Source organism: Rhizobium tumorigenes, assembly GCF_003240565.2.
GTDB lineage: Bacteria > Pseudomonadota > Alphaproteobacteria > Rhizobiales > Rhizobiaceae > Rhizobium > Rhizobium tumorigenes.
Window position 1 is genome coordinate 749,730 of record NZ_CP117256.1, and the last position, 57,671, is coordinate 807,400.

General features: G+C 55.7%; 51 protein-coding genes and 8 pseudogenes (1 of these 59 only partly in view). 28 read left to right on the plus strand and 31 right to left on the minus strand.

Features of this window, described 5'->3' with window-relative positions:
- Positions 1–469: 469 nt before the first annotated feature.
- Entirely contained in the window at positions 470–898 is a 429-nt protein-coding gene (locus tag PR017_RS21220; RefSeq protein ID WP_111217061.1) for a Ros/MucR family transcriptional regulator, read from the minus strand.
- 608 nt (positions 899–1,506) lie between these two features.
- Here PR017_RS21220 and PR017_RS21225 point away from each other — a divergent pair.
- Both PR017_RS21225 and PR017_RS21230 read left to right on the plus strand, forming a co-directional pair.
- Positions 1,507–2,277: an SDR family NAD(P)-dependent oxidoreductase gene (locus PR017_RS21225; protein ID WP_111217059.1), complete on the plus strand. Its 771-nt coding sequence runs from the start codon at positions 1,507–1,509 to the stop codon at positions 2,275–2,277.
- Positions 2,278–2,507: 230 nt separating this feature from the next.
- Positions 2,508–3,317 (plus strand): mechanosensitive ion channel family protein, encoded by an 810-nt coding sequence (locus PR017_RS21230; protein WP_111217057.1) that lies wholly within the window; start codon positions 2,508–2,510, stop codon positions 3,315–3,317.
- A 396-nt stretch (positions 3,318–3,713) separates the two neighbouring features.
- Here the strand turns inward: PR017_RS21230 and PR017_RS21235 are convergent, their stop codons facing one another.
- The 3 genes from PR017_RS21235 to PR017_RS21245 form a co-directional block, all read right to left on the minus strand.
- Positions 3,714–3,992, minus strand: coding sequence for a helix-turn-helix transcriptional regulator (locus PR017_RS21235; protein ID WP_111217055.1), 279 nt, complete (start codon positions 3,990–3,992; stop codon positions 3,714–3,716).
- Positions 3,993–4,605: 613 nt separating this feature from the next.
- A complete protein-coding gene (locus PR017_RS21240) occupies positions 4,606–5,868 on the minus strand; it encodes a type II toxin-antitoxin system HipA family toxin (RefSeq protein ID WP_111217053.1) in 1,263 nt (420 codons plus the stop codon).
- Positions 5,865–6,095, minus strand: a complete 231-nt coding sequence (locus PR017_RS21245) for a helix-turn-helix transcriptional regulator (protein WP_111217051.1) — start codon at positions 6,093–6,095, stop codon at positions 5,865–5,867. Before PR017_RS21245 ends, PR017_RS21240 begins: the two co-directional genes overlap by 4 nt.
- Positions 6,096–6,685: 590 nt before the next feature.
- Here PR017_RS21245 and PR017_RS21250 point away from each other — a divergent pair.
- Positions 6,686–8,317 carry an FAD-dependent oxidoreductase gene (locus tag PR017_RS21250; protein ID WP_111217146.1) on the plus strand — a complete coding sequence of 544 codons (1,632 nt, stop codon included), beginning with the start codon at positions 6,686–6,688 and terminating at the stop codon, positions 8,315–8,317.
- Between the two features lie 201 nt (positions 8,318–8,518).
- The gene (locus PR017_RS21255) at positions 8,519–8,749 is read left to right on the plus strand and encodes a DUF6429 family protein (RefSeq protein ID WP_111217144.1); all 231 of its coding nucleotides are present in this window, start codon (positions 8,519–8,521) and stop codon (positions 8,747–8,749) included.
- Here PR017_RS21255 and PR017_RS21260 read toward each other — a convergent pair.
- Positions 8,719–8,976, minus strand: a pseudogene (locus PR017_RS21260) (transposase domain-containing protein); the annotation flags it as partial. The gene PR017_RS21255 and the pseudogene PR017_RS21260 overlap by 31 nt on opposite strands.
- Positions 8,977–9,394: 418 nt before the next feature.
- Between PR017_RS21260 and PR017_RS21265 the strand changes: the two are divergent.
- A complete protein-coding gene (locus PR017_RS21265) occupies positions 9,395–9,883 on the plus strand; it encodes a nuclear transport factor 2 family protein (protein ID WP_111217047.1) in 489 nt (162 codons plus the stop codon).
- A gap of 360 nt (positions 9,884–10,243) precedes the next feature.
- Positions 10,244–11,077, plus strand: a pseudogene (locus tag PR017_RS21270) (glycoside hydrolase family 5 protein).
- A gap of 139 nt (positions 11,078–11,216) precedes the next feature.
- Here PR017_RS21270 and PR017_RS21275 read toward each other — a convergent pair.
- From PR017_RS21275 to PR017_RS28510, 3 genes are read right to left on the minus strand one after another with little or no spacing between them, the layout of a single operon-like run.
- Entirely contained in the window at positions 11,217–11,426 is a 210-nt protein-coding gene (locus tag PR017_RS21275) for a hypothetical protein (RefSeq protein WP_162604193.1), read from the minus strand.
- On the minus strand, positions 11,359–11,550 hold the full coding sequence (locus PR017_RS28505) for a hypothetical protein (RefSeq protein WP_425070042.1): 192 nt from the start codon (positions 11,548–11,550) through the stop codon (positions 11,359–11,361). The genes PR017_RS21275 and PR017_RS28505 overlap by 68 nt, the downstream gene beginning before the upstream one ends.
- On the minus strand, positions 11,528–11,773 hold the full coding sequence (locus tag PR017_RS28510; protein ID WP_240538861.1) for a hypothetical protein: 246 nt from the start codon (positions 11,771–11,773) through the stop codon (positions 11,528–11,530). The genes PR017_RS28505 and PR017_RS28510 overlap by 23 nt, the downstream gene beginning before the upstream one ends.
- A gap of 59 nt (positions 11,774–11,832) precedes the next feature.
- Between PR017_RS28510 and PR017_RS21285 the strand changes: the two genes are divergently transcribed.
- The 6 genes and pseudogenes from PR017_RS21285 to PR017_RS21315 form a co-directional block, all read left to right on the plus strand.
- Positions 11,833–12,147, plus strand: coding sequence for a toxin-antitoxin system TumE family protein (locus tag PR017_RS21285; RefSeq protein ID WP_425070050.1), 315 nt, complete (start codon positions 11,833–11,835; stop codon positions 12,145–12,147).
- Entirely contained in the window at positions 12,144–12,503 is a 360-nt protein-coding gene (locus PR017_RS21290) for an HVO_A0114 family putative DNA-binding protein (protein ID WP_111217042.1), read from the plus strand. Before PR017_RS21285 ends, PR017_RS21290 begins: the two co-directional genes overlap by 4 nt.
- A gap of 206 nt (positions 12,504–12,709) precedes the next feature.
- Positions 12,710–13,072, plus strand: a pseudogene (locus PR017_RS28350) (ATP dependent DNA ligase).
- Between the two features lie 455 nt (positions 13,073–13,527).
- Entirely contained in the window at positions 13,528–13,785 is a 258-nt protein-coding gene (locus PR017_RS28515) for a zeta toxin family protein (protein ID WP_161959285.1), read from the plus strand.
- Positions 13,748–13,948: a hypothetical protein gene (locus PR017_RS21305; protein WP_154677454.1), complete on the plus strand. Its 201-nt coding sequence runs from the start codon at positions 13,748–13,750 to the stop codon at positions 13,946–13,948. Before PR017_RS28515 ends, PR017_RS21305 begins: the two co-directional genes overlap by 38 nt.
- Positions 13,949–14,811: 863 nt before the next feature.
- Positions 14,812–15,000 (plus strand): annotated as a pseudogene (locus tag PR017_RS21315) (IS256 family transposase); the annotation flags it as partial.
- A 258-nt stretch (positions 15,001–15,258) separates the two neighbouring features.
- On the opposite strand, the pseudogene PR017_RS28520 reads toward PR017_RS21315, so the two are convergent.
- Positions 15,259–15,828, minus strand: a pseudogene (locus PR017_RS28520) (GSU2403 family nucleotidyltransferase fold protein); the annotation flags it as partial.
- Between the two features lie 64 nt (positions 15,829–15,892).
- On the opposite strand from PR017_RS28520, the pseudogene PR017_RS21325 reads away from it, so the two are divergent.
- Together PR017_RS21325 and PR017_RS21330 are read left to right on the plus strand one after the other, a co-directional pair.
- A pseudogene (locus PR017_RS21325) lies at positions 15,893–16,003 on the plus strand (transcriptional regulator); the annotation flags it as partial.
- 250 nt (positions 16,004–16,253) lie between these two features.
- Positions 16,254–17,003 (plus strand): SDR family NAD(P)-dependent oxidoreductase, encoded by a 750-nt coding sequence (locus tag PR017_RS21330; RefSeq protein ID WP_111217030.1) that lies wholly within the window; start codon positions 16,254–16,256, stop codon positions 17,001–17,003.
- 492 nt (positions 17,004–17,495) lie between these two features.
- On the opposite strand, the gene PR017_RS21335 is transcribed toward PR017_RS21330, so the two are convergent.
- The 3 genes from PR017_RS21335 to PR017_RS21345 all read right to left on the minus strand — a co-directional run bounded on the left by PR017_RS21335 (position 17,496) and on the right by PR017_RS21345 (position 19,897).
- Positions 17,496–18,518 (minus strand): NADP-dependent oxidoreductase, encoded by a 1,023-nt coding sequence (locus PR017_RS21335; protein ID WP_111217138.1) that lies wholly within the window; start codon positions 18,516–18,518, stop codon positions 17,496–17,498.
- 941 nt (positions 18,519–19,459) lie between these two features.
- Entirely contained in the window at positions 19,460–19,618 is a 159-nt protein-coding gene (locus PR017_RS21340; RefSeq protein ID WP_240538858.1) for a hypothetical protein, read from the minus strand.
- Between the two features lie 150 nt (positions 19,619–19,768).
- The gene (locus tag PR017_RS21345) at positions 19,769–19,897 is read right to left on the minus strand and encodes a hypothetical protein (RefSeq protein ID WP_275113006.1); all 129 of its coding nucleotides are present in this window, start codon (positions 19,895–19,897) and stop codon (positions 19,769–19,771) included.
- Positions 19,898–20,241: 344 nt separating this feature from the next.
- Here PR017_RS21345 and PR017_RS21350 point away from each other — a divergent pair, with 344 nt between their 5' ends.
- Entirely contained in the window at positions 20,242–20,682 is a 441-nt protein-coding gene (locus PR017_RS21350; RefSeq protein WP_111217024.1) for a Ros/MucR family transcriptional regulator, read from the plus strand.
- Between the two features lie 211 nt (positions 20,683–20,893).
- On the opposite strand, the gene PR017_RS21355 is transcribed toward PR017_RS21350, so the two are convergent.
- Positions 20,894–21,154, minus strand: a complete 261-nt coding sequence (locus tag PR017_RS21355) for a hypothetical protein (protein WP_111217022.1) — start codon at positions 21,152–21,154, stop codon at positions 20,894–20,896.
- A gap of 198 nt (positions 21,155–21,352) precedes the next feature.
- Entirely contained in the window at positions 21,353–21,733 is a 381-nt protein-coding gene (locus PR017_RS28525) for an autotransporter domain-containing protein (RefSeq protein WP_161959289.1), read from the minus strand.
- 1,037 nt (positions 21,734–22,770) lie between these two features.
- On the opposite strand from PR017_RS28525, the pseudogene PR017_RS21360 reads away from it, so the two are divergent.
- Positions 22,771–23,070 (plus strand): annotated as a pseudogene (locus PR017_RS21360) (transposase); the annotation flags it as partial.
- Positions 23,071–23,146: 76 nt separating this feature from the next.
- On the opposite strand, the gene galU reads toward PR017_RS21360, so the two are convergent.
- Together galU and PR017_RS21370 are read right to left on the minus strand one after the other, a co-directional pair.
- Positions 23,147–24,034, minus strand: coding sequence for a UTP--glucose-1-phosphate uridylyltransferase GalU (galU, locus tag PR017_RS21365; protein WP_279619539.1), 888 nt, complete (start codon positions 24,032–24,034; stop codon positions 23,147–23,149).
- Between the two features lie 405 nt (positions 24,035–24,439).
- Positions 24,440–24,664 (minus strand): hypothetical protein, encoded by a 225-nt coding sequence (locus PR017_RS21370; RefSeq protein WP_111222026.1) that lies wholly within the window; start codon positions 24,662–24,664, stop codon positions 24,440–24,442.
- Between the two features lie 998 nt (positions 24,665–25,662).
- On the opposite strand from PR017_RS21370, the gene PR017_RS21375 reads away from it, so the two are divergent.
- A complete protein-coding gene (locus PR017_RS21375; RefSeq protein ID WP_111222024.1) occupies positions 25,663–26,988 on the plus strand; it encodes a UDP-glucose dehydrogenase family protein in 1,326 nt (441 codons plus the stop codon).
- Positions 26,989–27,408: 420 nt separating this feature from the next.
- Entirely contained in the window at positions 27,409–27,564 is a 156-nt protein-coding gene (locus tag PR017_RS21380; protein WP_154677482.1) for a hypothetical protein, read from the plus strand.
- Between the two features lie 290 nt (positions 27,565–27,854).
- Here the strand turns inward: PR017_RS21380 and PR017_RS21385 are convergent, their stop codons facing one another.
- Together PR017_RS21385 and PR017_RS21390 are read right to left on the minus strand one after the other, a co-directional pair.
- On the minus strand, positions 27,855–28,202 hold the full coding sequence (locus tag PR017_RS21385; protein ID WP_111222023.1) for a hypothetical protein: 348 nt from the start codon (positions 28,200–28,202) through the stop codon (positions 27,855–27,857).
- 613 nt (positions 28,203–28,815) lie between these two features.
- The gene (locus PR017_RS21390) at positions 28,816–29,613 is read right to left on the minus strand and encodes a GGDEF domain-containing protein (protein WP_111222022.1); all 798 of its coding nucleotides are present in this window, start codon (positions 29,611–29,613) and stop codon (positions 28,816–28,818) included.
- A 477-nt stretch (positions 29,614–30,090) separates the two neighbouring features.
- Here PR017_RS21390 and PR017_RS21395 point away from each other — a divergent pair, with 477 nt between their 5' ends.
- The 3 genes from PR017_RS21395 to PR017_RS21405 all read left to right on the plus strand — a co-directional run bounded on the left by PR017_RS21395 (position 30,091) and on the right by PR017_RS21405 (position 32,668).
- Positions 30,091–30,261 carry a hypothetical protein gene (locus tag PR017_RS21395; protein WP_154677481.1) on the plus strand — a complete coding sequence of 57 codons (171 nt, stop codon included), beginning with the start codon at positions 30,091–30,093 and terminating at the stop codon, positions 30,259–30,261.
- An 892-nt stretch (positions 30,262–31,153) separates the two neighbouring features.
- Positions 31,154–31,906, plus strand: coding sequence for a CDP-diacylglycerol diphosphatase (locus tag PR017_RS21400; RefSeq protein ID WP_111222020.1), 753 nt, complete (start codon positions 31,154–31,156; stop codon positions 31,904–31,906).
- A gap of 336 nt (positions 31,907–32,242) precedes the next feature.
- Positions 32,243–32,668 (plus strand): helix-turn-helix domain-containing protein, encoded by a 426-nt coding sequence (locus PR017_RS21405; protein WP_111222019.1) that lies wholly within the window; start codon positions 32,243–32,245, stop codon positions 32,666–32,668.
- Between the two features lie 713 nt (positions 32,669–33,381).
- On the opposite strand, the gene PR017_RS21410 is transcribed toward PR017_RS21405, so the two are convergent.
- Both PR017_RS21410 and PR017_RS21415 read right to left on the minus strand, forming a co-directional pair.
- Positions 33,382–34,587, minus strand: coding sequence for a polysaccharide biosynthesis/export family protein (locus tag PR017_RS21410; RefSeq protein ID WP_111222018.1), 1,206 nt, complete (start codon positions 34,585–34,587; stop codon positions 33,382–33,384).
- 1,570 nt (positions 34,588–36,157) lie between these two features.
- Positions 36,158–36,307, minus strand: a complete 150-nt coding sequence (locus tag PR017_RS21415) for a hypothetical protein (protein WP_154677480.1) — start codon at positions 36,305–36,307, stop codon at positions 36,158–36,160.
- A gap of 860 nt (positions 36,308–37,167) precedes the next feature.
- Here PR017_RS21415 and PR017_RS21420 point away from each other — a divergent pair.
- The 5 genes from PR017_RS21420 (at position 37,168) to PR017_RS21440 (ending at position 41,678) form a co-directional block, all read left to right on the plus strand.
- On the plus strand, positions 37,168–37,896 hold the full coding sequence (locus PR017_RS21420) for a transglutaminase-like cysteine peptidase (RefSeq protein WP_240539112.1): 729 nt from the start codon (positions 37,168–37,170) through the stop codon (positions 37,894–37,896).
- A gap of 1,069 nt (positions 37,897–38,965) precedes the next feature.
- Complete coding sequence (tnpA, locus tag PR017_RS21425) at positions 38,966–39,334, plus strand: IS66-like element accessory protein TnpA (protein ID WP_279619540.1); 369 nt, start codon at positions 38,966–38,968, stop codon at positions 39,332–39,334.
- Complete coding sequence (gene tnpB / locus PR017_RS21430; protein ID WP_111222041.1) at positions 39,331–39,681, plus strand: IS66 family insertion sequence element accessory protein TnpB; 351 nt, start codon at positions 39,331–39,333, stop codon at positions 39,679–39,681. Before tnpA ends, tnpB begins: the two co-directional genes overlap by 4 nt.
- A 60-nt stretch (positions 39,682–39,741) precedes the next feature.
- A complete protein-coding gene (gene tnpC, locus PR017_RS21435) occupies positions 39,742–41,379 on the plus strand; it encodes an IS66 family transposase (RefSeq protein WP_111222040.1) in 1,638 nt (545 codons plus the stop codon).
- Positions 41,379–41,678, plus strand: coding sequence for a hypothetical protein (locus tag PR017_RS21440; protein WP_111222039.1), 300 nt, complete (start codon positions 41,379–41,381; stop codon positions 41,676–41,678). The genes tnpC and PR017_RS21440 overlap by 1 nt, the downstream gene beginning before the upstream one ends.
- 450 nt (positions 41,679–42,128) lie before the next feature.
- Here PR017_RS21440 and PR017_RS21445 read toward each other — a convergent pair whose 3' ends face one another.
- From PR017_RS21445 to PR017_RS21455, 3 genes are all read right to left on the minus strand, one after another.
- Complete coding sequence (locus PR017_RS21445) at positions 42,129–42,314, minus strand: hypothetical protein (RefSeq protein ID WP_133255615.1); 186 nt, start codon at positions 42,312–42,314, stop codon at positions 42,129–42,131.
- A gap of 228 nt (positions 42,315–42,542) precedes the next feature.
- On the minus strand, positions 42,543–43,478 hold the full coding sequence (locus PR017_RS21450) for a glycosyltransferase family 2 protein (protein WP_111221264.1): 936 nt from the start codon (positions 43,476–43,478) through the stop codon (positions 42,543–42,545).
- Positions 43,479–43,627: 149 nt separating this feature from the next.
- On the minus strand, positions 43,628–45,895 hold the full coding sequence (locus tag PR017_RS21455; RefSeq protein ID WP_111221265.1) for a polysaccharide biosynthesis tyrosine autokinase: 2,268 nt from the start codon (positions 45,893–45,895) through the stop codon (positions 43,628–43,630).
- Between the two features lie 824 nt (positions 45,896–46,719).
- On the opposite strand from PR017_RS21455, the gene PR017_RS21460 reads away from it, so the two are divergent.
- Positions 46,720–48,690 (plus strand): acyltransferase family protein, encoded by a 1,971-nt coding sequence (locus PR017_RS21460; RefSeq protein ID WP_111221266.1) that lies wholly within the window; start codon positions 46,720–46,722, stop codon positions 48,688–48,690.
- A 69-nt stretch (positions 48,691–48,759) separates the two neighbouring features.
- Positions 48,760–49,923, plus strand: a complete 1,164-nt coding sequence (locus PR017_RS21465) for an endo-1,4-beta-xylanase (protein ID WP_133255616.1) — start codon at positions 48,760–48,762, stop codon at positions 49,921–49,923.
- A 57-nt stretch (positions 49,924–49,980) separates the two neighbouring features.
- Here PR017_RS21465 and PR017_RS21470 read toward each other — a convergent pair.
- The 8 genes and pseudogenes from PR017_RS21470 to PR017_RS21505 form a co-directional block, all read right to left on the minus strand.
- A pseudogene (locus PR017_RS21470) lies at positions 49,981–50,269 on the minus strand (IS630 family transposase); the annotation flags it as partial.
- A gap of 178 nt (positions 50,270–50,447) precedes the next feature.
- Positions 50,448–51,779 (minus strand): O-antigen ligase family protein, encoded by a 1,332-nt coding sequence (locus PR017_RS21475; protein ID WP_133255617.1) that lies wholly within the window; start codon positions 51,777–51,779, stop codon positions 50,448–50,450.
- 279 nt (positions 51,780–52,058) lie between these two features.
- Positions 52,059–52,952 (minus strand): beta-1,6-N-acetylglucosaminyltransferase, encoded by an 894-nt coding sequence (locus PR017_RS21480; protein WP_111221269.1) that lies wholly within the window; start codon positions 52,950–52,952, stop codon positions 52,059–52,061.
- 136 nt (positions 52,953–53,088) lie between these two features.
- Positions 53,089–53,949, minus strand: coding sequence for a glycosyltransferase family 2 protein (locus PR017_RS21485; RefSeq protein ID WP_240539051.1), 861 nt, complete (start codon positions 53,947–53,949; stop codon positions 53,089–53,091).
- Positions 53,950–54,011: 62 nt separating this feature from the next.
- The gene (locus PR017_RS21490; protein ID WP_111221271.1) at positions 54,012–54,932 is read right to left on the minus strand and encodes a glycosyltransferase family 2 protein; all 921 of its coding nucleotides are present in this window, start codon (positions 54,930–54,932) and stop codon (positions 54,012–54,014) included.
- Between the two features lie 53 nt (positions 54,933–54,985).
- Positions 54,986–56,452 carry an MOP flippase family protein gene (locus tag PR017_RS21495; protein WP_111221272.1) on the minus strand — a complete coding sequence of 489 codons (1,467 nt, stop codon included), beginning with the start codon at positions 56,450–56,452 and terminating at the stop codon, positions 54,986–54,988.
- Positions 56,449–57,132 (minus strand): glycosyltransferase family 2 protein, encoded by a 684-nt coding sequence (locus tag PR017_RS21500; RefSeq protein ID WP_133255618.1) that lies wholly within the window; start codon positions 57,130–57,132, stop codon positions 56,449–56,451. Before PR017_RS21500 ends, PR017_RS21495 begins: the two co-directional genes overlap by 4 nt.
- A 211-nt stretch (positions 57,133–57,343) precedes the next feature.
- Positions 57,344–57,671 carry the 3' portion of an MATE family efflux transporter gene (locus PR017_RS21505; protein ID WP_133255619.1) on the minus strand. It continues 941 nt past the right edge of the window, so 328 of the gene's 1,269 nt are visible here — the last part of the coding sequence; its start codon lies beyond the right edge, outside the window; its stop codon occupies positions 57,344–57,346.

A 57,671-nucleotide genomic window follows, 5' to 3' on the forward strand; every position in this document is an offset into this window, starting at 1 on the left:
GACGATCAAACGACGCTGAGCAGCAGAGGCATCCTCTCGACGCCGGGAAAAGGCAAATTGCTTGCGACAGCGCCATGGGCGATGCCATCTTCGAGACTTTGAAATCAGAACTGACCCCGGTAGTCATCTATCAAACGCCGGATGCCGGGACTGAACACCTCACGAAGAGAAGGTACGATGTAGTTGGGCTGGCCCGCAAATGGCAATCGATCCCAACAGCTCGACATGGAAAAAGGATGTCTAAATCGCCTGCCAGTGATGTGCACCTCTGTGCCGGCGAGCGACATCGCAAGTCGCCATGGCCCGATGAAGCATAGTGCCACGAACGGATTGCAAAGCTTGCGACTGGTTTGACTTCGACCGTTCGTGACCTGGAGGGCGCAGACAGATTTGTCTATGGACGTGGCTGGCACGCGAAACCGGGAAAGGACGTGGGTATCAATTTCAAAATGCGCCCTGCCCCATCGTGTCAGGCCACCTTCTGGCGACGCCTCTGTCCAAGACCACTCTCCTTGGCCAAACGTGAACGGGCCTCCGCATATGCCGGGGCGACCATGGGATAGTCGCTCGGAAGCTCCCATTTCTCGCGATAGTCATCGGGTTGAAGCGAGTGATAGGTCATCAGATGGCGCTTCAGGGACTTGAAGGCAAGCCCACATTCCAAGCACGTCAATTTGTCATCCTGGAGAGACTTGCGGACGGAAATGGCTGGCTTCTGCTTTTCAACCACTTCAGTGGCGGGAGGTATGGAACTCGATGTCAAAGCCGCATGGACGTCGGCGATGAGGGAGCCCAGATCGCTCACGGGCACGACATGGTTGCTCACGTAGGCCGATACGATATCCGAGGTCAATTCAACGAGTAAGTCTTCGCTTGGAGCGATTGCTGGAGTTTCCATCCGTCCGATCTCTTTTTCAATATCGCCGTTCTGATCAGCCGGCGAAACAAGTATTTCTAGTCTCTCTCATATAAATGGTAGAAACGCAACTTTGATAGTGGCGCGAGCTAGATTTAGCGGCCCTGAGAAACGTGTTAACCGGATTCGGACGGAAAGTATACTTGGCGACATCTCCAAACTGATTTAACACCGGGCCGCCATTAACTAGATTTTCGGGGGGGCGCCATTCGCCGGGCACAGCCGATAGCCTCGAACTATGAGGCTCGCGACATGTAAAAGGTCACCCCCCTGCTGGCATACCAGCTTCGCGTCGCGTCGCGAATATATCCGGCGTGCCCCGGATCGTGAGCCAGAGCGTCCGACGTTGTTCTTCGACAGCAGCCCTCCAGGATCTTCATCGTCCGGCTCGACGTCGCAGGGGGGAAGATGCCGCTGATGGCAAGGACAAAGGCCGCGCAGGCGCGCAAGGAACGGAGGGTTACGGCGGTACCGGCATGTCACCTCGAGAGGCCTTGACTGAGCATCCGGTCGAGCGACGTCATTCTGGCTATTTATCGTGATATGGTTCTGCCCGTGTCTGATCTGAAGACCCTCAATCGGAGTTTCCCATGCGCCGCATCTTCATCACCGGTTCCTCTGATGGCCTCGGCCTTGCTGCCGCCAGTTCGCTCCTGGAGCAGGGCCATGCGGTTGTCCTCCACGCCCGGACCAAGGAACGGGCCTCCGCATTGGGGAGCATCGCATCGCGGGCCTTGGCTGTGGTGATCGGCGATCTCGCGAGCGCAGTCGAGACTTGCAAACTTGCCGATCAGGTCAACGCGATCGGCCGCATGGACGCAGTCATCCACAATGCTGGCGTCTATGCCGAACCCCAGCGTGGCAACACGCCCGAAGGTCACGCGCGGACGCTGGCCGTCAACACGCTGGCACCCTATATCCTGACAGCTCTCATGGATCGCCCGGACCGTCTCGTCTATCTCAGCAGCGGGCTGCACCAGGGTGGTGGCGGCTCACTTGCAGACATCGATTGGACGGCAAGACCGTGGAGCCCTGCCCAAGCCTACGCGGAAACCAAACTGCAGATCGCCGCACTGGCCGCAGCGATCGGCCGCCACTGGCCGCAGGTGTTCAGCAATTCCGTCGATCCGGGCTGGGTGTCAACCAAAATGGGTGGAGCCGGAGCGCCAGGCACCCTTGCGACCGGGCAGGAGACCCAAAGCTGGCTGGCAGCGAGCGACGATCCATCCGCCAAGGTCAGCGGCTTCTACTGGCATCATCGCCAGCAGCGACAGCCTTGTGCCGAGGTGACCGACATCGCCTTTCAAGACCAGCTGGTCGCCAAGTTGGAAGACCTGACCGGTGTGAGCCTCTTTGGGTAGCCCATTGACAAGGGCTCGACGACGTCACCGACAGGTCTGAGCGGAGAGAGGTACGCCCGATCACTGTGTCTGAGACCGTGTCTTTCTGTCCCGCTGTCAGTCTTAGAGATCGTTGAGGCAAGCCTGTCCCTCGCCGTCGAGCGTCACGAGTCAAGAGTTATCGGGCGTCTGCGATTGGAACCAAGCTTTGCCGTGCCGGTTTTGTGCAGACCGGAAACCGAGATCCAGCCATGAATCCCCAGCCTGACAACATACTCGTCGCGACACGAACCGCCTTCAGCCAACTCGCTGCGCTCGCGGTGCAGTATTCCTTCTCCATCGTCGGTGCCATCGTCCTATTGGTGATCGGCTGGATTCTTTCGGGAGTGATCAGCCGATGGGTCTACAAGGGAATGTCGCGCATCCATGGCATTGACGAGACCCTGGCCCGCTTTTTCCAAAGCGTCGTCCATTACGGACTGCTGGTGCTCGTCTTCGTGGCCGTCCTCGGTCAGTTCGGCGTCCAGACGACCTCGCTGCTTGCCGCCTTGGGCGCTGCGGGCCTGGCGATTGGCCTTGCCCTGCAGGGCACCCTTCAGAATATCGCGGCGGGGATCATGCTTCTCGTTCTGCGCCCTCTCCGGGTCGGTGAATACATCGAAACAGGCAACGTCAAAGGCTTCATCATCGAGATCGGGCTGTTTGCAACGGAGATGAAAACGGTAGACGGTCTGTATCTGATGGCCCCGAACTCGACGCTGTGGAATACGCCGATCACCAACCACAGCAGGGAACGAGAGCGCCGCCAGGAGCTTTCGGTCGCGATAGGCAACGATGTGGATGCCGCGGCGGTCAAACGGACCATCATTGGCATCGTGACCTCAGACAAACGCGTCAAAGCGGACCCGCCTCCCCGCGTCTTCTCGGATGACCTTACCGCCGACAAGACCGTCTTGACGCTCCAGTACTGGGCGACGACGTCACAGTGGTCGGAAACCCGCCACGACATGATCGATGCATTGAAGGATGGACTGAAGGCGGAAGGGATTGCCATTCGATAAGGACGACGTCCCATCGGCCCGTGCCGGCCATGCAAAATGTTGGAGAATTGCGCGGGGAAGCAGCCTGTTTGGCGAGGTCGTACAGACGCGCCTATCGACGGTATTGGCACCTCACCGTCTCAACGGTCAAGGACGCGGAGACGTCGCGTAGGTTGGGGCCTGACGCTCCATTCGGCATTGAGGTCTCCGCCCACCACCAGGATCGCGATCGACGGTGAAGCTATACACTTCAGCACCTGAGGTAGGACGGGGATCTAAGCGACAGCGCGTGCTCGTGGCGCTCTGGATCATTCGCACGCATCCGAACGACCCTGAAATGACACGGCCGCCTATCAACCCACGAGATGGGTGTCGTCCTCAACGCCCTCGCTTCCGGACGTCATTGCCTTCTATCGGTCATCCACCTCTGGGCGTAAAACCGACCCCGAAACCGAAGGCCCGACCGATCTTCTTCAATGTCTCCAGTGTGGGATTGGCAGTTCCTGCTTCCAGTTCTGCAATTTGGCGTCTGGAAAGCCCAAGTGCCTTGGCAAACTCCTCCTGCGTCATCCCGAACCCTTTCCGGATGTCCGCCACGGCGCCGGGCAGCCGCAGATCTCCTGCTCGAGCACGTTTCGCCAGCGTTCGCCGGTTTTGCAGAACCTCCTCTTTCGTCGGCTTCTTCCATCGGGCCATCAGTTGTCCTTTGCCATCGGTCGCACGCCGCAAGGACGCTGTCTGCGATCGCGATGCATCGCCCCATCGCATGGTCCAGAATGTCCGGCGGCGTTCCCATATCCTTCGCCATGGCCGGAGCCAGGTGCAGGTGTCTGGCAAACGCGCCAAGCCTGGCTGCCAGTGCTTTCTGCTCGACAGGATCAGGCATCGGTTTGCCGTCCAAGAGTGCCATAGTCACGGCTTAATACCACCGGCCATCAAAGTGGGTTTCCAGCGTTAAGTACTTCAATTGACCTTTCAATGGTACAGATGATGCAACGTATTACGTTATTCAACCCCTTAAAGTGGGTTGAATAACTGCCACTGGTACCGCGAGCCATGGACACGCTCGCGTTCTCTTCTCACCCGATTGACCAGCGACCGGACGCGTAAACGCAATACCGCCAACGAGCAGCTTCAAGGACCGAGGGCACTCGCACTCCCAAGCCCTTGTCGGGGATGTACAGACCATCTGCGGCGGTCAGGGCATTGATCATCGACTGGCCGACGCCATAGACGCTGCGGTCCTCTTGAGCCGGGGCTTAACCTCAATATTTAAATTATATCGGCGGAGGTGCTTGACGCTGTTAAGTTAAATGCTCAGGGCCACGAGTTTGGCACGGTCTGCGATCAAAGCCGCTACGCGATTTAACGACACAGGATCTGCGGCAAGTGGGGACATATCTTCCAATAACCGGGGGATAGCGTCCCCTGTGGCATCCGTCAGTTCTTTCACCCGACGGCGCACTAAAGGTAAGCTGACACCTGTCTCCTTCGAGAAAGCCTGCCAGCCATCAGCGTCCATGTCAGCAAGCGTCGCGCGTTTGCCGATCCGCATAGCCAATTTCGGGGAACAATCTGGATAGGCCACGGTGGAAAGCAGGTCGTACAGCGGAGCCATCCTAGGTCCAGAATGGTCATAGAGGATCGAGAAATTCTTACCGTGAGCATCCGCATTTCCGATGACGAGATTGAAAATCGCAGCGTCCAAAAGCTTAGCGATGTCCGTGCCCGGCCGCGCAGAGACCCAACGCAACAGCTCGAAGCAATCCTTGAAGGTCGGCCCCCCCTCGCTTGCATACTTTGTTTCAGGTGGCACACCCAGCGCTTGGCAGAAGTCTTCTTGATGGATGCGGAGAACCACACCGTCGCCATCGTGGTGGCGATCGTATCTGTTGACCAAAAGGAAAGGGCGACCATTCGCGGACCTCGGGTCGACGGGAGCAACGTCGAGCCCGATTGCGGCAGCAAGCCTCATCGCAAAGGCTTCATTCTCGGTCGTCCCTGGAAAGCGCGCAATCGGTGGCTTCAAGATGTGCGTCGTCGCCTGGCCTGGTAAGGGAAGTGCGACTTGGCCATCGATGAGAACAACTGGAGCTTTTGATTGGGCGCCCGCGAGCGATAGCCTCAAGCCTTCCTGGCCGGCCAAGAGCGGCCTCGTCGGAAGTGCGTCCAGTATCCGGACGATTCCGGCCTCATCGAGAGCTGCTGATTGCCGATCGGCAATCAGGCCCCCTCCAATCGGTTCCTGGTCTTCGGGCAAAAGTTGAAGCGCGCCGGCGACGTCGCCGCCCAAGCGATCAAGAAGGGCGAAGTCGTTGGCAGGTGAAACACCCAACGCCTGCGCCGCAACCAGACGCTGGCTTTCCTCTGGCAGTAGGCCGCCGAAAAATGGGCGGCATTCACGGCGAGAGAAACGCTCTGGACGCTTCGGTAGGGAGACAGAAAGCGGAAGTGCCTTTTCGTCCTCAAGCCAAGCTTCGGCGTAGGCGAAGCCAATGTCGCCGTGCTGATCTTGGGTGAACTGTCCGACAATGCGACCATTCCACCAGACGTTAAGGACCCTTACCGTCATTTTCTACGTTCACCTGGGGCTAGAATATCAATCGAACAACCGAGCGTTTGTAAAACCTGCAAGACCTTTCCGATCTGTGCTGTCGGTTTGCCGGCTTCGAGATCGACGATAAACCGCAGGCCGACGCCAGAAACGCCAGCAAGCTCGTCCTGCCGCAAGTTTTGCGCCTTGCGTGTGCTGCGGACCAGGGCGCCGATCTCGGCTGGACTGCTAACTTGTTTTGCCATTTTATTTCCCGATCGGGAAAATAGCAAGGAAATCGGCCTTTTGTCTACAGCATATTCCCGATCGGGAAATTCCTTTCAAATTTGGCATAACCGTCCACCAGAAATTCCCGATCGGGAATATTTCGATTTATAAACATAGTCAGCCGCCAGCCTAGTCGAAGCAAGGGGAGACCCTGAATGGGTGAATCATCGAGTTTCACATCATCGATGCGCGACGCCCGGATGAAACTTTCGCAATTCCCGTTCTTCAGTTGGAATGGAATTTGGAATGGCCCTACGCTACATTTCACCCTAAAACCAATCAAGACGCTCTGTGTCCTCGCTCGCTTCGTTTTTCCGCCTCCATGCGCCATTCCCTGGACACGAGACGCCCGGGAAAGTAGAGGCGGAAAGGCGCAAAAAGGTGGAACGCCGACTTTTACTACGCCATCGAGTTTATAAAATGGGGTCTTCGTCCCACACGGCGGTTAAGCTGCTGAACCTCTTGGAATTCGGCAGGCCCTCCAATGTCTACCTAGGGTCGATCGTGACCCGCTCAAAACCTTGAGGAGAGGCGCGTGACGACCGATTTCAGCTCCCGTGAATTCCAGATGCTTCCTGTCCTCACGCCTCTTCAGATGGAGACGGCGAAGCGTTTCTCCTTAGGCGAGCCAACACGGTTCGCGCCCGGCGAACAGGTTTTCTCGGTCGGTGACCACAACGTGCCCGCCTGGCTCGTCCTTGACGGCGCGATCGAGACGTTTCGCCATGACGGCCTGACACGGCGCGCGCAGTTCACAACGCATCGCACCGGGCAGATGTCCGGCGAGGTCAGCCAGCTTTCCGGCCGTCCGATATTGGTGGATGGCAAGGCCGGCGCCGATGGGTGCACTGCTGTTGCCTTCGATGGACCGCATCTGCGTGCGCTGGTCATCGGGTCGGCCGACATCGGCGAATTGATCATGCGCGCCTTCATCCTGCGCCGCGTGGCGCTGATAAGTGCCGGAGGCTCGGGGTCCGTGCTCGTCGGCACGCCCGGCCAACCGTCCCTGACAAGGCTCGAGGGATTTCTGTCGCGTGTGGCATTCCCCTATGTCACGCTCGACGCCACCTTAGACACGGAAGGGCGCGCATTGGTCGAACGCTTGGGCATCCTTGCCTCGGAGCTACCGCTCATGGTCTGCCCCAATGGAACCGTCCTCAAAAACCCGACGGATGGCGACGCTGCCCTGTGTCTCGGCATCACGCCCGATCTCAAGGAAGATATGGTCTATGACGTGGCGATTGTCGGCGCCGGCCCCGCGGGTCTTGCTGCGTCCGTCTACGCCGCATCGGAAGGCCTGAGCGTCATCGTCCTTGACGAACGGGCTGCGGGTGGCCAGGCGGGCGCGTCGGCAAGGATCGAGAACTATCTGGGGTTCCCGACCGGTATCTCAGGCTTCGCCCTCGCCGGGCGCGCCTTCAATCAGGCCCTCAAATTCGGCGTCGAGATTGCCTTTCCGCTGCAAGTGGCCGACTTGATTCCGAAATCGGGTCCGGGCGCGCTCCATGCCCTGACATTGACGGACGGCCGTACCGTTGCTGCCCGAACCATCGTCATTGCATCCGGTGCGCGCTATCGTCGTCCGGACATCGCCGGCATCGACAGCTTTGAGGGCGCCGGCATCTCTTACTGGGCGTCCGCCATCGAAGCGCGGCTATGCGCCGGCGAGGAAATCGCGCTCATTGGCGGAGGGAACTCCGCAGGCCAGGCGGTTGTCTTCCTTGCGCCACAGGTCAAGAAGCTGTGCCTGATCGTCAGGCGGAAGCTCGAAGAGACCATGTCAAGCTATCTCATAGACCGGATCGCCGCCCTGCCGAACGTCGAGATCCATACGACGTGCGAGGTGGTTGGGCTCGAAGCCGATAGCGAGCGTCTCCTATGCGGGGCAATCCTGAAAGACAGGCAGACCGCTCGTGAGCGTCGAATACCCATGCGGCACATGTTCCTCTTCATCGGAGCGGATCCGAACGCGGCGTGGGTCCGCAACCACGTCGAGACAGATGAACACGGCTTCATCTGCACCGGCAGGTTTTCTGATGCCGCCGGCGGGCGGCCGGCATTCCCGCTGGAGACGAGCCTGCCCAACGTCTTTGCAATAGGAGACGTGAGAGCCGGATCCACCAAACGGGTTGCCGCCGCCGTGGGAGAAGGCGCGGCTGTCGTTGCCCAGATACACGCCGCCCTGGCCGCGATGATGTAAGAAGCCTCGATCGTTCCTCTGATGGCCGTCATCGTCGGCGCCGGTGCGAGGACAGACGGCGTCATGGATGCCTCAGATCGGTGGGTCGGCATCCTGTTGTCCTGGCGTCTCCCCACACTGGACCCCCCAGCGTATGCAACAGGCGGCATCGGCTATAGCCAGACGGGTTTCAAGCAAGCCGGCTTTGCCTATCAATCCGCGATGGATATAGACGAAGATAAAATTGACGACGCGGTCTTGGCGCTGCTGTGGCTGACGCTCCATGAGGGTCGTGCCTGGAAGGGTTTTGACTGGGGCACGATGGATCGGCTGTTCAAGAAAGGGATGATCGGGGACCCGGTCAACAAGGCGAAGTCAGTGATCTTGACGGATGAGGGCGTGGAGCGCTCAAAGGAGCTGTTTCAAACGCTGTTTACGCCGCCTCCGCGATAGCGGATCCTTCCCCCTTCCCCCTTCCAGCGCCAGGGTATGAGCTCGTCGATCCGGCTGGTGGGATGGTCGGCGAGGCGAGCAAGCTCATCTGAACGCCAGGGCTGCGGATCGACAGGGTTCATCGTCGCCCTGGCAGTCAATCTGGACATGAGACCTGCCCGCTGACCGGCGCAATCAGAAGCGGCGAGCCATGCCTTTAGTCTCGATGCGACACCGCGCAGCGCGCGCTAAGCAGCGGCGTTCCCTGAGCGATACGGCCATCGTCAGGACACGTAGAAGGATGATCGCCGAATGGCACCGGAGCCTTGCGTGGGGCGACGCCGTTTCGAGCGGCTGTCTTGCACCTGCGTCGAGGCGCACTCCTCCCCCCCGCTACCAGTTGACGACCGAGGACGTGGAATGGCGCACGGACCGGGTCGCCGTAGCCCAGAAGATCGTTGGACGCTTATGTCGAGAGCGCTTGGACTGAGCAGGTGGGTCGTAGACGAGTGACATCTCCCAACAGCGTTGCACCGGACCGGTTCGAATGGTGAGATTCCAGGCTCGGTTACTGTCTGCTTCCTATGGGTCGTCAACATGCCTACTTTGCGAGCGATCCGGCCACCTATAATGTGCCGTGACGTTGATAACTGACCGGAGTTTGAAATGAAGCGCTTTCTCATTGCCGCTGCCATCATGGGCCTGGCACACACAGCATCAGCACAGGAGGCCGTCGTTGGTGCCGTTCATCCGGACGCGCTGTTTACAAGCAGCGACCCGAAATTGAACACCAACAAACAGGCTGCCTACAACATTGTGAAGGTGCTGCTCGAGGCCAATCATTGGGAGTTGGCGGACAAATACCTGACCGCGCGCTACCTCCAGCACAATCCGAACGCCGTCTCCGGCCGCCAGGGCGTCATCGACTACTTCACCAAAGTCCTCAACAAGCAGCCGTCTGCCATTCCCGACCAGATGCAAACGAAGATCGTCTCGGTCGTCGCCGAAGGCGATATCGTCACCGTCAGCTATCCCAGGGAGGTGAAGGATGCAAAGGACCCTTCGAAGTCTTACACCACGACCTGGTTCGACAGCTGGCGGTTCGTGGACGGCAAGGCCGATGAGCATTGGGATCCGGCAACGAAACCCAACTGAGGCACGCCGCCCGTCTGATTTCGAGCGAGACACTGAGGGGGCCCGCCCTGATCTGGTCGAGATGTCCCGATATCGTTTATGAATTAAAACGCCGACGTGAGATCGCGTGGCCCGGCCATAGCGACCGGCCTCAGAATCCGGGGTCTGCCATCGAAATGGGGTGCCGATCGTAAGGAAAAGCACGTGCGGATTTTTCTCGCTTTGGTTCTGCTTGCCACATCCGCAGGCAACATGGCCGCCGGTCAGGCCGGACAAGCCGAACAACTGGTCCAGCAGCTGGGGCGAGGCATCAATGTCCTTGGCTACGACCCCATCTGGAAAGACCCGAGCAAGGCGCATTTCCAGCCAGGCGACGACCAGATGCTCCACGCTAGCGGCTTCCAGCACATCCGGGTCAACCTCCAAGCCTTCTCACACATGGATGCTGCGGACAAACTCGATCCGAAATGGCTCGAGACGCTCGACTCCGTTATCGAGCAGGCGACCGAGGCTGGCCTGCTGATCATTCTGGATGAGCATGATTTCCAATTCTGCGGCAGAGATGCCGACGAATGTCGCACCAAGCTGCTTGCGTTTTGGCGGCAGATAGCGCCTCGCTACCGGAATGCTCCGGCGTCCGTCCTCTTCGAGATTCTGAGCGAGCCCAACAGGGCGATGACACCGGACCTCTGGAACGGACTGCTTTCGGAGACGCTCGCACTCATCCGGCAGACGAACCCGACGCGCGGCGTGGTGATTGGACCGGCCAATTCAAACAATTTCCATTCGCTGGACGCGCTGTTCCTGCCGACCACCGATCGAAACATCATCGTGACCGTCCACTACTAAGACCCTTTCCCCTTCACGCACCAGGGCGCGACATGGACCGTTCCGAGCCTTGAGCGGCTGATCGGTGTGCCATGGGGTACCGACGCCGATCACCAGACGATAGTGCGGAATTTTTCGACCATCGCTGCCTGGTCGAAAGCCCATGATCGTCCCATCCTCCTTGGCGAATTCGGCAGCTACGACAAGGCCGATATGGCGGCCAGGGTTGCCTGGACCTCGGCTGTTGCTCGGACAGCGGAACGCGAGCACTTCGCATGGTCGTATTGGCAGTTCGAGAGCAGTTTCAGCGCCTACGATATCGCCGATCGGCACTGGATAGAGCCAATCTATGACGCTCTCATACCAAAGACGACGATACGCCCATGACAAGTCGCTGTCATCGCCGTTCGGCCGGAACGGATCGCCACAGCGGCGGCAGCGCCAGTTCGTAATCAGGCCAGGATATTGACCGCTCGGGCCACACCGAGCGCCAGTGTCAGCAGCGAGGCCGCTGCTTGAGCCATCGTCAAAAGCCTGTCCCTTGGTGATATGGCATTGTGTCGGTGAGCGAAAACGCTGTTGCGGATGCGTCGGCACGGATCGCAACTATCAGGGTTTCCAACCGGGCTATCGGCCTTCCCTCGCCGGACGCGCCTTCCATCAGGCCTTCAAATTCGGCGTCGAAATTGCTTTTCGCCTGCCAGTGGCCGAATTGGTTGTGAAATCGGGTCGCCATTACGCGTGGTTCCGCCACCTGTGAGGATGATCGAATTGTGGCCGGCCAGCTGAAGCCGCCGTAGCCTCATGATCGGAAGGAGATGAGCGACATGTAGACTGTCAAGTCGCATCGAAACCCACATAGGCGGGAACAATGCCTGACTCGAAGGCAGCGTGAGCCAGCAAGGTCAGTCGCTTGGTTGACGCAGCCCCTTGGCCGGCAAGATGCAACGGATATGCCAGCATACCTAACCGATTGGCCGGATCGACGAGATCGAAGCGGCCCAGATGCTGATTTTGGATCGCAGAAAGCGATGATGGCGCAAAAGAAGCGAAAATCGCAGCTGTCACCACCATTCGCTTCATGTTTCCGTCACCCCGAAAGCGCGCGCCGTGGAATCGAACCCCGCCGCAAACTGTTGTTCTTGACAACAACAAAAAGCATTGCAATCAATAACGACCTGAATGCCGTGCTTGAGAAAGCAAGGACCGTCGTCAATGACAAGGCCTTTTTCGAGGTCGTTCTCTGGCGATTGCCAGCGCCGGTCCTCGGAAGCATCGACCCGTTCAAATACCGGCTGGCGCTTGTCGTGGAGGGAGAGTGCGTCCTTCGATACGACAATGAGCGTGGGAAAGGCGATCATCGCCACATCGGCGGACTTGAGGAAAAGATAGAGTTCACAGATCTGGAAACGCTGTTCGATGCCTTTCAGGCGGACATGGAAAGGATACTGGCATGAGGACTTTGATTGTCAGGCTCGGCACGATGTCCGATGCCAAGGCCCGATTTGTCAACGCGGGACGCAAGGCGCTGGAGGGCTCGGCTGAACCTGTCACGCCCTCGATCAATTTTGCCAGTTACGATGACATGCACCGGGTTCTTGCCCCGTCGCGGCTGGCGATCGCAAAAGCGCTGGCAGGACAAGGACCGCTGGCGATCCGGGAGGTCGCCCGCCGTGTCGGCCGCGATGTGCAAGCCGTCCACAAGGATGTGACGACACTCGTGAGCGCCGGCGTCATCGATCGCGCGGGGGCCGGCGTAGAATTTCCCTATGACCGGATTCATTTCGAGTTCGACGTGCAGGCGGCTGCCTGATCCAGCCGCCATCTTGAGCAGGCGCCTGGGCATCGAACACCGGTGGGGTGCTTTGCTGTTCAGGGCGGTGTCGCCGCGTCGTGGCGACCGGACCACGCCCGATTTGTTCAGATCTTGAAAACCGCAAGGACGATCGCCTCGCGCAAGCTCACCTCAGCGGCCGGAGCGGCGATTGGGTCGAGCTCAATTGTGGGCTACGAACTGTCATGTCCGCACGCGGCGGATTTGGCTCCTTGCTACTGGCAGCGTATCGGGGCGACGAGCTGGTCTACGTGGGCAGCGTGGGAACCGGATTTGATGAGCGACAGGCTGTCGATCTGCGGACCTCCATTGATCGGCTGCCATAGAAAAAGAAGCAGCCGCCAGTTCCATACCCCGACAAGCGCAAAGTAGTGTGGATCGCGCCTACCCTTATTGCCGAAATCGAGTATCGTGCGTGGACCACTGACCAAAAACGGAGGTATTCGGCTTTCAAGGGCCTTCGGAAAAGCAGGGCAATGCGGATGTTACCGTGTCGTCGAAGACGATGGAGTTTAAGGCCGAAAGCCGATAAGGTCGTCTCGGATTGAACTAACGGTGTCGAATGCTGCTGGAAGCGCTCAAAGAACGATGGAAAGCTATCGAGGAAATCGGTTCCGACGCTGAAAAGCGCGGCGAAGTCCTCGGCTCCGTTCCGTCCTGGCAACCAGCCATCGAAGGAGAGACGTTTGATTTCCCTCCCACGCCTACCCCTCTCCCTTCTAGAACCGAAATTCGCAAGCTTCGTGACATGAAGCGCGTGCATTTGCGGACAAACCTCGGTAGGGGCAGGAAAAAGAGAGCGGCTGGTTAGCTCTCCATGTCAAAGCCGATCTGCACGACTTTGGCGGTCCCAACGGGTCCGGTAAATCCTCCCTATATGAAAAGTATCGTCCCGCTGGCGATTTCGTGAACACGGACGAAATCCAGAAGAGCTTGCCTCAAGGGTTGGCAAAGCGCAAACCGGGTAAAGGCTGGCCGGATAGCGATCACGCGCATCAACCAGTTGATTGCCGCGAAGGCAGATTTCGTTTTCGAAACCACTCTCAGCAGCGAGCATTCGATCAAGGTCATCGAGCGAGCGAAAGAAGCTGGCTTCCTGGTCAACATGATCTTCGTGTGCCTGGATACCGCGACGCGGAACGTCGAGCGCGTGCGGTTTCGCGTAGCCGACGGCGGTCACGACATTCCAGAGGAGGTAATCATCGGACGCTACGAAGCGGCGTTTGAAAACCTACCCCCGAGCCCTTCATGTGGTCGATGAAGCCGTTCTCATCGATAATTCCCGTAAAAGGCCTTTGATCGTTGCAGCGATGGAAGACAGCAAAGCCATTCAGGTCCATTACGAGGGTTCAGAATTGCATGACAGGCTCCTCGACATCGTTGAGGATGTGGAAGAAAATCGATCAACGCGGTCGCTGCACTAGAATCCAGCGGTTTGGGCGCCCCGCCCCCGAACGGCCGGAGCTTTAAGAGGTGTGGTGGCGTTTCGCGATTCCGGCTATGTTGCCGTGCTCCGCCACGACCCAGCCGCCAGTGACGTGTATTTCCACGAGTTTAGGCATCAGAATGAGGCGGGCGACCGAGCGAAATCTTGCCTTCGTTTCGTCCTGCCACGCTGCAAAGGAATGGAATAAGCTTGGGGCTTCAACGCGACGATTACGATCAAACCGCCCGTAGAAGCCCCACCGTGCGGCGCCCAGCGGGCCATCTCGTGGAAAAGCGTCCAGACAGAGGGGTTTGAAGATTGTCCCAATCGTGCGGTGCCGTGTCCAGTACACGCCTATAGGAGGTTGCTGCTGACCTCAGTGGGTGCGATCATCGCGCCGATTGTAGACGATCCCAAGAATTTGCGGCGTCCTTGCGTCCCATAAGTCTCGCGATTTTCGGTCATCGTAACTCTGCATATAAACAGTCGTGTTTGATCCGGTGGTGACGGAGGTAGGGGCTTGGTGGGCCGGGTTGGGCGTTATTCGTCGGCCCTTGGCCTTATCAATGCCTGCAAAGCGGGGGTGCTGGCCTCCGGATTGCTAGGGGGGTCACGCTTGGAGCGAAACGACACTCCAGGGCCAGCAAGCTAATAGTCACGGATACTTTGTGTTGTAGCAAGTCACGATTTTGTTGAGCGTGGCTTTAAGGAACAGATGCTCGCCACACCCTCCCCACGCGGCAAGGCGTTCCAACGGCGTCGATGGATCGTGTCCCGGCTCGTGGTGTCGCTGGGTTTTATAGCCACCGGTGTTTTCCGATAGGGTCGGGTTGCTCATGACCAACCTGAAGGACATCACCGATGACCGACGATATGATGAACCTGCGCTCGCTTGTTGAGAAGAGCGCCGATGCCGATTTGCTGCGCGAGATGATTGGCTTTGCCGCCGAGAAGCTGATGGCACTGGAAGTAGGCGCTGCGACGGGCGCGGGCTATGGCGAGAAGACCGCCCTTCGTCTTGTCCAACGCATCGAGGAAAGCGCCCGCGACAAATTCGAACGCCTGCTGGCCGTTCCATTCGTTGCCGCGACTGTTGCCCAGATCCAGAGGATTTGGGATGGCGGCAAGCGTTCCGAGAGCCTCTACCTTCGCGATGTCCGAGGCCTTAGCCGTGAGACGCAGGTCCATTTCAGCAATGCGTTCCGTTCGGAGGGCATGACGCCTTACGATGACAAGAAGGAGTATTCGAACCGTGGCGGCATCATGCTTGCCATGCGCGATCTCGCAGGCAATGTTACGGGTAACCCTGTCGCCATGATGGGGGACGGCGCGGAATGTCGGATCGACATCCTGCAGGAGGTCGAGCATAGGCGGCAGGCTATCCATGATCTCCGCGGAGATGGCGAAATCCTGCGCTATGTCGGCATCCCCTGTCATGAGGACGGCAGTCGGGAGACGGATACCGAGGACGCCGCTATAGCATCCGAAAGCGGCCGACCCGACGAGGATACCCCCGCAGACGGAATAGGCCAGCCCTTGCGAGCGTTTCGATGATTTTGCCTTGAAACGGCTCGGGCGCGTTCAAACCGCCCTCCCGCAGGAGCTATTCACGAGCCGACGATTTTGCTTCAGGCTGGATTTCACCTGTCCAAATGTCTCGATCCGCTTCGTTATTTCTTCATCAGACTTCGGACCGACATAGGACCGCTTCTTGCTGCCGCCGTCTTGTGGTAGATCGAAATACCAGTAGTCCTTGCCTTTGACGGGGACCGTGACGAAGTTCCCCCGCAGGGGAAAGTCGGCCTCGAATTGAGCGTCGAATGTCCGCTGGCCGAGTTCGGCAAGCATCGTCGAGTACATGGGATCAATGCGCTTCATCGTTGACTCCTAGTCGAGTTATTACTTTTCGCAAAAAGGTTATAACGCGCTATTCCTTCGAACCATTCGCCGGCATCAACTCCGCCAGACCGTCCCGCTTGCCGACATCACGGTTTACCACATGGAGCAGCGTGGCGGGCTACCGCACAGGTTCTGTCTGACGTCCCGTTGCGTCGAATAGGGTCTTGCGGGTTGCGGTCTCTGGCCTTGAGATGTGGATGAAGCCTGCCGTGTCGCGCCATCGCGGTCGCTTTCGTCGTAACAGGTTTTGCCTATGATCGCCTAAGAGATCGAGCTATATCGGACAGCTTCAAGGCGCAACTTCGCTCGCTGGACGCAAGATCACGTCTTCAAGGGCAACAATCCGGAAGATGGTTTTTGGAATGGAAGACCGAAATCGTGTCATTACGCTAAGGTGAGAGAGTATGCTGGACATCAGAGGAACAACGTCGATCGTCACCGGGGGCACCTCGGGGATCGGCTATGCGACGGCCAGGGAACTGATTGGCAGGGGCGCGAACCTGGTCATCAACTCGCGAACTGCCAGCGCGCGATTTGCGGAGCTGGTTGCCGAGGGTGAGAAAGTTGGCATCCGCGTCCTTCACGTTACGGGGGACATGCGGGATCCGGAAGCATCCAACGCAATTTGTTCGAAGGCCATGTCCGAATTCGGCCGGATCGACAGCGTCGTCCATTGTGCCGGCGGCCCGGCCCCTGGCGCTGCCGTCGATATGCCTACTGAAAACTGGACCGACGCCTTCGACGTCCATGTCCACTCCGCCTTCCATCTGTTCCGGGCAGCGCACCCGTGCTTGGCCGCGCGGGGCGGCGCGGTGGTTCTGCTCTCGTCAGCGGCTGCTCTGCGTGGATGTCCGGGCAACACCGCCTATCAGGTCGTCAAGGCTGCCCTCATCCAGATGACCCGCGCCCTTGCCCGCGACCACGCCGCCGAGGCGATCCGGGTGAACTGCGTTGCGCCCGGAATAATCCGGACACCGTTTCAAGACGGCATGACCGACGTCGCCAAGGCGAACAACATTGCAAACCGGATCCCATTGCAGCGCGAAGGCAGGGCCGAGGATGTCGCCGACGTCATCGTCCAGCTTATCGGCAATGAGTTCATGACGGGGGAGACCGTCGTTATCGACGGTGGGATGTCGATGAGGATGGTTTGACGGCGTTGATGTTTGTGTCTGTCATAGGAAGCCGCAGCGCTCCCTATGCAGCGCGCGTGTCGCCAGGCATTCGGTACCATGACGAGCAGAAATGCCTACCGCCTCCTGGGGTGGCGCTCCAGGGTTCTGGTCACGGACACCGTGCCAGAGACCCTTTATCGCCGGGTAGAGAGCGATATGTCGACCAAATGATCAGCGGTTCGACGGCAGACACCCATCGCTGGCCTACGCAGACACCATATCCCAGATCGCCGCATTAGCAGCGTCGGTTCGCCGCCAATGTCCCCCAAAATTTTACAGTTCCGTCGATCCAGGTTGAGTGCCGACCAAAATGAGGATCTGGAGCACCAGGCAGCTCCGAAACCGGGCAAAAAGCCAAAGCTGGCTGGCCGTTAGCGATAATCCATCCGAGGCGAGCGGCGGGAAACGCCTGGCGCTTTGAATGTCCCCGGCCGGTCTCTGCAGGCTTGCCGTCAGCTCCCGTCGCCCTTTCTATGATCGCTCTGCCACCTTCACCAGAAGCTTGCCGAAATTTTTCCCCTGCAGCATCCCGATCAGCGCCTCGGGAGCACTCTCCAGTCCCGCGACGACGTCCTCGCGATACTTGATCCGACCGGAGTTGACCAGCGGACCGACCTCGGCCTCGAACGCCGCATAGTGTTCGCTGACGAACTCGGTCTGGATGAACCCACGGATAGTGAGGCTCCGTCTCAGGATGGCCGACATCATCGCCGGCACGTTGTCTTGCTCGGACCCCACCACTCCGTTGTAGTTGGCGACCAGACCGCAGACGGGAACGCGGGCGTAAAGATTTAGAAGCGGCATCACCGCCTCCCAGACAGGTCCGCCGACATTCTCGAAATAGACGTCGATACCCTTCGGGCAGGCCTGCTCCAGGTCCGTCTTGAAATCCTTTGAGCGGTGATCGACGACTGCGTCAAAGCCCAGCTCGTCGCGGACGTAGTCTAGCTTCTGCTGACCGCCGACGATGCCGACAGCCCGCGCGCCAGCCAGCTTGGCAAGCTGGCCGACCATGGAGCCAACGGGTCCCGATGCGGCAGCGACCACGACGGTCTCCCCCGCTTTGGGCCGACCGATAACCTTCATGCCGGTATAGGCGGTAAAGCCTGGCATTCCAAGGACGCCGATCGCGGTGCTGATAGGGGCGCCTTTCGTGTCGACATGGCGGATCGCGTCGGCCTTCATGACGGCACCCGTGCACCATCCCGTACGGGACCGCACGATGTCGCCAGGCTTGAAGTCGGCATGCCGGGAGCGCGCGACCTCACAAACCGACTCGCCCTCCATGGTGCCATCGACGGGTGTGGGAGCTGCATAGGATTTCGCGTCGCTCATGCGGCCGCGCATGTAGGGATCCAGTGAGAGGTAGAGAACCTTGAGCGTGACCTCGCCTTCGGCAGCATCGGGAAGCTCGGCACTTTCCAGCCGGAAGTTCTCGGAGGTGGGAGCGCCCTTGGGCCTGCTCGCAAGGACCACGCGTTGAATGGTCGTCATGTTTTTCGTCTTTCGTATTTCCAGGAGTGGCTGCGGGGGTCGGGTCGGATTACGCCGCAGGATCGCCGTTGCCGGTGGCGGTTCGATGGTCATGCCACTTTCAAGCCAAGGGCCATCAGCAATCAGATTGAATGACGCCACAGAGGCGTTAGCATTCGAAGCCCTCTCGTCCATGGTCTTGCAATAAACGTCGACTTACCAATGCCAGCCCAACAGCTGCTGATAACAACTAGCGACCTTCCGCCCACTTTCAAGGCGCGTAGACCCACACGCGGCATTCGATCACCTTGAGAGGCTGGATCGCACTTTTGCCGGGAAGCAGGACTTTGTCTGCGGCCTTGAGGGCAGCGCCAGCTCATTCAATCCTTGTTGGCGCCGATGGTCGCTGACCCGTTATCGCTGGAGCCGCTAGCGGCCTTGATCGTCACAATGCCGAGGCCCCGCAACACCGATAGTCAGATCGCCATTCGTCTCCCGACCATCGAGGGCACCGTCGGTGATGACGCGTCGCGGGTAACGTGCTGCGTGGATCGCGGCGCAGCACGATCCACGCAATCTCGGTCCAATCCGCGCCGTACGCCCCGGGGCGAGGAGGCACCTACAGTCTGTCCGACCCCCGTTTTCTCACTCGAACTCTGAAAACCTCATCTTTTGCCGTGGTAACGACGTGAAGCGGCTTTGGGCTGACACCATATCTGATATCCACCTGTACGAACCGGGTAGGCCTTTGAAGCATCCAGCCGAACAAGCGCCAGGCATCCAAGACGATGAAGAATGATAGATGGGCTGACCATCGATGGGAGTATGCCGTTTTGCAAACCCGTTGCGACAGGCAAGTTTGAACACCGAAAGAACCTGACCGAGTAAGGATCGATACAGTTAACTTTCGGCGAGTGGTCCACGCAAGGACGGTTGCGCCATAGTGAACAGCGCTTTTCAATTCAGTTCGAGTTTGCCGCAACCCACTGTCGGTTCGGCTTTGCTGCAAGATAGGCAACGTAGTCGTCGGAGGCGTCGGCAAAGAAAAGAGCCGCCTCCTGCTCGCGCCATCCAGCCTCCACCGCGTCGCGGATGAATGCGGTGAGTGCCAGCTTGCACATAGCCGCACATTCTTTCGAACGCTCCTTTTGATCGACGCTGAACCTGGGTGGATGTATAAAGGTCATGCCGGATGATGGCACAGCCTTTGGCGCTTGCAACCGAGAGCCTTTGTTAAGCTTACCAGGTAAGGTTAAAAGCCCCCCTTGATGTTAGTGGGCTGCAGCACGGTTGGACTTCGCCAGAACCATGACGTGCTCGTCTGCGGCATCAGCTAAGGCGACCGTTACTTCAACTTCAGACCAACCCTTGCCGCCCAAATTCGCAATAAGTTCGAACATGAACCTGTATACCTCTGTTCGGCAGTCAGTATTCGTTACATCACATTCGATTACTTTATTCAAATTTAAATTTTCCACTTCTCTCTCCGTTTTGTTAGAGTCCGAGAATCACACAGCATACACTTTCTTCAAATCACGATTTGTGACTCCCAATAGTCCTGTATTGTATTCGGCGCCGAAAACACTACTTCTAGTATCTTTTTTAAGTTGCTGTTTTCTAATGAGATCTTGAACAATTCATCGACGTGCTATCTCCATCAACGGGATCGTGAGGGAAACATGGCATATATACGACGCCGAATAGGTTGCCGGTGTGCGGATTCCGCCACACCCGACGACCTGATATGAACCATCCTGCTCGCCCTGCGACGCCGAAGGGTTTGGTCGAACTTGTCGCCCAAATTGTTGCCTGCTACGTCCGCAAGCACGTTGTGCCTATGACAGATGTGTCAAATCTGATCACCATCGTCTGTTGTGCGCTCGACAGCTGCTCCGTCGTGGCAATGTCAGCGCCGCTGGTTGACCAACTGAAACCAGCGATTTCAGTGCGCAAGTCGGTCCGACGGGACCGCATCACCTGCCTGGAATGCGGCGGTGACTTCAAATCGATGAAGCGTCATCTGACCATGTACCATTCAATTTCGCCCGACGATTATCGAGAGAAATGGAAGTTGCCTGCAGACTATCCGATGATTGCCCCCCTCTATTCGGAAGCGCGCTCGAAAATCGCTCGGGAACTCGGCCTGGGTCAAAAAAGGCGACGCGCGACACTCAAAGAGCCTTAGTCGAGCAGGCACGCAGCGCAGCTGAAGCCTTCTTGTTCTGGGGAGTTCAACGGCGGTGAGTGATCATCCGAATAAAATCACAATCCGATACTGTGCGCCTGAAAGCCGCACGGCTGTTTTCAACGAAGGGAGCGCGCTGGATCAGCGGTAGGGACCGACCCCGCTCATCAGGCGCCCCTCAGTCTGTTGCATCGTGTTGCAGGCGCCTCACTTAGCCTCCGACCGCATCGCTAACGCATTTCTTGGTGTATGACGTCCGTGCAGCGCCCGCCAGCGGTTTGCCATTTTTATCTTTGGCCGAGCTATCGCAGGCAGCGGCAGCATCGTTGGTGCACTTCTTGAGCGACGAGGTCAGAGCCGCGCCGGCTAGCGGCTTACCATTCTTGTCGATCGCCTTAGAGTTGCAGGTATCGGCGGCCTGCGCGGTAGCGGCGGAGAACACCAAGACAACGGCCAGCAAGATTTTTTTCATGGTTTTTCGCTTCCTTAGTTTACGTATTGAGGCCCATTTGGCATTGCCTGTCCAACACTCGCCACTTGTCCGACATCTAAAGCGCTTCCATGCGGTCTTCGCAACAAGGATGGCTATAGCGCAGAAAAAAGGGGCGATCTAGCTATGACGCCCGTCCGCTTGAGGCAGCATGTCTATTTGCGGCGCCTCAGCGAAGTTTCAAACATCACGGGTACTCCATCCTGATCCTGCAAGGGGCTGCTCCCCCGCGCAACTGGAGCCTGACGGCAATATTGGCTTTGACCGTCTAGCTGAGGCTGTTGCTACCCTATTGGCCGCTATAGGCGATGCCTGCGCGGCGGCGAAATCTATGCCTGCGTCGAGGACGAGGCTGTCCTTGTCGAGCGCCGTGCCGATTGGTAAAATCGTCGCCGCCGCCAAGTGGAAGGACGACTGCGTCGCTCTCTCACCATAGGCGTGGCGCCAGCCAAGCGAATTGCGCGTCTTGGTGCCAAGACGGGCCGACGTGAAGTCCGTCGAAGTGCTTACACCTATCGTGGCAAAAGCAACCCCCGTATTCTCGGCGCCGCTCCGGCTAATTTGGGCAGTGGAGGAGCGAGTGAACCACTATTGAACAAGACTCGATGAAGATCCGGCCTCAACACAACTTACGATGCCTTGGTTTGTCCTGTGACACGGAGAGTTTTCATCGGCTTGAGTTGATTACCCTCAAACCAGGATGCCGCCATTGGGCTGTCTTAACCACCCGTCGTCCTCGCACACGAAGAGCACCGCACTCTGAATTGGGCTTCGTAAGCCCCCTTGAGAAGGTCTATGTAGTCAGCGGACTTGAATGTGGCAGCCCATGGTACTGGGCCACTATCACCGCGCATTCGGTCTATCATTGCCTTTTTCCAGAAACCGCCGCCAAAGTCCGAATCTTGACCACGAAAAACCGAACCGTGCGCTTCGCATTCTGCAAGATTGCCTTTGGCGACCAAATATCTCGTAGCCAGAGCCATGTGGTCTTTTTGCTGCATTCCTCTGCCTCCTCGTCCTATGACCGTGTAAGAGGTCTCATTAAGTGTTCCTGAAACTTTGAGGGCCGCGCCCCAGAAAAACAACCCTATAGTGACTGAGGTAAGTCTTCAAACAATTATAAAGCGCCTATCTTCTCCGGAGTGAGCGCAGGTCACGATGTCGACGCCTCCGCGCCTGGCGGCCTCGGAACGGGTCGAACTCTCTTCTGGAGGCGACTGAGGTCCTGATCTGCTCGGGGCGGCATTCCGAAACACGGCGTCAGCTCTCCCCATCATGCTCCAGAAAACTTCGGTGGCTGCAGGCGGTGTGCACGCGGGTGTTCGTGTCATTGGGGCGGAGGGCGTTATGTTCTCTACAGCCATACCAAGGCCCAGCAACCGCACTGAACTGAACTGAACTGAGGGGAAAACAATGGTGGTGATCGCTCCATAAGCGTCGTTCGACATGAGCGCCTACAACACCGGAGCGTCTTGATGTTTTCAATTGAGAGTGGCTGGAAAGGATCGTGTCCCAGGGCGTGGTGTAGCTGACAGGTTGGTCACCGGTGATTTCCGGTAGGGTCGGGTTGCTTCGAGCCAACCTGGAGGACACCACCGGTGACCGACGACATGATGAACCTGCGCTCCCACGTTGAGAAGAGCGCTGTTGCTGATTTGCTCCGGAGTTGCTCGGCGTTGTTTCCGAGAAGCTGTTGGCTCTTGAGGTCGGCACGAAGACCGGCGCGGGCTATGGCGAGAAGAATGGCTTTCGGATTGCCTATCCCAACGGCTATCGCGACAGGGACTGGGAGACACGGGCTGGCACCGTCAGGCTTCGCATTCCGAAGCTTCGCACCGGCAGCTATTTCCCGAGCTTTCTTGACGCGCCGCATGGCCGAGAAGGCCCTGACGGCGGTCAAACGTAAATTAGCTGACTTTTCCCAACTACGGCATGGAACGCCGCCCGCCCCGAAAGGCGAGCAGCGCTTGGTCGTTATTTCAGGGCTGCGAGCAGCGCCTTGAAACCGTCTTCGACGGTCGGACGGATATCGGCACGCGAAAGGGCAAAAGCGACGTTGGCGAGGATGAAGCCATCCTTGGCGCCGCAGTCGTAGGTTTCACCCTTGAAGTGGTAGCCAGCGAAATCCTGCTGCTTGGCAAGCTTCAGCATGCCGTCGGTCAGCTGGATCTCGTTGCCGGAGCCGCGCTCCTGATGCTCGAGGATGTGGAATATCTCGGGCTGGAGAATGTACCGGCCGTTGATGAAGAAGTTCGACGGGGCGGAACCCTGCGGCGGCTTCTCGACCATTTCGGTCACCCGGAAGCCGTTACCGATGCTTTCACCGACGCCGACGATGCCATATTTGTGGGTCTGGTCCGGCGCGCATTCCTCGACGCCGATGACGTTGCCGCCGCTCTGCTCGTAGAGTTCGATCATGCTTTTCATGCAGCCGACATCGGATTGCATGACCATGTCGGGCAGCAACAGCGCAAACGGCTCGTCGCCGACGATTTCACGCGCGCACCAGACCGCGTGGCCGAGGCCGAGTGGCTCCTGCTGGCGGGTAAAGCTGGCGGTGCCGGCGGTGGGCAGAATCTTGCTGAGCAAGGTCAGCTCGGCCTTCTTGTTGCGCTGGCGTAGCGTCTGCTCGAGCTCGAACTGGATATCGAAATAGTCTTCAATGACATGCTTGCTGCGTCCGGTAACGAAGACAAAATGCTCGATGCCGGCTTCCATAGCCTCGTCTACGACGTACTGGATGACCGGCTTGTCGACGACCGTCAGCATTTCCTTGGGTACTGCCTTTGTTGCCGGCAGAAACCGCGTTCCAAGACCAGCGACCGGAAACACGGCCTTACGTACTTTCTTTTGTAGCCCCACACATACCTCCTGGGCGATTCGCCCCTCGTTGATGACAGCGATGTAGCGGTAAATTAAAAATACTACGATTTGGAAAATAGAACCTGCGGCCTAGTACCATGGTAAAGAGTTTTTGGACGCGCTTTATCGAATTTTGAATTTCCTGCACAATAAGACAAAGTACCCGTCTGAACAGCCGCACGTGCGACACCGAGCTAGCAAGTCGTCTCGGCACCTATTTCGCAATCGTATTTAGGTTCCTATTCCATTGCACTTGCGGGCAGCAAAAGCCTTTCGTATTGGCACGGCGAAACCTCATCACTTGGAACTTATACATCCCCGCGTTCAAAACTGGATTTGGGGGGACCCTTTGATTATTCCCGGACGACTCGAACATTTGCCCACTACCAAACGGCGAGAGTTGTCTCACATCGTACAAGTCATTTTTGACGAGTTCGAGGACGCGCAGAAACCAAAATATCCGACAAGGCAAGATCCGGGAGGATCCTGTTTGGCTCTTCTGCTCGCGGCGACTAGGTCGAAGATCACGATCTTCTTGCGATCGTCAACAAAAATCGCGACGCCGACGGCAACGACCTCTGGCTCAAGATTGATGATCGTTTGACCAAAGATTTCAAGATTGGCGAGCATCTAGCAACAGCCGCGAAAGTCGTCGTTCATAGTCTGACTGACATCAATGACAAGCTCGCCAGTGGCCTGCCGTTCTCGTCGATGTCACGCGCGACGGCATCGCCCTTTACGATGCGCCTGGCTCTCCCCTTGCCGAAACCAAAACGCTGACACCGGACGCCAACGGCTGGAAGCCAAGCGACATTTCGACCACTGGTTTCGCCGCATTCTTGACTTTTTAGAAGGTGCGTACTTCTACAGCGAGAGACACAATTCAAGTTGAGTAGCGTTCAGCTTACATCTGGCGACAGAGAGCGCATACCATTGCGTTATTCTCGTTCTAACCCTTTACAACCTGAAGTCTCAGCGCCTCAGCATGCTGCACGTTCACGCTGAACGTATCGCGCCGCGCTTGGCCGAAGCCTGGCTGGGCGGTTCGAAACTTGCGAGGCGTTGCATCACGCGTCTTGATTTAGCCTACGTCGATGCACGGTACTCCGCCCATTGTGAAATAACCAAGCAAGACCTTGAATGGCTTGTCGAGCGTATCGAGAAGCTCCAAGGCATCGTTGCCGACATTTGCGCAAAGAGGCTGTTTCAGGGGGCGTGATAGGACCATGTCCACCTAGCGGCGGTGACCTCCACCCGTCCCGTTCGCTACCCTACTAGCTATGCACCCAAACAGCCGAACGCCCAGGAGGCGTGGAGGTGGAAAACTGCCGCTATCGCATCCGATCGCTAACAACAGATTTTGCAACATCTAACGCATCCATGTCGCGAAATATGCTCCAATGCCTCACTGGCCTTCGCCGATTGACGCCCGAAGATGCAGGAGGCCGCCGCTGCCATGTTTTTGATGTTGACTGACACGCCACTAACTTCAGTCAAGCTAGTTTTTGTGCGCAGCTTATAATAGTAGGTCAGAAATACAAATTTTCGCTTGCGTTGCATCGCAGTGAAATGACCGATGATAGTATCCAGTGAACGCGTTTGCGTTATCTGAAAAAAGAGGAAAATCGATGCGTATCACGATGATCGGGTCTGGTTATGTGGGTTTGGTGTCAGGCGTCTGCTTTGCAGATTTCGGCCATGACATCATCTGCGTCGACAAGGACGAAAAGAAGATTGCAGCGCTGCGGGCCGGCGAAATCCCGATCTTCGAGCCGGGGCTCGAAAGTCTCGTGGCCGAGAACGTCCGCTCGGGCCGACTGTCGTTTTCGACGGAAGTGGCGGAAAGCGTCGCAGCCAGCGATGTCGTCTTCATCGCCGTCGGCACCCCGTCGCGCCGTGGCGATGGTCATGCCGACCTGTCCTACGTCTATGCAGCTGCCCGCGAAATCGCCACGCACGTCAAGGGCTTCACCGTCATCGTCACCAAGTCGACTGTTCCTGTCGGCACCGGCGATGAAGTCGAGCGGATCATGCGCGACACCAACCCGGACGCAGACATCGCCGTCGTGTCCAACCCCGAATTCCTGCGCGAAGGCGCCGCCATCGAGGACTTCAAGCGGCCGGACCGCATCGTCATTGGCCTCGACGACGATCGTGCCCGGGCCGTGATGACCGAAGTATACCGGCCGCTCTACCTCAACCAGGCGCCGCTGCTGTTCACCTCGCGCCGCACGTCGGAACTGATCAAGTACGCCGCCAACGCTTTCCTCGCCATGAAGATCACCTTCATCAACGAGATGGCCGATCTCTGCGAAAAAGTCGGCGCCAATGTCCAGGAAGTCTCCCGTGGCATCGGGCTCGATGGCCGTATCGGCGCGAAGTTCCTGCACGCGGGCCCGGGCTATGGCGGCTCGTGCTTTCCGAAGGACACATTGGCACTGGCGAAGACTGCACAGGACCACGACAGCCCGGTGCGCCTGATTGAAACGACCATCTCGATCAACGATAACCGCAAGCGGGCCATGGGTCGCAAGGTGATCGCGGCTGTTGGCGGCGACGTTCGCGGCAAGAGCGTCGCGGTCCTCGGTCTGACCTTCAAGCCGAACACCGACGACATGCGCGACAGCCCTGCGATCTCGATCATCCAGACCTTGCAGGATGCCGGCGCCAAGGTGGTCGGTTACGATCCCGAGGGCATGGACAATGCACGCGGCCTGATCGAGGGCATGACGTTCGCAGCCGATGCCTACACTGCCGCCGAAGGGGCAGACGCTCTCGTCATCGTCACCGAATGGAACCAGTTCCGCGCACTCGATTTTGCCCGCCTGAAACGAGTCATGGCCGCACCTGTTCTCGTCGACCTCAGGAATATCTACCGCCGCGACGAAATCACAAAGCACGGCTTCGAATATTCGAGCATCGGACGGCCGAACCATGGCGAAGGCGAAACATGACGGTCGCGTCACAAGACCAGTGCTGTACAAGCAGATTAACAGAGCACCGGCTTCACACTTCAACCCTCTCCACGGTCGGGAGCACGTTGCGCTATCGGACCTTGTAGGGTCGGTGTATCCTGCTGTCGCGCCTGCGAGCCTTGCAGCCGTCGCCAGATGCTATGTCGAATTGTGGCCCGGGGATCCGTATATCGGGCTTCAAGCCCTGACAGGTGGGTAATTCAAAAACGGAATGTGTCTTGGTGGGCACCTGGGATACAGGCTCCGCATATGGACTTTAGAACGGAAGACCGAAATCGAGTCACTACGCTGAAATGAGACGCATGTGGGCGTCTGGCGTCTGGCGTCTGGCGTCAGCCGACATGTTTTTACGAGAAGCTCAACCATGTCACGCCGACGTTCAAGCGTAAGAAGCGGGAGATGCCCATCTTCCACGATATCGAGCGCAAGCTCTCTCGCTATCTGTTGACGATTACGATCGTCGGTGGCGGCCTCGGCGCTGCCGTTGTCCTCCTGCTCTGGGCTGTCGGCATGCCGAGCGCTATCGCTTTCGAGATGCCTGTGTTTTTTTCTTAACTACGTCCCTAGCGCGGTGAAACCCTACTTCATTGGGCGGTGTCTCCTGTTGAACACGAAGATCGTCTTCATCACAGTCTCCTTTGGGCATTGTTGTGGTCGGCGGTTAGAATGCTTGTCGCTGTGCCATTGCTCGTGGCGGTCAATACTTTCTGCGCGGACATCGACGGTCTGAAAGGCCTGGGCGACTGTCCGTCCAAGCGGCATCACGAAAAGGAGGTTTCCTCTGGATGAGCGTCGTATTCGAGAGCGTCACCCATTCTCAAAAGACAGTCAGGCCACTTTTGCCTTTAGCGCGTAATCCGATCAATGATGCTAACTGAAGCCAGCAAGGGCAAAGCGCTCACGACAAGCACGATGAAAGACGCCGAGAGCATGCCCCAAGCCGGCCCCCATGTACAAAGTGAAATCAAAACAACGAGCGGCCACCCGACCAGGCTGACAATAAAATTTCCACCGCCAACATAGAAAGAGTGCAGGAGAAGGAAGATAATCATGAGTATAAGCATAGGACCCCGTCTTGGTTCAGAACCGAGCACGCACGCCCAGCCCTTGCCTTCGATCTCGCTTGCCATCTTAAAGGCATATGTGCCAAATTGAAACAGCTGCGGCAACAGGAGTATCGCCAGGCTCAGCAATGCCGCTCATACCGATCCAGTGCTGCCCGGTGGGGACTGCCGTCACACCCCAGACGGTCCAACGACGCCGATCAGCGCGCCGCCATTGTTAAGGCCCAAGTCCCGGTCGACAATTCGTTTCCATACCGCTCAGTCGGTGATTCCGAGGTGACCACGTTTTGCGATGGGATTTACAAGTTCTATGAATTGCAGGCGAAGCAAGGGGCGAGACGCGCACCGCTTTTGCCGACAGGGCTAGCGATCCGACGGTGGAGTCGGCTAACCCGTTGTTCGTTAAGGGATGTCTTTTGGTGCCGCGATCACAGGCGCACTGGCGGCATTTTTCAGAACGCTAAGGCAAGCGGAGACATGCGCATCGTCTCAGCAGCCTTCCGTGGCTTTTTGATATTTGGTTATGCTAGCTTCTCCGCTTGTCCGACGATGCCCTAGTCATTCATTACCTCAGGAATGATGTTGTACAGCCATGACGACCGATCGCAGCCTCAGCGAATTCACCCTTGTTGTACGAGACATCGAGATGACGGCGGTTGTCGGATCGCGCCTTGGTCGAGCTCCTTGCTGCGACGCGCCTTGTAAACTGTGGAATGCGGGGCGGACGGTCGGATCAGACGCGTCATGCCAACAATGCTGGTTGATGCTCGCTATGGATGACACAATTTCGGCCCGATGATTTTGCCAGGTACAGCGCTTGGTCGCAGGCGCTGAATAGCATCTCGAACGTGTCATAGTCCTCGTGATCCGCGACACCCCCGGAAACCGTCACCTCGACGCGTCTAGATCCCGACATAACACCGCGCGCGGCGACCATCTCGACGCACCGTTTCGCCAGCGCCAACCGTTCAGATGGCGTTAGCTTGCAGATAAGTACCGCGAACTCCTCGCCGCCGATGCGCGCTACCAGGTGATCAGCGCCAAAAAACTCCGCAAGTTGATCTGAGACGGCTATAATTGCTTGATCGCCGAAGGCATGGCCATGCTGGTCGTTGATAGCTTTGAATTTATCGATATCGAAAAGAACTAGCGATGAGCTGCGCGGCGCCAGCGAAACCTCGTCGAGAAAAGCCCTTCGGTTCAACAAGCCGGATAACATATCGGTGCGACTCAATCTCTCGAAAGTCGCTCTTGAGATTGTCAGATGATGGATTGCCAATCCGACGACATAGACAACAGGAAACGTGATGCCAGAGGCAACAACTGTTGATATTATCAACCCAACCGTAGCCGCTGCCACTACATCGTAGGGAAGAAGGCCAAGCGCATTTAAAGAAAAATGTGCGACCAAGTTCAATAAATCGGCAGTGATAGTGACGGCTACCGTCATTCGAACAGCAAATAGCCATACCTGCTTGCGGCTTTCAAAGCGATCTGTCGCGCAAGATCGCTCGATGTATCGTTCAATTGAAAATACCATGTCCGTTTGATCCTCTGCAGTCGCTTCCGAAAACCTTAGGCTGGCTTTAAACCGCTACAGATTTCATGATTTGAGATATCTGGAGTGAATAGAGGGCAAACTCATTGAGTTTTCGTCAATATTCCACTTCGCTTATTGAAAGGCGTCTAAATTATAATCGTGCCCATTCGGTCGGTGTCATTTTAGGGATGACCGGCGCTATGACGACGAGGCGACTTCCCGTGTAACCCGAACTCTATTTCCGCGAGATTGCGTGCAATTTAATCTGAGCCGTGCCCTCTACCTTTATAAAAACACGCAACACCTTGGGCGGCAAATCTGCGTCGCATGCCAGCAGTTCTTCTATCGGTAGCAATAGACTGCCTTGAACCGTGAGAATAGCAGAAGCATTTCCCTTTTTGACTAAGGTGAAAGACGGGTAGTGGTTGAAAAACCCTCCGATTATGGCATGCTCTTCTCATGAAACCGGAGGAAAGCATGCCGACATCGCTACAGGACACTTTTGAGCGCCTCGAAACTGAGTGCGGAAGGTTTCGCGAGAACAACGACGATCACACTGACAACCAGGACGAACTCGATGTCGCCCTCGCAGAAATCAGTATTCAGCGGATCAAGGAATTGGCAGTATTGGCTATTGTTTACCGTTGATCCTGCGTTTCTAAGTCCATCCTGTGATTGGCATCAATATTTCCACTTCCACGCACATATTCCAACAGGAGAGATATAGCGCTAATGAAAAATGCACTTATAGCGATAGTAATATTAGCAGCCTCCGCGGCTCAAGCCCAAACCGACACGCGCATTGCGCGGCCTGGATGCATTGGGTCAGACTGTGGCATTATCCAAACCAATCGACCAGGCGCTTATCTCAGGAAAGTGCCCTCCCATGGCTTGAACAGGCTAAACCAGAAAACCGGTCGCTGCTACATTGACAGCCGCCAAAAACGGATTTGCAAACAGTAGGCCCGTAAACACTCCTCTTGATTGGTGGCTGTTAACGATGTGGATAAACCATTTTGAAAGCATTGACTGGCCAAAGCTTTAATCTCTCGATAGTCACTCGGTAGCTCATGTGAAGAGGGAAACAACGATGCCGGCTGACACACTACCGTTCAAACACGCGATTGAAACCCGAGCGGTACGCTTCGGTAAATGGGTCTACGTTATTCGTTTGACTGAAAACCACAGCAGGCCAAGCCGGAAGTTCCCGACACAAGAAGCAGCATTGAGAGAGGCAAAGGAGTTACTTTCCTATATGCGGTAAGATCTCGACTCCCAGTTTGGACCGGCCGCCTGTTGTTACCAAAGCCGGCCGCGTGCCCAAATGTTCGCCGCTGAACTTAATGCTGATCTCTGATGATCCCGACAAAATCTCCAAGGCTGTGACCGCGATTGGGAGCCAAGTTCTTGGAATAGCCGCACCTGCTGCGGAACTTCGAGATATTAGATGCCTTTTCTCCTAGTATGGGGTAACGGTCGAGTTCACCTCTCAAGACCGACTCGAGCGAAGTTCGCTCGATACCAGAGCCCCACACTGTCCATGAACTATCGCCGCCTATTTTTATCAGCTAGTATCGTTGTGGTCGCAGTGCTTACCAGCTCTTACGCGAGCCGCTCGGCATTGGGCCTTGTGATCGACAGCTGTGAGTTCAATCTATCCATGACGGGTTCGCCATTCCCCTGTTTGAAGATCATCCAGTCTCCGCGTCAGTTGTCAGCCTATGCGATATTGCGAGAGCCGACGCATAAAGAGCGTACCATCCTTACCCCGCTTGACGCGATCAGTGGCATAGAGGACCCGCGCCTTGTGTCTGCGGATGGGCCGAATTATTTCGATGATGCCTGGAAGGAACGATCAATCGTTCTGGATAGCTACCCGCAGAAAAACGATTGGCTGGATGCAGCCCTTGCCATAAACGCCGCAACGAACCGCACCCAGGACCACCTCCATATCCACATAGGATGCGTCTCTGCGCGCTTTAAGTCCGCCTTGAGCGGCAAGCGAGACGAAATCGACGACCTTTCCTTCCGGAAATTAAAAACCGATACCGCGTGGCGTTCATTCTGGGTGAAGTTCTACGCAGGTGAAAACCTGACGAGCATCAATCCGTTTCACATCGTTGCGGATGGCGTACCAGGCGCGCGAGAAGATATGCAGGATGTTGCTATCGGCATAGTAGGGGCCTCGTCGAGTACTGGTCAACGGGGGTTTTACATTCTGGCTCAGCTCCTCGGGCATACGGGGTTTCCCGGTTCGGCAGAGGACTTGCTGGATCCGAAGTGCAGCCGGTAAATTGTATGTCAACCCGCCGCACACAAGCTTCTGAACCACCGCCAAACGGGCAGGTTCACATTATTTCAGCAGCTGGATATTGCCTGAACCGAGATCGCCTATCGCCCGGCATCAAGGGAACCCATCAGTCGCCGCGTCACCTCGCCAGGCGTCCGGGCGAGCACTCCCTGAAGCAACACAGTTGGTCCGCTGTACCATCCGCACCCGGCAATGAGCCTTCCCGAAGAAGAAATCGAAAAGTAACGGTGCCTTTTGCAATTTGAGGCATCGCTCAGTCCAACTAGAGCCAATAGATCGACAAATATTGGTCGTGGATTTGTTAAGGAAAGCATCATCTTGACTGTGAATTCGAAGAAACCAGATCCGGTCGATATTGAGGTCGGAAGACGCATTAGGCTGCAACGCAGGATCAAGGGTATGAGTCAGTCTGTTCTGGCTGATGGGTTGACCATTACGTTTCAACAAGTGCAGAAATATGAGAAGGGATCTAACCGCGTCAGCGCCAGTCGAATGAGTAGTATCGCTCGGCTCCTAGAAGTTCCGGTGACATACTTTTTCGATGGACAGGGGCTGCAGCGCGATCTTCTCGATGGCGATACACTTTCACCGCTTTACGACGTGGCGCAGTTCGTCTCCACACCTGAAGGCAGCAATCTGAACCGGGCCTTTGCGCGCATTCAGTCGCCCGAGATCAGAAAGCGTATCGTTGGTCTTGTCAAAGCGCTGGCGGCGACCTCCGGCACCCCGCATTCCGCATCGTGATGATGAAGTGTTTGTCAGCTGCGTCATGATTTGGAGGCCCCGCCGCCTATAACAAGGGGCTAACATCCAAAACGGCTGAAGGAACACAAAAAAGGCGTCGACCGTCTCCAAAAGATCGAACGCACGCCCTGATGCAACCCAAATCGCCTATTGGTCAGTCTGCTCGGTGAGCCAAAATCTGGCAATAATCCGACCATCAACGATCTACAGGAGCCGCCGATGCCCTTCTTGTCGGCGCTTTCTTCAGCATGGGCCGATGGAGCGCCAGCGCAGCGCATGTAACTGCGGCTATGCCCTTTAACTTAGGTCCGGTGATCGGAACAGATGCGCGCAGCCGAGTCGGCGGTTTTTGCTGGCCAAGAGCATCCGCACCATCCAAGCCGACTGGCTTTTACCCTTTTGGGAGCACCGCAAAGCATAGATCCGAGGAGGACAATTGTGATTGCCCGCAAACCCGGATCAGACCCAAGCTCCAAGCCACTCGATCACCCACCTGCTGGCTGAGGTCGCCGGCCGACCGGATTGCCCGGAAAAACCATGATCGGTTTGGATCCGCACGCCCAGGACCGGCAGGATAATTGCCACCATGTTGCTGTTCGATGGCGGCCCGTGCTCCTCATCGGCTCATGCATGTTGCGCAAAGAAACGGCTTGGGGCGCTCAGACTCTATCCGCAGATATGGATTTAAAGGTGCCGAGCTGTTCTCCGGTGCGTCAGTTAAGTGTCCGGATCGCATCTCGCGTTGTAACGGCGTCGGACGTCGTTCCGGATGCTGTTGACGTGATCGAGTTTGCAATATTCAGGAACTTCAGCAGTTCGATCGAACCCGCATTGGAAATGTACAGGACATCCTTGTCCTGCATTGCAAATTTCTGCGCGGCGAACAAGCCAGCGGGATCCCTTAGGTTCGCTCGGAACACCACCGGAACAGTCTCATCACGGAACGATCCGGTGTTAATGTGCATGTCTTGCAAGATCTTCTTATCCACCAAGCGATATAGCAGAACCTGGCCTGGGTTGGCCTGCGTATCGGAAAGCCCCCCAGCCTTGCCAATACCTTCATTGAGGCTGAGATCCGTATCGTCAAAATCAAAGCGACCGTTAGTCCCCGCCGCACCAAAAGCCACGAATGTGCGCCGATGACGGTCGGCGAAGATCGTATCGCCGGGTGCGATGTAGATGTTTTCGATCGGATTTTTGAGGAGCGTTTCGTAGGCCACAGTCGCCGTTTTGCCGCGCCTTTGAAGGGTGATATTGGTTTCCATGCCAGGCGTCGCAAGGCCACCTGCCTCGGACAGCGCGTCAAGAATCCGATCACCGGCGGGACTAACTTCAATTTTCTTCGGATTGTTGACGTCGCCGAGCACGGCAACCTGACTGGACACCGAGCTCACAGTAGAGATTACCACTTGCGGCTCGATCGCTCGGCTCGCCAGCTTGTCTTCTACGTTGCGTTCGACTTCTTCCTTCGATTTTCCTGCAGCCACGATGCGTCCGGCGTAGGGCACGCTGATCGTCCCGCCGCGATCGATGGTCTGATTTGGCAGTGTTACAAAGTTGCCCGCGCGGCTACCCGCGTCGGCAGGAATGAAAAGGCCGCCCGACTGGGATTCAAAGATGGAGACTTGGACTACATCGCCGTAGCCGAGTGGAACATCTGGAGCTCCACCGCGGCCGCCGCCAAAACTTTGCTTCAGTGAGGCGATGGACTTCTGCTCGAAAAATCCCAACGTATTCTGGTTCAGATCGATCAATGCGTAGTCGATGCCGACCTTACGGTCAGGAGATGAAACTTTTATCGAGGCCTGGGTGTCTATCAATTTTGCGTCTGGCCCAGAACGGGGCAGATATGTGCAGCTGGATAGCAACAAAATGCTTAAACAGACGAGGCTCGTACGCGAAATAACAATTTTGCTCATCTCAAACCCAGTCGCTTCTGCACCAAAGGATAATCACTGCCTCTACGTCAGAAGCTTGAGACCAGTAGCACGCCTGATGTAAATATCTAGTATCAGTAACATCACGGCCAGCATTGTATCTACCGTTAATGTTAACGTCATTTGCGCGATCCACCACTGCAATGTCAATCGCAAGAAACGTCGATCGGACAGGAAATAGTCTGAATCGACCGTAGATTTACAAAACGTTGTGGCAAGAGAGGCACAGCAGACTTGCAGATGAACGCAGGGGCTGTCGCTAGACTCTCTTTCAATCGCCAGCAGACCGGCTATGCTATGCGCCGTGGCCAAGCGGGAGCCGCTTGGGACGTCTCAGATCGCCAGGCTTGAATGGTAAAGGAATTCACGCAACAGCGCGACACACGCGGATCTTAACGTAAGCTATCTATTCGCACCTGCGAGATGGACCGCCCCTGAGTGAGATCAGACCGGTCGCTGCTGTGGCGTTTTTAGGGATAGCTCCACCAAGCCAGCGTTCCAGGAGACTGGAACAGGATCAGAGATTTTTCTGCCTTCTCTGGCAACGGCAACTGGAGCGCTACCTATAGTCGACAGCCAGCGCCCGGGCACTTGCGCCAGTAGATCTGGACTCAGCGACCAGCCACCTGCCCTTTCCACGAATGGCCCGCCCGATATCCGCCCCTATGGCGGCGGGACAGCCTTTGACCAAGGCATGCGACGGCTTAAGACGCAGCAGGTCGGAATTGGGCCACCGGCAGGGCGCCTTCTCTCCTCATGCCTTCGTCGTTGTCGATTGCGTGGTCCATCCCCGGTGTGCCGCATCGATTGCCTTCTACCCGCTTCGACCATAACTGGTCAGGCCGGTGGGATAGACAGAAGATCACTTCCAGCGCCCTGATCGGCTGAGAATTCTTCTGACCTTTTCTCAGTGGAGAGCAGCAGGGATGTTTCTTGTATCACATTACATGAAAGACGCATCGCGATAGGCAACGCGTCGGACAACGGCCGCTGTTTTCTTGAAGGCCAAGGTTCACAGGCTGTCATTCGACTCTATGGGGAATAGGAGGATCGATTGTCCCCACAAAGGTCCTGCCGGCGTCGCTAAAACCGCCTTTGTCCAGATTGCGTGGCGCGGCAGTTCGAGCGAGGGGGCAGGCGCGCCTTTCCTGCGCAGATTTCGGTGAGAATCACGCGCGTGACCTCCGCCGAGGGGTGGCTAACTCGAAGTCTGCGTATCCAAGCGCATGAGGGGATTTGGCAAATCGTCCTATAGTCTTACAGTTCCAGGCATGGGAAATGAATTTTGTTTGATTATGGGTCAGATCGCAGAGCCCATTTACAAGTTGTTAGCTGAGTCTGGCGCCTTATCGAGACACATTTTTCAAGCTGAAATAGCCTTGTGCCATGACGAATCGATTAAAATATTTGATCATCGCGATCCTGATTTCCCTGGTGATGTGGATCGGGATAGTCGAGTTTGGCCTATGGATCGCCAACGATCCTCCGCCGTCTGGCGTCATCACTGGGACCAATCCGCCGCCTTGAAATAAGGGATCAGCCGCCCTTGCCGTCAACGGCTGTCCGAAACGGCGGCCGTGGTGTTCATATCGATGCCATCGTTGGATTTTCCGCTGATCCAAACGACCCCCGAAATCAGGCTGCTCCAGAGGCCGATAGAAACCACGAAGGCAATGAAAATGTACTTTATTCGCGTTGACATCGGTTACACCAATTTTGTGTTTGGCCGAGTAAAACGCCACCGCGTTAATTTTCGATTAGCCGGATGAATAGAATGGCGTGGTTCTACTCATGATATGCTTGGAAATCCGAACGTGGTAAACGCTTTATATATTACCTCGCTGCGCTATCGGGGTGGATATTGATGTTGCGAACCGTCAATCTGACCGCGATCTCCAGATCAAAACAGAATGGTTACTATAGCTTTCCTTTACTGAATTTGGAATTGCCGAGAACTTACCAGAGGCTTTGAGTGAATTGGTGTGTGATCAATACATCATGGTGCTGATCCTCCATACCGCTGCCGACTTAAGATCAGGCAATCCGCGCAACAGAATTGTCTCGTCGGAGACCATCTGATTGATCGCGAGGATCGACAGCGCCAGACATCGCAATTGCCGATGTCCCTGACGCGAAGATCGGCCTTGCCCGGTTCCTTGACGCGCGAGTCGCATCGGTGCTTAAAAGCCGCTCAACTCTTTTAAAATCACCACAACGAAAGATGCAGGGCAGAGCCGATCCTATCCGTAGGCCGTCCCTTGGTGCATTATCAGCTGGAACTCCTCGCCTTGGCAGCGCTTTCGTTGCCAGGTAACGGACAGTTTGGGAGGAGGAAGGTTCATCTCATGCTGAAAAGGCATGTCGCATTCCACTCCAATTTCCCGTGCGTATCTGGCGACACTCCTGTAGCCCCTCCGCCAATCACCGCTGATGTCGCTGACCCTCGATCGTCAGCTCATATGTCCTAATTTTGGACATCGATAAAATTTTAGCATTTCGGCGCACGGAATCTCTACTTGATGACCTTTACAACGGTGTCATCGCCAAAGGGAGATCACCGAGATGCTTTCTGCACTGTTGAAAACCAAAGTTGCATCATGCTTCGCCGCGCCGCTCGGTATTTTCCTTTCGGTCTTGACGATGCCGGCCGTTTCGCATGCCGCCGGCCCCGCAGGCCAAGCGAAGGGGATCGGAGCTGCCGTCACTCACATCTTGGAGGGTGGCCGTACCTTAGCACCGTTCGCGAGCGTCGTGTTCTGTCTTCAGCAACCCGATCAGTGCAGAGACACTGGCGGCGCAGATGTTGTGATGCTGGACGACGCACACAGGCGTCAGTTGACCGAAGTCAATTCCTCCGTCAACCGCTCGATCCGCCCAGTCAACGACCCAGCCGGCACCGATGTGTGGAGCGTTGATGTTGCACAGGGCGACTGCGAAGACTTTGCTCTTACGAAACGCAAGCACTTGTTGGCTTTGGGATGGTCTTCCCGCGCGCTGAGGATTGCCGTTGCGCGGACATCAGCTGGCGAGGGCCACGCCGTGCTGATTGCCAAGACGTCCGACGGCGATCTTGTGCTCGATAATCGGACGGGTCGGATCAAGGACTGGCGAGCGACGGATCTTCACTGGATAATGTTTCAATCGGAAAATGGTCCGCAGCAGTGGGTTGGGCTGAAAACAGGCCGCCCAACGCCGATGATGGTCTCTAAAACAGTAGAAGCGCCAGCGACCGCAAAAATCATCGTCAAAAGGCTGAGGCACCACCGCAAATCAGTTCCGAACACGCCATGATCAAGGTGTAGAAAAAGTCCAAGCCCACTCTCTTTGAATAGAATACGGCTTTTGGTCAATACCGCTCTTCTGCTTAGCGTTGACGACAATCAATGTTGCAAGGTGAGGCTGTTCAGACCAGTTCGTCTTGCCGACGAGGCCGCCCTATGCAAATCCTTACACAGTCTGTATGCGCGCCATCACATAATCGACCAAGCCTGCCCTCGCCGCAGTAGGGAAAGCCTACAACCAGGGTTTGTTGAAGTTTGTTTGGTCCGTGCCGATTTTCGACGTCGCGCTATCCTGGCAGCAGGCGACGCAGAGGGTCGGGGTTGTCGCTAAGGCATCGATGAAACGACTACAGAGCGGCGGTGGTCGACCCCACTATCAACAATGGCTCTCCTGACGCATCTGCCGAATGATCATCTCGTCCGTCGCGGACACAGATCCGCGGCGGCAAAGAAGTCGCCCCTATTCCTTCCAGCCGGCTCGATGCGGCCCACTTCTGGCTCGTCGCTCTCAATTTCCTGCGCGGGAGATATGGGCGTCGACGAATGGGTGAAGGGTGAAGTCGCGGCCTGATGCCGTACTCATCATGAACGGAACCGACTCACAGCGACAATGTCATCCTGATACGCCTATTGTGAACGAAGGCATATCGATGGGCCTGAGACCTATGACGGCAGACCGGGCTTACGGCGCTGACGATATTCGACGGACCTCAAGGAACATGCCGGCCAGTCTTGGCAGTCCCGCATCCAAAAATGCAACGGTCTCCTATCGGCATCTCATCGGAGTCGACTTACACGCCCAGGTATCGACGACGAGACGCTCGCTTGCCAAACTGAACGTTCGGCGGCAAGGATAGGCAGCGCCACATCCTCTTCGGGATTACGAAGAAAGCATTCCTGCCGCGCTATGCCTCGAGACGAGTCTAAAGTCTTTCCCATTCGATCCGAAAGTCGCCCTGAACTTGCACAGCGGCCTGATTGCCGTATCCCTCCGCCGAAGGCCGTCTGCCGTGATTTGCTGATTGGCTTTAAGTCCATGCCTTATGTCATGCGCTACAATCATATCACCCATTGAGGTCTTGTCCGCCGATGATCTTGGTCGCCGGCGGGATTGGTCGGACGAAGAGAAGGTCCGGATCGTCGAGGAGAGCCTGCAGGGTTTTCGGCAGGGTTCAGTGACAGCACGGCGCTATGGATTGTCGCGATCGTTGCTGACAGCCTGGCGTCGTCAATATCGGAGCGGGCTTTTGAACGTTTCCGCGTCAACGGGCTTCGTACCGCTTTCGATTTCGCCGCCGGGGGCATCTTCCGAGATGAACTCACCGCCGCGGTCTGAAGACGACAAGACGATCGAGATCGGCCTGCCGAACGGCCGGCGGCTGACGATCCCGGCCTCGCTTGATCCGACCATTCTTGCCCGACTGCTACCGATCCTGGATGCGTCATGATCGCTTTTCCAGCCGGGGTGAAGGTGTGGATCGCGGGTGGCGTGACGGACATGCGTTGCGGCATGAACAGCCTGGCGCTGAAGGTGCAGGAAGGCCTTGGCCGCGATCCTCATGGCGGTGAGGTCTTCTGCTTTCGCGGCCGCAAGGGTGACCTGATCAAGGTCCTGTGGCACGACGGCGTCGGAATGTCGCTTTATATAAAGCGCCTTGAGGCTGGCAAGTTCATCTGGCCGGTCAGCCATAACGGCTCTGCCGTGCCAGTGTCGACGGCGCAGTTGGGCTACCTCCTGGAAGGGATCGATTGGCGTAATCCGCGTTGGACGCAACGCCCTTCCAAGGCAGGTTGATCGCCTCTATTTGCGCTGTTTTTGTTGGGCTTTCGGCATTTTTCATGATAGCTTTTGGCCATGGATGACGCTGCTTCGGAGATAGCCAGATTGCGCGCCGCGCTTGCGGCGTCCGAGGCGCGTGCTGCCTCCGCCGAGGCCAATCTCGCGCAGGTGCGCGCCGTCGTGACAACCTCTGAGGCGATGATCCGGCACCTGAAGCTTGAGATCGCAAAAATGCGCCGCGAACAGTACGGACAAAGTTCGGAACGGCGCGCTCGGTTAATCGACCAGATGGAATTGCAGCTCGAGGAACTCGAAGCTGATGCCACCGAAGACGAGATCGCAGCTGACCGCGTGGCAGCGAAGATCACAAATGTCTCCGCCTTCGAACGCCGCCGGCCGGCCCGTAAGCCGTTTCCTGAGCACCTGCCACGTGAGCGCATGATCATCGAAGCTCCGTCGACCTGCACCTGCTGCGGCTCGACCAGGATCGTGAAGATGGGCGAAGACATCACTGAGACGCTGGAGGCGATCCCGCGGCAGTGGAAAGTGATCCAGACGGTGCGAGAGAAGTTCACCTGCCGGGATTGCGAGAAGATCAGCCAGTCACCGGCCCCGTTCCATGCGACACCGCGGGGATGGGCAGGTCCCAACTTGCTCGCCACGATCCTGTTCGAGAAGTTCGGCCAGCATCAGCCATTGAATCGCCAAGCCGAGCGCTACGCCAAGGAAGGCGTCGATCTCAGCCTCTCCACGTTGGCCGACCAGGTCGGAGCCTGCGCGACCGCCCTGCAGCCGATCCATGACCTGATCCGCGCCCATGTACTGGCAGCCGAACGGCTGCATGGTGACGACACCACCGTGCCGCTCCTGGCCAGGGGCGCAACACGGCAGGCAAGGTTATGGACCTACGTGCGCGATGATCGTCCGTTTGCGGGCGGCGCACCGCCCGCAGCGCTCTTCTACTTCTCACCCGATCGCGAGAAGACCCATCCCAATCGGCATCTCGCCGGGTGGCATGGCATCCTGCAAGCCGATGCCTACGGAGGCTATAACGATCTCTATCGTGCCGATCGAAGTCCGGGGCCGGTCAGGAGTGCACTTTGTTGGAGCCATGCGCGGCGCAAGTTCTTCGAACTGGCAGATATCGCCGGCAACGTACGCAAGGGCAAGCCAGCCCATGAGATATCGCCTGTCGCGCTTGAAGCCGTTGCCCGCATTGACGCGCTCTTCGACATCGAGCGCGGCATAAACGGCATGTCCGTCGAGGAACGGCTTGCCGCTCGGCAGGAGCATGCTCGCCCACGCGTCGAGGATTTGTACGACTGGCTCAGAGCGCAACACGCTCAGATGTCGAAGCACAATCCCGTCGCCAAGGCGATCAACTACATGTTCGATAAGGAGGGACGCTGGGAGGCCTTCACCCGGTTCCTCGATGACGGCAGGCTATGTCTGACCAACAATGCGGCCGAGCGGGCCCTGCGCGGGATTGCTCTCGGAAGAAAGTCCTGGCTATTCGCCGGCTCCCAGCGAGGAGGCGAGCGTGCCGCCTTCATGTATTCTCTGATCGTCACCGCCAAGATGAACGACATCGATCCGCAGGCCTGGCTGGCGGACGTACTCGCTCGCATGCCTGGCATCCCCGTATCAAGGCTGCCGGAACTGTTGCCATGGAACTGGTCTTCCGCAGGCCATGTCCGTCAGAAAGCAGCCTGATGGCGCGCCCGACGCATGTCTACACGATCGACTATGTCGCCTCGCTGATCGGCGAGAACATTGAACTCATCCAGCAAGTCGCCAGCAACTCCGACAACATCGACTACGGCGAGATGATCCACACCCACGATGGAAGCGAAGAGGGCATCACGACCTTCACCGAACGCGGGATCGAAAGCTTGCAGGAATTCCTCGCCGATATCCGCACCTGGGATGGTGGTATCCGCCAATTCCTCATCGACGAGCAATGCGATCAGGGAAAGATCGAACGCATCATGGCAGACGAGCCGAAATCATAACCCCTGCGGCCCTCGCCGGATGGATACTGATTGCCTGCCAAGCGTGACGCTCTTGCGAGGCCGTTCGCCATGCCCCGTGGCGGATTTCGATGATTCCCGAGGTGAAGCGAAGATGGATTGGGTTTGACACCGCCTGACGGAAGGCAAAATATCCCTATACAGGCATGTGTGCGTGCGTATGGGTGAAGACAAAACCTAGAATGGTGAAGCGCAGCAGACTTCCTCTGACCCACTCTGCAGCAAGTGACTACCTAACCCTACCAATTTGCTCGAGCGGCTTCCAATGGACAGCCCGCCGCATGTTGACGCGGCGGGCTCGGTCGGCGATGGGCATCAACAACCGGCGTCATCATGGCGCGATTACAAACGCCACGGAAAGAAAGGAGTTCCCATATGCTGACAGCAATCGCTTACCCCACCACTTAGACGGCGGTATAGCGATAACCGGCTTCAGGCTGAGCGTGATGCGGATGTGCTCGCCAGAATAGCGGTTGTAATTACAACAAACGGCCAAGCCAAACACGTTGCGAGGCCCACGAAACGATTGAACGACCACCCGATCCTATTGCGATTGCCCTCGATCAACGTTGGAATAGCAAAGCTAGCTGCAATCGCGAGGTAAATAAAAATGGCCATGACCTTCTCCCTGACATTAAGGGAAACTATCGGATGCCCGTGAAGCGAGAATGAGTTTTTTACTTAAAAACCTACTCAACCCTCGGAATAACTTGTCTTCGTCGTCAAATCAGATTGGACACGTCAAGGAGCCATATATACGTCACCTTCCACAGAGCTGACAAAATCTCCAAAAGGATTTTATCAGGCCCCTATGTTTGGTTGGCGCCCAGTCGTGGGAGCCTTCATTCAACTGCCGTGGGTCACCGCATATTCGACATGCTTGTATCCAAAAAAGCCGCTGAGCTTACCAAGCACACGGGCCCCAAGTCGCGCGGCTTCGAAACGTTTCGCGGGATGCCAAAAAAACACAACAAGAGTCGCGGCGCTAAAACATAGGGTGCCAGCGATCCGAAAGGCCTCGCGCGCGAAACTAAATCCCGGTGGTCGATGCTTCAGGTGGACGAGCGTATACGTATTGCCGATCCGGTAGGCGCGCTTTAGCATCCAACGGGTCGAGGATCGCGAGACTGGCATGTCCTCCAAGACCGTCGCATCATGTGCCCAGGCGAATTTGGTACCCGCGAGCTTGAAGCTTAGCAGCATATCCGTATCTTCGCCACCCAGTAGGCCAAAGACAGGATCGAACCAAGGCTCTGCCCGTGTGCGGAAAGCAGACGCGGCAAACAAAACATTGCTGGTCGCATCAACCCAATCGATGGGCCCTGTCTTCATTTTGGAAAAATCCGCCAGATTGGCTGCCGCTAGAAACTCCGGGACCGGCTTTTCAAATATACGTCGCACGGGTCCACCGACAACCTCCGCCTGGGTCAGTCGCTGCGCATCCAGCAAAGCCTGCAGCCATTGTGGCTCTGGCCATTCGTCGTCGTCGATCATAGCAAGAAATTGGATATCAGGGTTTTTCAGTGCTTCCGCAACAAGTGCGTTGCGGGCTTGGGCAATGCCGCGCTCGCTAACGGCAACAGCAACAATGTCAAAGCCAAACCCGATATCCAACATCGCCTGACATGTCGCAATGCCCTCCCTCCCATCCACGTCGTTATCGGCAACGATAATCCGAAACGCCGCGTCTGTTTTAAGAGCGGAAATAGCGTGGAGGCACCGTCCTAAACCGGCGGGGCGCCGGAAGGTTGGTATACAAATCGCGACATTACAGCCTGGCATGCAAATCCATTCGACAATCTGCGGGATCGTTATTTACATTCAAGTACGTGACTTCCGCCATCCAGTCCGTCCAGGCGTCGGACCAGCCGGCTTAAGGGAAAGGCGTCGGCTCGAAAGCGGCAGGTGGGAAAGCCGAAGTGTCGGCCCTCTCAACCCTGGTGGTAATAATCGGCATAACGAGTGTGATAGTATTCTTCCGACCCAAATTCGCGGTAAAGATCCATCTTCTTCGCGTCAACCTTATTGAGGATGACACCGGCGCATTTGTCATAGAGGCGCGCCTCGTTCATGAGCTTGTTTCGGACAACTTGACGCGATGTCCTGCCCCACTCGACGACCATCAATACGGCGTCCAACAACGGGCTCATCGCACGCGCATCGACAACAGGGCCGATTGGCGGCAAGTCGATGACGATATAGTCGAAATGCTCCTTTGCTTCGTCAAGAAGTCGCGTCATCGCCGGAGACACCAGAAGTTCCGGTGAATGCGGAACGCGGCGCTTCGATACGGCGGGAAGGAAGGTCAGGCTGGTGGTCGTATCGGTCAGTATGGCCTCACTCATCGGAACCTGTCCGATCAGCACTTCAAGAAGGCCGTCTTTCGCATGCTGTCCGAGGCTGCGCGTCGCTCCCGGATTGCGAAGGTCGGCGTCAATCAAAAGTGTTCTGGCACCTTGCATTGCGAGAAGCTCCGCAAAATTGACGGCGATCGTCGATTTTCCCTCACCCGGCAAGGTTGAGATGATACCGATGACCTTGCTGCGCCCTTCTGTACCTTGAAGATCGGCCGATATTTTTGCACTGCGCATCGTCTCCGCAAATGCGGAGTGTGGATGGTCGACCACATATCGCATCAGGCTGTTGATGGGCCTAATGGTTTTCAAAATGCCAACTGGCGACACGTCTTTGAGAGGCTTGGCCTTGTCGTCGAGCAACACCGATCCGAGATATTCAAGTTCCAGGGTGTTTCTGACCTGTTCGCCAGTCCGAAAAAACCGATCCCGGAACTCACGAAATGCTCCGATGCCACCACCAAGCGCGATACCTAGGAAGGTAGCGATAGCAACGACGAGTGGCTTTTTCGGCTTGCTGGGCTTGTCCGGTGGTGTCGCATTGGTGATGATGCGAGCCTCAGTAATGGGAAACGACTGCTGCTGTGACGCTTCCTGAAAGCTGGCAAGAGATGTCTGCAGAAGGTTTCTGTAACTGTCGGCCGTGCGCTCGAGTTCACGCAACTTGACTTGCGTTTCGCCGGCCACGGCACTCACGCCGCTCGCCTGGGCGACATTCGTTCGCAACGCGTCTTCCTTGGCCTTGGCAACCTGCAACTCGCTGTTGTAGCTCTCGGCGATACGGCCGAGCTCTTCAAACATCTGCCGCTGATATTCGGCCATTTCGGAGCGCAACCGGACCGCCTGGACATGGTTGGCGCCCAGTCGGCTGGAAATGTCGGCCTCGGTCTTGGATGCAGCCAAGTATTTTTGGCGCAAATCGTTCGACACCGAGCTACCGAGCACATCCGTGACGATCGCATCCGTTCGTTTAGCATCAATGATCGACTTCACCCGATCGTATTTTGCTTGAGCCTGAGCTCTGTCGGATTGAGCGACAATCAATGCGCTGTTTAACTCAGACAGCTGTTGATCGCTAATCAGGCTGCCATCCTTTGCGGGCATCAGATTATGCAATGACCGATACTTCTGGACCTCGAGATCCGAATCTGATGCCTTTTGCTTCAGTTCGTCGATACGCTCTTGCAGCCACTCGCTGGCACGGCGCGTCGCCTCGTAGCGGGAATCGAGCTTGTCTACGACGTAAACATCGGCAAAAGCGTCTGCGATTTGAGCTGCGAGATCTGGGTCTGGAGACGTGTAGCTGATATTCATGACATAGGAACGGCCACTCCGCTCCACCGCCATGTTATCGAACAGCACGGCCCGCGCTATCGTTTCAGGATTTTCCTGCTTGGGAGGAGCGCCACCGAGCAAAGCCTTGATATTCAACATAGAGCGAGCCGTACCGAGTATCGAACTCTCAGATTGCATGAAAACAGCGTTGTGGGTCAGATCCAATTTGCGGATCACGTCAAGCGCGATTGTTTTCGACTTGATAATCTCGAGCTGGCTCAGCACAGTGGATTCGTCATCCGACGATACGGGCGCGCCGGAATCCGAGATTTGGTTGACGATCCCGCTGTTGCTGTGCTCGATTAAAACATCGGTTTCAGCGGTATACTTTGGCGTTGCAGTCAGCGCTATCACCACGCCAAGCACCATGAACACCAACGCGCAAATGGCAACGATGCGCCACTGGCGGCGCACGATAGCGAGCAGTCGATTAAAATCCAAGGATTCGACCGAGGTGCTGGCATCCCACATGCTGTCGCTGCGAGAGGAGAGTTTATCTGGTGACAGCATATGGCACTCACGGTTCGTAGGTTGATATTGACTATAGTTCAACGCATTCGGTCGACGCGGTGACGCCACCGGCGCCATTGATCATGCCCTTAGCCGCGTTCGCAGGACCACCGTCGTTCATGTGTCAGTATGCCCAACGGAGCTTCGAAAGGTAACGACGCAGCCTCCCACGGACACTTGATAAAAAGCACTTCTGATTAGGCTTTACCCGATCAATATTCCAAATGCCATGTTGGCAACACCGCATTAAGGTGAATGATCCATTTCGATGGGGCTATGTGGCAATGCAACAACATACGCGCTGTGAGATTTTGATGTACGATTTTGTGCATAAGATGTCCAGATGTTCATGAAACAGCGAGATTCACCGAGAAATTCGCGTCATTGATTAAATTCAAAGCAACGAAGACATTAATGATTCCCGATTCGATGTTTTTTTACTCAGCAAATGCAAAGCGTGCATATCTTCCGACGCAAAGTGGATCTGCGAGCCTGTCGTTTCTCGCAACTGCGAGCTATTCGTCATTCCACGTTCGAGCGCAGACATCGGATAGCAACAAGCTGTTCGGCTGCATATACTCTAAGCACATTCGCCTAGACGCGAATGGTTTCTGTCAGGCGCTGCGATAGAGGGTTGACTTTGGCCCAATACTTGCAAAAACAACGACCAAGAGGCGCCAATGGTTTGAAGCATAATGTAAAATATGCCTCCATTTTGCGACGTCCGATCGAGTTCAATTTTTTATCCGCTTCGACGCCGATGGCTTAAGTTCCGTCGATAAACTGCCGCATCGAGGTCGCCAACACCAGCAAGGCTTGAGTGAATGTCCGATAAGTTAGCCCTCGCCGTCACCAAGACGAACGAGCTGAGAACGCAGCATGACAAGACAGCCGTTTCGTTAGCATCAACGAAAGGCATTTATAGACCGGACATCGATGGCTTGCGAGCACTCGCAGTCAGCATAGTGCTGATCTATCATACCGGTATCACGGGCCTCAGAGGAGGCTTCATCGGCGTAGACGTTTTTTTTGTCATCTCTGGCTTCTTGATCACCAGCTTGCTGCGGAGTGATCTCGAACAAAACACTTTTTCGATCGTACGTTTTTATGAGCGTCGCGTTCGCCGGATTTTTCCGGCATTAATTGCCGTTATTGCGGTTACGCTTGCAGTCGCTCCGGTTGTCCTGTTTCCTGTTGAAATACGAACGACGGCGTTGACGGCGATTACCGCGCTGAGTTCGTTCTCCAATATATATCTACTCAATTCTGCCGGCTATTTCGGCGCCGACGTCAATTCCCAGCCGCTCATCCACACTTGGTCGCTGGGCGTCGAGGAGCAATTTTATCTGGCCTTTCCGCTCGTACTGGCTGTGGTCGGTACATCGCGCCCGAGAAAAGCGTTTTGGGTGATCGCCGGCCTAGCGCTTGCCAGCCTTATCGGCGGCATCCTATTGACGACTGCCAACCGTGACGTGGCCTATTATTTTCCGCTGACGCGCGCTTGGGAACTACTGGTCGGCTCGCTGTTGGCGTATCGCGGGTTACCGCTCATGCCCCGCATCTTCCGTGAACTCGGCATGCTAGCAGCGGTTGTCTTATTGCTTGCCTGCAGCTTGAAATTTCACTCTGGGCTCGCGTTTCCTGGCTATTATGCGGTCATCCCCTGCCTTACCGCCGCGGTCCTTATTGGCGTCGGCGGACAGGGCCCTTCGATCGTCAAAAGCCTCCTTTCTGCTGGACCTGTCGTCTGGGTCGGTAAGATCTCCTATTCTCTCTATCTCTGGCATTGGCCGATCTTCATCTACTATCAACTCGCGCGCGGAACGGCCCTATCGGCGCCGGAAGCACTAGGGCTCGTTGCCGCGAGCATCGTCACTGCCTATTTGTCATGGAGATACATAGAGCAGCCATTTCGCGAGCGAAAAATCGCGGGAAACCGTACCGCGCTCTTTGCATGGGCTGGCACCGCTTACATGATACTTTGCGCGGGATCCGTGCTTCTTTATAGCAATATCCTGACAATAACCCGGGGTAGCGAAGCCGACCGGCTGGCGAGCTACATCGACTATGACGATACTCCAACCTACCGCCGCGGTGTTTGCTTCCTGCTCGGCCATTTGAACAGCTTGTCAGACTACGATCGCGACACCTGCCTGAAACCCTCCATCGACAAGCCGAATCTCTTGCTGGTTGGTGATAGCCATGCTGCAGATCTCTGGAGCGGACTGCATGCGGTACTACCGCAGGAAAATGTCATGCAGGCGACATCAAGCGGCTGCAAGCCGGTAATCGTCTTAAAGGGTGAGCGCGGCTGTACGGATTTGATGCAAATGGTGTTCAATGATTTCCTGAAAACCCACCATCCCGAAACTTTAGTTCTGTCTGCGCGCTGGATAGCGAGCGATATTCCAGACCTTGTCAAAACAATCGAAGCGCTCCGCTCCAAAGCGGGACGGATTGTCGTATTCGGGCCCATCGTAGAGTACGTCAAACCGCTTCCCCGCCTCCTTGCGCAAGTCGCCGGTGGCAGGGATGAAAGTCTGTTGGTTTCAGCTCGCAACTTTGAACAAGTTGCTACGGATGAGGGTATGGCAGCAGCAGTCAACGCGGCGGGAGGATCTTATATCTCTACGTACGGTCTTCTCTGCCCGACGAACGGTGCGGTCTGCACCACCGAGCAAAACGGTGTACCATTGCAGTGGGATTACGGGCATCTCACTGCCGAGGGGTCAAAAGTGGTGGCGCAACAGGCAATTTCGAGTAGCCCTGATTTCTTCAAACCAACGTCTTTCTAGCTGACTACATTTGGGATCACATTTTATGAAACGGTGACCATTCTTGCATCAGCCCCAAAGTCAGTGTTTATGTCCAACACAAAGAAAACTGTGGTAGGAAAAAAATTGAAACGAAGAACATTCCTAGCCGCTGCCGGTGCTTCCCTTGTTTCGAACAGGCTACTAGCTTCTGACAAGCCGCTAGCAGCGCCAAGAGACGGTCTGCGAACATTGGCAGCCAAAAAAAATCTCCTATATGGCTGTGCGGTCTCAAGTATCAATCTCGCCAAAGATAAAAGTCTTGCAGCCGCTACGGCCGCAGAGGCCGGAATACTTGTTCCAGAATTCGAAATGAAACGGAAGTATATAGAAACTGTTCCAGGCGCTTACACATTTGAAGCTATCGATGAAATCGTGGCATTCGCTGAAACTAACAACCAGGATGTCAGAGGACATCCACTGGTTTGGCACAGTGAAAACCCGACATGGTTAGCTGCTGGACTGGAGACCGCTTCATCACTCCCTAAGAGAGAAGCACTTTTAGTAGACTATATCTCCAATGTTATTGGCCGCTACGCTGGTCGCTTCCACTCTTGGGACGTCGTCAATGAGGCCATCGAACCGAGAGACGGGGAGAAAAACGGCCTCCGCAAGAATAGCATATGGTATCAAAACTTCGGGGAGGATTATATAGCCTTGTCATTCCATGCTGCGAAAGCTGCTGATCCTCATGCGCTCCTCGTCCTCAATGACTACGGCGTTGAGGCCGCACCAATCTGGCATTCAAACCGACGCACAGCGGTCCTCTCGCTACTAGAGCGAATGAAGACCAAAAATGTTCCTATTGAATGTCTCGGAATCCAGGGACACCTCTGGCCTTATGCCGACCGCTTCGATGAAAGGGTCTTCTCGAATTTTTTAGACGATGTGTCGGCTCTCGGGTTAAAGATCATGATAACAGAGATGGACGTGTCCGATAAGGCTGGTCCCAGCGACGTTTCTCAACGAGATGCATTTGTTGCTCACGCAACCAAGCCGTTTCTCGATGTTGCGCTTTCGAAAAATGCGACAATCGGCGCACTCACCTGGGGCCTGTCGGACAGATATTCGTGGCACTCGGTTTATGAAAAATATAGGCGTACAGATGGGCAGATCTCGAGGGTGCTCCCGCTAGATGCTGACATGAAGAGAAAACCGATGTGGCAATCGATCGCCTCTTCGTTCGAAGAAGCGGAACCGCGATCACCTATTTGAAATTTGAAATGACAAACAGCAAAATTTATAGAGACATGGGACCCGAAATTGGAATTGCAGGCCATTGTCCGCCAACGCGTCGCGGGGTTCGAACAATATTGCTTCTTGGTACTCGGCGAGCGAGGCCATGACCTCTCCCAAATGCGCCTCGGTTTTGCGTGAATTGCGATCGCCGCCGACCGGCCCAGCCGCACATCACCCTCCGGCAGTTGCAAATTTCGCCAGCGGCTGACTCTTGCGGCAACCACAGAAAACGTTCAGCGGCCTTTCGATGCGTTGGACCAGCAGAAACCGCGGCAATAACACGAACGCGAAGATCGACTGGAAGGGATTTTGACGTATCCACCGACCTCCATCGGCAGATAGTTTGAACCAGACCCGGAGCGATTGCGAAGCCCCAAAGATTCAATCAGTAAGGATCCGCTCTAACTCAGCACTTTGCGGGTCACCCGCGAAGCCCCTATCTCCCGGCTCGTTCCCTCAGCATTTCTCCAAGAACCGTGCCAGTATGGCTCGCACATTCCCTATTCTGCCGCAATGGGCCTGTTGAATTCTTGGCCTATTTTTCGAGGGACGAGTGATCCCAAATTTGGGACGTAGACCCGCGGTATCACTCTGAGATTAATGCAAAGCACCACCTGGATTAACCACACCTCCCAGTCCTTTGTGAAGATTTGAGCTTCAAGAAGATTAAAGAGCACGGAAAAAAGCAACCAACCAAACATCAACCCGCAGAGATTAGCGTTGTATCGTGCCTTCCTGAACACCTGTACAAGAGGTATGGCTACAGTTGGGATCAATGCCAGAATTGCCCCCGGAATACCCAACATTAGAGCAAGCTCGATATATCCGTTGTGAGCATGGAATGTACCAGCTAACCAGGGTTCTGCGGAGTAGGTGTCGAGGAGAGAACTATCTCCGAGTTGCCAGAATGAGCCGTAACCCGAGCCGAACCAAGGATGGTCATTGATGTACTCTAGCGTCAAAGTCCAGATCTGAATCCGGCCGGTAAATGCCATGGGGTCGCTGAATATTTGGATTATCTTGTCGGCGAACAGCATTCCAAATATAGGCACTATAAGGAATAGCATCACCACAATTGCTATAACAACTGTAGAAACGGCCTCTTTCTTTGCGTAGTTTCGAAATACCAACGCCGCGATGAGTGAAGGGAATGAAAACCCTAAGGCGGTTTTCCCACCGGATCCCAGCAAAAAGACTACACTGAGTAAAAACACGATGAGATCAATCCACTGTTTACGGAGTGCCCACCTATAGCCAAAGAGGATTAGCGCAATTGCACACGCTGCCGCCGCGTGATTTTTGTGAGTAAAGAGCCCTCGCCACATACCGACAAGTGCGGGGTCCGTTTCGCCGGGTGGGTGTTTTGCCCAAGCCGGGACGACAAATACAGCAATCACTGAAAGTATGATCAGCAATCCTAAGGTGAATGTAAGGTTCTTAAGCACCGCTCTGGATCCCAACAGGGCGAACCAGTTAACAACAATTATTATGAATATTATGGCGAGTACTAATTTTCGCCCTCCTATGTCTGGCCGTACGGCCCAGGATATACTCAGCGCGGAGTACGCAAACAAAACAACAAACATTGGTGAGTATAGTTTAAAATAGTCCAGCCCTCGGGAGCGGATGGCCAGCACAGTAGTTAGTGCGAAAAAGGTCAAGTAGAAAAACTGGCGAAACGCGTTTCCCTCTTGAAAATCTGCCACTGTCGCAACTGAGGTATCTCCACGCGATTCAAACGGCATGCCGCCCAGCATGACGTACGAGAAAAAAAGCACAGACAAAACAAAAAGTAGTTTTTCGAAAGACGTTGTCTGAATAGGACTTGTCAAGGTGCGATTCAATTCCCACTTCCCCTTAGGTTGTAATGTCTTTTGTCCTGACAACCAGAATTGCCTATATCAGCCTAGGTCTCTTAAAGATGTAGCAAAGGAAAGTGCGGTTGTCACATCTAGCACGTTTGTTGCTCCCTCGTCTCGTGTTTCTAACATTCGCGTAGTCTTCTTAAATTTTCCAATGACTCAGCATACAATTGGACATGGTTAGCAACGCACGCTCAACATTCGGTTAGGTCAGGCCCTAAGGCCTTTCAACACCGACATAGATCATCTTCACAAAACAGCTTGTAGGGAACGGACGACTTCGATATTTTTCGTCGAGAATTTGCGTGCGAAGTGGGCCGGGCCCGTGCCGTAGCCATCTTCGATTGTGAAACCCTCGGCCAAAATGACTGGAAGATGGTTCATGCGAATCAACGCGGGCGCCTCTCTGGGATCTGACCAGTCAGTGTATACGTCGGCTCTTGCGCAGGAACCGAGAAATCCCGAATTCCCTAATATAGTTTGAAAAAAGCTTTCATCAGGGCATTTTACGTACTTGAAAAATTCAATCAGTTCCGGCCTAGTTTTGATAGTGTCTTCAACGCATGAAATTGCATCGTCGGAGAGGGTCCACCAATTACTGCCTGCGTAGAGCGTCCAACCTTTCAAATACTTTTTGATATTGCGGATCGGGAGTCGGGCGATCAAACGATAAATAGGCGATTTTACACGAGCGGCGAAACCTTTGGGTCTATAGGCGCCGTCTACGTTAAACGTTTTAAACCGGCTCATATTTTTCTGCAGAGCAATGTTCGGAACGGAAACCAAATTGATATATTCATTTCCAGATGCGATATAGTGACTCCATATCTTTTCCGGTTTCTGAATGGGAAAATGGTTCCCGCTGGCAAACGTGAAATATTTGAACTCGAACGGACTCTTTCGTGCCGCTTCGATTAAATTCAGAGTTGCTTGGACCTGGCTCCAACCACCCCAATGAACGTTCACCCTGCTTTCGATCAGGCAAACGCGAGGCATCTTTTGCAGAATGGAAAACCGGTCGAGATCGGACTTCATGTCGACATGAATATAAAACCAGACATGGTCATCGGACATTATATCGATAAACATTCTCAGGTGCTCGGGATCATCATGCGCCGTGATCAATATTGCCCAGTTTTGCATTATTTCCCTGAATTCCCATAGGAGTTGTTATCAATCGCATCATAGCTCAGCTGTATCAATAGCTTCAACAAGTTGCCTCCTCGATTTGATCGAAGACTTTGGGACCAACTTATACCATTAGATGTTCGGTATATATTCACCTGCTGCCTTTCAACTTGGTTTTCGAAATTCGCCAATCAGCTAGCCATCTGTAGGTCCTGTCACTCGCAAATATCTGTAGAAACACCAATGCTGCCAGACCGGGCGAAAAAGCCCCGTTCACGACAGCTCTCAAATATAAGCCCAACGCCAGCAACGGCCTATCGGGTGCAATGCTTTTTGCAAAATGCCAACCGCGATAGCCATGATATGCCTTCTTGGCGATGTATGGCTTGAGAGCAACGAGCCATGGCAGGTCGCCAACAGACGCGCGGCCGATAGAAAGCCGGTCGGTGCGCCAGCCATCGTACCAAATTACGCTCGGCTCTTCATGCATGACAAACTGGCAGCCGGCGAGCTGCAGGCGGATGGCGAAGTCCGTGTCGTCACCAAAGCGTGCATCTGGCCTATAGCGGACTGTACGCGCTATATCCGTCGGCAGGGCCAAACTGCTGGTCTGCACGAAACCGCGGTTGCAGATCAGGTACAACGCCATGTCTTCGCCTTCAGCGATGCCACGAGGCGGCTTCACAAAGGTGTTCCCGTTGCCTCTGTCAACGATAATCGGTGAATAGACGGCAAGATCTTGGCGGGTCCCGAGCAGGCCAAGCAGCAATTCGAGGTGCCGCGGCAAGAACGCATCGTCGGAGTCGAGAAAGGCAACAAAGCGTCCGCGCGCAGCGTCGATACCTGTGTTTCTGGCAACGCTTGCGCCAGCATTGTGCTGGCGTATAAAATTAACCCTCTCGTCGGCGACAAGATCGATAACCGCTTCAATGTCGTCAGTCGATCCATCGTCTACTACAATAATCTCGAGATCCCTCCATGTTTGCGTAAACACAGAGTTCAAGGCTCTCATGATTAGATGAGCCCTGTTGTAGACGGGGATTACAACGGAGAATGTGGGTATTAGATTAGTACTCAAACGTTTCGCCTTGCTAAGCCTATAACGAGGTCTGAGAACCGTCTATAGTATTCGCCTGGTAACGCAATCTGCAATAGGACGACAAATGCTAATTTAGGTCCGTAACATCCTGAAAATAGGGCACTGAGATAATATCTCATCGCTAGCAATGGCTGCTGCGGCGCGAGGCCCTTGGCTACATGCCATCCTCGGTAGCCTAGGTAAGCCTTTCTCGATACAAGTGGCTTCATCTCCTCTAACCAGCCTATGACCCTATGGCCTTTCCGCGCCGCCGACACCCTTTTCGGGTCTACTGCATCGTTCCAAACGACGGTCGGCGTCTCTGTCATCTGGAATCGGCTGCCGGCCCTAAAAAGTCGCACGGCAAAATCTGTGTCTTGGCCGAATGGCAGGCCCGTTCGGTAGCGCACCTTGGCTGCGATTTCTTTCGGTACCACGAGGCCACTCGTCTGGATGAAGCCACGATCCCGCATGACATAATCGGCCATATCCTCGTTGACCCCAATAGCGCGCGGGGGCTTGACGAACGTCTTGCCGTCGCCCCTATCGACGATTACTGGCGAATATATCGAGAGATCTGATTGCGGATTGCGAGATAAGACGTCATGCATCGTCTCTAGATGGTTGGGCAAGAACCTGTCATCAGAATCCAGGAAGGCAATGTAACGCCCTTTCGCCAAATCGATACCCTTGTTGCGCGCTGCGCTTCCCCCGGCGTTGACCTGACTGAAAAAGCGAATGCGTGGGTCACCGATAGCGTCGATAGCCGTCTGGGGCGCGTCGATTGATCCGTCGTCCACTACAACAATTTCAAAGTCCCCGAAGCTTTGATCGAGCACAGATTGCACTGTCTCCGTGATGCAGTCCGCGCGATTGTAGAGCGGAATGACCACTGAGAAGAAAGGAAGTCTATCCATTTTGCTCGCCTATCCTAAAACCCGTCCCATGTCGCATCATCAACTCCTAACCCTCATGATTTTGCGGGCGCTAACTTGAGTCTGCCGGTAATTCCCGCCATGCCGAGCATCGCCTCGCACCACTGCCGGTTTAGCAACCAGCTAAACGCTAGATATGCTGTGCCACCGACAGGCAGTCCAACGGCAAGCCTGGTGATATCTGTCGGCAGGCCGTAGGAGGCTAGCAATGCGACGCCGAGGGACAAAACAGTCACTATTAACGGCACCACCCACTGCAGCGTGTATTCAAGAAGGCCGGCTCCAGTAATTCTTCTGACAACGAACAGCCAGACGGCAAAGACGAACAGTATGTAGAAGCCTGTGAGTGCTATCACCACACCAGCTGCCCCCCACAAACCGCCTACATATATTGTAGGTATGATGACCGCAGTCACTGCGAGCGCCTGGTAGAGGGCTAGTCTTGAATGACCCGTTCCGTAGAGTAGGCTTCCTACCGGGTTGCCGAGCGCTCGGAACATACCCCATATTGCCATAAGGCCCAGAAGATCCGCCGACTGGGCCCAGTTGGGTCCGAGCACAATATGAACTGTTTCGTTGCGAAAGGCCGCTATTGCGGCGTAAATCGGAAAGTTTATTGCGGATGTCATCCTGATGGTCGCCAGATAGATCTTGCACAAAAGCGCTTTGTCGCCTTGCGCTTTAGCGATCAACGGCGTGCCAACGCGGGTCACGATAGGATTTGTTGCCAGCATCACCTTTAAGGAAAGCTCACGTGGAACTGTGTAGAAACCTAGCGTAGCGCTGCCTAGCATTCTTCCGACAATCATGACGTCTGCCTGGAGAGTGGCCGTATTAGCCAAACTCGCACCTAGCAAATAAAGTCCAGATTTCACATTCGGCAATGCTTCTCGAAATCTGAAATCCAGACTGGGCAGCCAGCCGTCGCGCACGAAAAGCCAATAGAGAAGGCTATTTCCGGCCGCGAGGGCAGTAACGGCGACTACAAGAGAGTAAACCCCACCCCCGAGATAAGCGACCAAGATCGCCAGCACTGTACTAATGGTTGCAGATGCTAACTCAACCACAGCAATTGGCCGGAATGCGAGTCGCTTTTCGGCTAAGACTTTTGCCTGCTGACCGATGGCGAGTAGGAAGAAGGAACTCCCCGCAAGTGACAGCGGGATCTCCAAGCCCGGCGTTCCGTAGAAGCTTGCGACCCAGGGGCTTGCTACCCAGACCAGACCTGAAAGCAAGGCTCCCATAAACAGGTTCAACCAATACAACGTAGAGAGTACTTCCTTGGATATTTCCCGCGAATAGATAATAGTCGTACTGACGCCAAGATCGCCGAAAAGCTGGATGAAGGCCGTGACACTTAGGATCATGGCCATCATCCCGAAATCCTGGGGCGAAATCAGCCGGGCAAGGACAACCAACTGAATCGTCTGCAAAATAACGCGACCAACCGTGGCGAAGGTGGTCCAGCGGACCGCAGAAAATGCTTCCTTCTTAACGCTCATCGTCTTTTCTCCGGCAGGCCGTAGCTACGCACGAGATTGGCAATCTGAGCATCATTGCCACCATTGTCACCTCGATTGCCGTTCTGCAAAGCAACGGCTTGGGATCCGCTCCACTCGTAAAATCGGATCCAGCCGCTGACCTTGCGAACCTTTGCACCATTTAGACGAACCATCCAGTTCAACCAGACATCGTCAGTCGTCGGACATAGTTCGAGTATTTTCTCAATATCCTGAGCTTCCGGATGGAGGATCCCAGGGGGATAAAGCACGCCGCCAACGCCAGTGAAAAACACGTCCCGTCCGTCGCTAGCCGTCTTGATATTGAATTGCCATCGGTCGTAGGGATGAAACCCGTCGTTGCTTCTACGCATTAGATGAGCTCTGTGGCAAAGCACTTCTGCCACGCCTTGGCGATATTCCTCCGTCAGCCTTCGCAGCCACGACGGCGGATAATATACATCATCATCGGCGGTCACGATGACCGCGTCACCATACTCACCAAGAGCCGGAATAATTTTCTTGTATGATCGCAGGTCGTCTGTTGCGCGGATGGTAAGACCGTCCTGCGCCAGGATCGTGATTGAAGCCGGTAGCGCTTCTAAATCGCTATGCGCGATCCACAACACCACCGCATCGGGCGACTGATCTTGCGTCAAAATTGTCTTCAGAGTTAGTTCCAATACATCGTATCTCTTCGGATAGGATGTCAGGGAAACTACTATCCGATGCGGCAAGCCATGGCGCGGAGCAACAATCCTGCGACGCCAACGCAGTTGCGTCCAAGCCTCTAGCGCATGCATGAAGGCAGGTTTTGCAATAAGTTTCAGTCTACTTAGCACTTATAACGTCCTTTCCCGCCCGTCAGGTAGAAGAAGAATTTTCCGGTAAATCTCACGCGCCAATTGTCTCCATCGCCGTTAATTCTTGGGGTTGATGTTTCACTCGGACGCTAGCTATAATTCCATAGGTCATAACGATCTGGCCTAGAAGAACGCCCAGCGTCGCGTAGACGGGTCCGATCGTCAGCAACAAGACCACGACGCCCACGACTGTGACAAGGCATGCCTTGATGCTTGCCTGGGCCAGTGCACGAAAGCGCCCCTCCGCCTGCAGCAAGACGTTCAAGGGGGTTTGCGCAGATGTCACCAAGCAAATGACCGCCCATATGACAAAAGCCACCACCACCAGCTTCACCTCAAGCCCCGGCTTAAAGGCTATT

What these genes read in the sequence shown, in the direction of transcription:
- PR017_RS21220 (WP_111217061.1), bottom strand. Translation starts at nt 898, where the DNA reads ATGGAAACTCCAGCAATCGCTCCAAGCGAAGACTTACTCGTTGAATTG.
- PR017_RS21225 (WP_111217059.1), top strand. Translation starts at nt 1,507, where the DNA reads ATGCGCCGCATCTTCATCACCGGTTCCTCTGATGGCCTCGGCCTTGCT.
- PR017_RS21230 (WP_111217057.1), top strand. Translation starts at nt 2,508, where the DNA reads ATGAATCCCCAGCCTGACAACATACTCGTCGCGACACGAACCGCCTTC.
- PR017_RS21235 (WP_111217055.1), bottom strand. Translation starts at nt 3,992, where the DNA reads ATGGCCCGATGGAAGAAGCCGACGAAAGAGGAGGTTCTGCAAAACCGG.
- PR017_RS21240 (WP_111217053.1), bottom strand. Translation starts at nt 5,868, where the DNA reads ATGACGGTAAGGGTCCTTAACGTCTGGTGGAATGGTCGCATTGTCGGA.
- PR017_RS21245 (WP_111217051.1), bottom strand. Translation starts at nt 6,095, where the DNA reads ATGGCAAAACAAGTTAGCAGTCCAGCCGAGATCGGCGCCCTGGTCCGC.
- PR017_RS21250 (WP_111217146.1), top strand. Translation starts at nt 6,686, where the DNA reads ATGCTTCCTGTCCTCACGCCTCTTCAGATGGAGACGGCGAAGCGTTTC.
- PR017_RS21255 (WP_111217144.1), top strand. Translation starts at nt 8,519, where the DNA reads ATGGATATAGACGAAGATAAAATTGACGACGCGGTCTTGGCGCTGCTG.
- PR017_RS21265 (WP_111217047.1), top strand. Translation starts at nt 9,395, where the DNA reads ATGAAGCGCTTTCTCATTGCCGCTGCCATCATGGGCCTGGCACACACA.
- PR017_RS21275 (WP_162604193.1), bottom strand. Translation starts at nt 11,426, where the DNA reads ATGGCGACCCGATTTCACAACCAATTCGGCCACTGGCAGGCGAAAAGC.
- PR017_RS28505 (WP_425070042.1), bottom strand. Translation starts at nt 11,550, where the DNA reads ATGTGGGTTTCGATGCGACTTGACAGTCTACATGTCGCTCATCTCCTT.
- PR017_RS28510 (WP_240538861.1), bottom strand. Translation starts at nt 11,773, where the DNA reads ATGAAGCGAATGGTGGTGACAGCTGCGATTTTCGCTTCTTTTGCGCCA.
- PR017_RS21290 (WP_111217042.1), top strand. Translation starts at nt 12,144, where the DNA reads ATGAGGACTTTGATTGTCAGGCTCGGCACGATGTCCGATGCCAAGGCC.
- PR017_RS21330 (WP_111217030.1), top strand. Translation starts at nt 16,254, where the DNA reads ATGCTGGACATCAGAGGAACAACGTCGATCGTCACCGGGGGCACCTCG.
- PR017_RS21335 (WP_111217138.1), bottom strand. Translation starts at nt 18,518, where the DNA reads ATGACGACCATTCAACGCGTGGTCCTTGCGAGCAGGCCCAAGGGCGCT.
- PR017_RS21340 (WP_240538858.1), bottom strand. Translation starts at nt 19,618, where the DNA reads ATGTGCAAGCTGGCACTCACCGCATTCATCCGCGACGCGGTGGAGGCT.
- PR017_RS21345 (WP_275113006.1), bottom strand. Translation starts at nt 19,897, where the DNA reads ATGTTCGAACTTATTGCGAATTTGGGCGGCAAGGGTTGGTCTGAAGTT.
- PR017_RS21350 (WP_111217024.1), top strand. Translation starts at nt 20,242, where the DNA reads ATGAACCATCCTGCTCGCCCTGCGACGCCGAAGGGTTTGGTCGAACTT.
- PR017_RS21355 (WP_111217022.1), bottom strand. Translation starts at nt 21,154, where the DNA reads ATGAAAAAAATCTTGCTGGCCGTTGTCTTGGTGTTCTCCGCCGCTACC.
- PR017_RS21370 (WP_111222026.1), bottom strand. Translation starts at nt 24,664, where the DNA reads ATGCTCGCCAATCTTGAAATCTTTGGTCAAACGATCATCAATCTTGAG.
- PR017_RS21375 (WP_111222024.1), top strand. Translation starts at nt 25,663, where the DNA reads ATGCGTATCACGATGATCGGGTCTGGTTATGTGGGTTTGGTGTCAGGC.
- PR017_RS21380 (WP_154677482.1), top strand. Translation starts at nt 27,409, where the DNA reads ATGCCCATCTTCCACGATATCGAGCGCAAGCTCTCTCGCTATCTGTTG.
- PR017_RS21390 (WP_111222022.1), bottom strand. Translation starts at nt 29,613, where the DNA reads ATGGTATTTTCAATTGAACGATACATCGAGCGATCTTGCGCGACAGAT.
- PR017_RS21395 (WP_154677481.1), top strand. Translation starts at nt 30,091, where the DNA reads ATGCCGACATCGCTACAGGACACTTTTGAGCGCCTCGAAACTGAGTGC.
- PR017_RS21400 (WP_111222020.1), top strand. Translation starts at nt 31,154, where the DNA reads ATGAACTATCGCCGCCTATTTTTATCAGCTAGTATCGTTGTGGTCGCA.
- PR017_RS21410 (WP_111222018.1), bottom strand. Translation starts at nt 34,587, where the DNA reads ATGAGCAAAATTGTTATTTCGCGTACGAGCCTCGTCTGTTTAAGCATT.
- PR017_RS21415 (WP_154677480.1), bottom strand. Translation starts at nt 36,307, where the DNA reads ATGTCAACGCGAATAAAGTACATTTTCATTGCCTTCGTGGTTTCTATC.
- PR017_RS21420 (WP_240539112.1), top strand. Translation starts at nt 37,168, where the DNA reads ATGCTTTCTGCACTGTTGAAAACCAAAGTTGCATCATGCTTCGCCGCG.
- tnpB (WP_111222041.1), top strand. Translation starts at nt 39,331, where the DNA reads ATGATCGCTTTTCCAGCCGGGGTGAAGGTGTGGATCGCGGGTGGCGTG.
- tnpC (WP_111222040.1), top strand. Translation starts at nt 39,742, where the DNA reads ATGGATGACGCTGCTTCGGAGATAGCCAGATTGCGCGCCGCGCTTGCG.
- PR017_RS21440 (WP_111222039.1), top strand. Translation starts at nt 41,379, where the DNA reads ATGGCGCGCCCGACGCATGTCTACACGATCGACTATGTCGCCTCGCTG.
- PR017_RS21445 (WP_133255615.1), bottom strand. Translation starts at nt 42,314, where the DNA reads ATGGCCATTTTTATTTACCTCGCGATTGCAGCTAGCTTTGCTATTCCA.
- PR017_RS21450 (WP_111221264.1), bottom strand. Translation starts at nt 43,478, where the DNA reads ATGCCAGGCTGTAATGTCGCGATTTGTATACCAACCTTCCGGCGCCCC.
- PR017_RS21455 (WP_111221265.1), bottom strand. Translation starts at nt 45,895, where the DNA reads ATGCTGTCACCAGATAAACTCTCCTCTCGCAGCGACAGCATGTGGGAT.
- PR017_RS21460 (WP_111221266.1), top strand. Translation starts at nt 46,720, where the DNA reads ATGTCCGATAAGTTAGCCCTCGCCGTCACCAAGACGAACGAGCTGAGA.
- PR017_RS21465 (WP_133255616.1), top strand. Translation starts at nt 48,760, where the DNA reads ATGTCCAACACAAAGAAAACTGTGGTAGGAAAAAAATTGAAACGAAGA.
- PR017_RS21480 (WP_111221269.1), bottom strand. Translation starts at nt 52,952, where the DNA reads ATGCAAAACTGGGCAATATTGATCACGGCGCATGATGATCCCGAGCAC.
- PR017_RS21485 (WP_240539051.1), bottom strand. Translation starts at nt 53,949, where the DNA reads ATGAGAGCCTTGAACTCTGTGTTTACGCAAACATGGAGGGATCTCGAG.
- PR017_RS21490 (WP_111221271.1), bottom strand. Translation starts at nt 54,932, where the DNA reads ATGGATAGACTTCCTTTCTTCTCAGTGGTCATTCCGCTCTACAATCGC.
- PR017_RS21495 (WP_111221272.1), bottom strand. Translation starts at nt 56,452, where the DNA reads ATGAGCGTTAAGAAGGAAGCATTTTCTGCGGTCCGCTGGACCACCTTC.